This window comes from Arthrobacter sp. UYEF36 (genome assembly GCF_040547025.1).
Taxonomy (GTDB): domain Bacteria; phylum Actinomycetota; class Actinomycetes; order Actinomycetales; family Micrococcaceae; genus Arthrobacter.
Genome location: NZ_JBEPOX010000014.1, coordinates 1 through 56,150, shown reverse-complemented (window position 1 = coordinate 56,150; position 56,150 = coordinate 1). Strand labels below are relative to the sequence as shown.

Annotated in this window: 51 protein-coding genes and 3 pseudogenes (1 of these 54 running past the window's edge); 29 read left to right on the top strand and 25 right to left on the bottom strand. The window is 66.1% G+C overall.

Annotated features, from left to right (window positions below):
- The 8 genes from ABIB29_RS18130 to ABIB29_RS18095 form a co-directional block, all read right to left on the bottom strand.
- Positions 1-1,782: the 5' portion of a TRAP transporter permease gene (locus ABIB29_RS18130; RefSeq protein ID WP_354174197.1), read on the bottom strand. It extends 372 nt beyond the left edge of the window; the window shows 1,782 of its 2,154 coding nt (coding positions 1-1,782); the start codon lies at positions 1,780-1,782; its stop codon lies beyond the left edge, outside the window.
- Positions 1,779-2,294: a hypothetical protein gene (locus ABIB29_RS18125; protein ID WP_354174196.1), complete on the bottom strand. Its 516-nt coding sequence runs from the start codon at positions 2,292-2,294 to the stop codon at positions 1,779-1,781. Before ABIB29_RS18125 ends, ABIB29_RS18130 begins: the two co-directional genes overlap by 4 nt.
- Before the next feature lie 5 nt (positions 2,295-2,299).
- The gene (locus ABIB29_RS18120) at positions 2,300-3,319 is read right to left on the bottom strand and encodes a TAXI family TRAP transporter solute-binding subunit (RefSeq protein ID WP_354174195.1); all 1,020 of its coding nucleotides are present in this window, start codon (positions 3,317-3,319) and stop codon (positions 2,300-2,302) included.
- 2 nt (positions 3,320-3,321) lie between these two features.
- Positions 3,322-4,002 carry a carboxymuconolactone decarboxylase family protein gene (locus ABIB29_RS18115; RefSeq protein WP_354174194.1) on the bottom strand — a complete coding sequence of 227 codons (681 nt, stop codon included), beginning with the start codon at positions 4,000-4,002 and terminating at the stop codon, positions 3,322-3,324.
- Positions 3,995-4,732, bottom strand: a complete 738-nt coding sequence (locus tag ABIB29_RS18110; RefSeq protein WP_354174193.1) for an SDR family NAD(P)-dependent oxidoreductase — start codon at positions 4,730-4,732, stop codon at positions 3,995-3,997. The genes ABIB29_RS18115 and ABIB29_RS18110 overlap by 8 nt, the downstream gene beginning before the upstream one ends.
- Positions 4,733-4,866: 134 nt before the next feature.
- Positions 4,867-5,550, bottom strand: a complete 684-nt coding sequence (locus ABIB29_RS18105) for a GntR family transcriptional regulator (protein WP_354174192.1) — start codon at positions 5,548-5,550, stop codon at positions 4,867-4,869.
- A gap of 95 nt (positions 5,551-5,645) precedes the next feature.
- Positions 5,646-6,125, bottom strand: a complete 480-nt coding sequence (locus ABIB29_RS18100) for a hypothetical protein (protein WP_354174191.1) — start codon at positions 6,123-6,125, stop codon at positions 5,646-5,648.
- 101 nt (positions 6,126-6,226) lie between these two features.
- The gene (locus ABIB29_RS18095) at positions 6,227-7,432 is read right to left on the bottom strand and encodes an MFS transporter (protein WP_354174190.1); all 1,206 of its coding nucleotides are present in this window, start codon (positions 7,430-7,432) and stop codon (positions 6,227-6,229) included.
- 130 nt (positions 7,433-7,562) lie between these two features.
- On the opposite strand from ABIB29_RS18095, the gene ABIB29_RS18090 reads away from it, so the two are divergent.
- On the top strand, positions 7,563-7,892 hold the full coding sequence (locus ABIB29_RS18090) for a hypothetical protein (protein WP_354174189.1): 330 nt from the start codon (positions 7,563-7,565) through the stop codon (positions 7,890-7,892).
- A gap of 56 nt (positions 7,893-7,948) precedes the next feature.
- On the opposite strand, the gene ABIB29_RS18085 is transcribed toward ABIB29_RS18090, so the two are convergent.
- From ABIB29_RS18085 to ABIB29_RS18070, 4 genes are all read right to left on the bottom strand, one after another.
- Positions 7,949-8,992: a metallophosphoesterase family protein gene (locus ABIB29_RS18085; protein WP_354174188.1), complete on the bottom strand. Its 1,044-nt coding sequence runs from the start codon at positions 8,990-8,992 to the stop codon at positions 7,949-7,951.
- A gap of 47 nt (positions 8,993-9,039) precedes the next feature.
- The gene (locus ABIB29_RS18080) at positions 9,040-9,897 is read right to left on the bottom strand and encodes a phosphatidylinositol-specific phospholipase C/glycerophosphodiester phosphodiesterase family protein (protein WP_354174187.1); all 858 of its coding nucleotides are present in this window, start codon (positions 9,895-9,897) and stop codon (positions 9,040-9,042) included.
- A 234-nt stretch (positions 9,898-10,131) separates the two neighbouring features.
- Complete coding sequence (locus ABIB29_RS18075) at positions 10,132-12,135, bottom strand: vWA domain-containing protein (protein WP_354174186.1); 2,004 nt, start codon at positions 12,133-12,135, stop codon at positions 10,132-10,134.
- Between the two features lie 14 nt (positions 12,136-12,149).
- Positions 12,150-13,538, bottom strand: a complete 1,389-nt coding sequence (locus ABIB29_RS18070; RefSeq protein WP_354174185.1) for a sigma 54-interacting transcriptional regulator — start codon at positions 13,536-13,538, stop codon at positions 12,150-12,152.
- Between the two features lie 86 nt (positions 13,539-13,624).
- On the opposite strand from ABIB29_RS18070, the gene ABIB29_RS18065 reads away from it, so the two are divergent.
- The 4 genes from ABIB29_RS18065 to ABIB29_RS18050 all read left to right on the top strand — a co-directional run bounded on the left by ABIB29_RS18065 (position 13,625) and on the right by ABIB29_RS18050 (position 18,590).
- Positions 13,625-14,323: an MSMEG_4193 family putative phosphomutase gene (locus ABIB29_RS18065; RefSeq protein WP_354174184.1), complete on the top strand. Its 699-nt coding sequence runs from the start codon at positions 13,625-13,627 to the stop codon at positions 14,321-14,323.
- A gap of 13 nt (positions 14,324-14,336) precedes the next feature.
- The gene (locus tag ABIB29_RS18060) at positions 14,337-15,038 is read left to right on the top strand and encodes an SCO1664 family protein (protein WP_354174183.1); all 702 of its coding nucleotides are present in this window, start codon (positions 14,337-14,339) and stop codon (positions 15,036-15,038) included.
- A 160-nt stretch (positions 15,039-15,198) separates the two neighbouring features.
- Complete coding sequence (locus tag ABIB29_RS18055; RefSeq protein ID WP_354174182.1) at positions 15,199-15,756, top strand: hypothetical protein; 558 nt, start codon at positions 15,199-15,201, stop codon at positions 15,754-15,756.
- Positions 15,753-18,590: an ATP-binding cassette domain-containing protein gene (locus tag ABIB29_RS18050; RefSeq protein ID WP_354174181.1), complete on the top strand. Its 2,838-nt coding sequence runs from the start codon at positions 15,753-15,755 to the stop codon at positions 18,588-18,590. Before ABIB29_RS18055 ends, ABIB29_RS18050 begins: the two co-directional genes overlap by 4 nt.
- Here the strand turns inward: ABIB29_RS18050 and ABIB29_RS18045 are convergent.
- From ABIB29_RS18045 to ABIB29_RS18030, 4 genes and pseudogenes are all read right to left on the bottom strand, one after another.
- Entirely contained in the window at positions 18,580-18,732 is a 153-nt protein-coding gene (locus tag ABIB29_RS18045; RefSeq protein ID WP_354174180.1) for a hypothetical protein, read from the bottom strand. The two genes, ABIB29_RS18050 and ABIB29_RS18045, sit on opposite strands and share 11 nt — an antisense overlap.
- Before the next feature lie 75 nt (positions 18,733-18,807).
- Positions 18,808-22,458, bottom strand: coding sequence for a methionine synthase (metH, locus tag ABIB29_RS18040; protein WP_354174179.1), 3,651 nt, complete (start codon positions 22,456-22,458; stop codon positions 18,808-18,810).
- 576 nt (positions 22,459-23,034) lie between these two features.
- Positions 23,035-23,259 (bottom strand): annotated as a pseudogene (locus tag ABIB29_RS18035) (ABC transporter ATP-binding protein); the annotation flags it as partial.
- Positions 23,260-23,511: 252 nt separating this feature from the next.
- Entirely contained in the window at positions 23,512-24,288 is a 777-nt protein-coding gene (locus ABIB29_RS18030; RefSeq protein WP_502915648.1) for a TetR/AcrR family transcriptional regulator, read from the bottom strand.
- A 66-nt stretch (positions 24,289-24,354) separates the two neighbouring features.
- On the opposite strand from ABIB29_RS18030, the gene ABIB29_RS18025 reads away from it, so the two are divergent.
- The 3 genes and pseudogenes from ABIB29_RS18025 to ABIB29_RS18015 form a co-directional block, all read left to right on the top strand.
- Entirely contained in the window at positions 24,355-25,395 is a 1,041-nt protein-coding gene (locus tag ABIB29_RS18025) for an NAD(P)-dependent alcohol dehydrogenase (protein WP_354174178.1), read from the top strand.
- 96 nt (positions 25,396-25,491) lie between these two features.
- Positions 25,492-25,983 (top strand): DUF6326 family protein, encoded by a 492-nt coding sequence (locus ABIB29_RS18020; protein WP_354174177.1) that lies wholly within the window; start codon positions 25,492-25,494, stop codon positions 25,981-25,983.
- Between the two features lie 284 nt (positions 25,984-26,267).
- Positions 26,268-26,658: pseudogene (locus ABIB29_RS18015) on the top strand (ATP-binding cassette domain-containing protein); the annotation flags it as partial.
- A 217-nt stretch (positions 26,659-26,875) separates the two neighbouring features.
- Here the strand turns inward: ABIB29_RS18015 and ABIB29_RS18010 are convergent.
- From ABIB29_RS18010 to ABIB29_RS18000, 3 genes are all read right to left on the bottom strand, one after another.
- On the bottom strand, positions 26,876-28,441 hold the full coding sequence (locus ABIB29_RS18010) for an alpha/beta hydrolase domain-containing protein (RefSeq protein ID WP_354174176.1): 1,566 nt from the start codon (positions 28,439-28,441) through the stop codon (positions 26,876-26,878).
- Positions 28,442-28,694: 253 nt separating this feature from the next.
- On the bottom strand, positions 28,695-30,782 hold the full coding sequence (locus ABIB29_RS18005; RefSeq protein WP_502915647.1) for an ABC transporter ATP-binding protein: 2,088 nt from the start codon (positions 30,780-30,782) through the stop codon (positions 28,695-28,697).
- Positions 30,779-32,518 (bottom strand): ABC transporter ATP-binding protein, encoded by a 1,740-nt coding sequence (locus ABIB29_RS18000; RefSeq protein ID WP_354174175.1) that lies wholly within the window; start codon positions 32,516-32,518, stop codon positions 30,779-30,781. Before ABIB29_RS18000 ends, ABIB29_RS18005 begins: the two co-directional genes overlap by 4 nt.
- Before the next feature lie 167 nt (positions 32,519-32,685).
- Between ABIB29_RS18000 and ABIB29_RS17995 the strand changes: the two genes are divergently transcribed.
- The 6 genes and pseudogenes from ABIB29_RS17995 (at position 32,686) to ABIB29_RS17970 (ending at position 37,827) form a co-directional block, all read left to right on the top strand.
- Positions 32,686-33,792 (top strand): GTP-binding protein, encoded by a 1,107-nt coding sequence (locus ABIB29_RS17995; protein ID WP_354174174.1) that lies wholly within the window; start codon positions 32,686-32,688, stop codon positions 33,790-33,792.
- Positions 33,789-33,911, top strand: coding sequence for a type B 50S ribosomal protein L36 (gene ykgO / locus ABIB29_RS17990; protein WP_011693081.1), 123 nt, complete (start codon positions 33,789-33,791; stop codon positions 33,909-33,911). The genes ABIB29_RS17995 and ykgO overlap by 4 nt, the downstream gene beginning before the upstream one ends.
- Before the next feature lie 562 nt (positions 33,912-34,473).
- Entirely contained in the window at positions 34,474-35,133 is a 660-nt protein-coding gene (locus tag ABIB29_RS17985; protein WP_354174173.1) for a dihydrofolate reductase family protein, read from the top strand.
- Positions 35,134-35,650: 517 nt separating this feature from the next.
- A pseudogene (locus ABIB29_RS17980) lies at positions 35,651-35,881 on the top strand (LacI family DNA-binding transcriptional regulator); the annotation flags it as partial.
- 51 nt (positions 35,882-35,932) lie between these two features.
- Positions 35,933-36,820, top strand: a complete 888-nt coding sequence (locus tag ABIB29_RS17975; protein WP_354174253.1) for a LacI family DNA-binding transcriptional regulator — start codon at positions 35,933-35,935, stop codon at positions 36,818-36,820.
- Between the two features lie 11 nt (positions 36,821-36,831).
- Positions 36,832-37,827, top strand: a complete 996-nt coding sequence (locus ABIB29_RS17970; protein ID WP_354174172.1) for an aldo/keto reductase family protein — start codon at positions 36,832-36,834, stop codon at positions 37,825-37,827.
- On the opposite strand, the gene ABIB29_RS17965 is transcribed toward ABIB29_RS17970, so the two are convergent.
- A complete protein-coding gene (locus tag ABIB29_RS17965) occupies positions 37,824-38,495 on the bottom strand; it encodes a transposase (RefSeq protein WP_354174171.1) in 672 nt (223 codons plus the stop codon). The two genes, ABIB29_RS17970 and ABIB29_RS17965, sit on opposite strands and share 4 nt — an antisense overlap.
- 261 nt (positions 38,496-38,756) lie before the next feature.
- Here ABIB29_RS17965 and ABIB29_RS17960 point away from each other — a divergent pair, with 261 nt between their 5' ends.
- The gene (locus ABIB29_RS17960; RefSeq protein WP_354174170.1) at positions 38,757-39,221 is read left to right on the top strand and encodes a hypothetical protein; all 465 of its coding nucleotides are present in this window, start codon (positions 38,757-38,759) and stop codon (positions 39,219-39,221) included.
- A 119-nt stretch (positions 39,222-39,340) separates the two neighbouring features.
- On the opposite strand, the gene ABIB29_RS17955 is transcribed toward ABIB29_RS17960, so the two are convergent.
- On the bottom strand, positions 39,341-39,880 hold the full coding sequence (locus ABIB29_RS17955; RefSeq protein WP_354174169.1) for a GNAT family N-acetyltransferase: 540 nt from the start codon (positions 39,878-39,880) through the stop codon (positions 39,341-39,343).
- A gap of 445 nt (positions 39,881-40,325) precedes the next feature.
- Positions 40,326-40,922 carry a TetR/AcrR family transcriptional regulator gene (locus ABIB29_RS17950; protein ID WP_354174168.1) on the bottom strand — a complete coding sequence of 199 codons (597 nt, stop codon included), beginning with the start codon at positions 40,920-40,922 and terminating at the stop codon, positions 40,326-40,328.
- 168 nt (positions 40,923-41,090) lie between these two features.
- On the opposite strand from ABIB29_RS17950, the gene heR reads away from it, so the two are divergent.
- Positions 41,091-41,846, top strand: a complete 756-nt coding sequence (gene heR / locus ABIB29_RS17945) for a heliorhodopsin HeR (protein ID WP_354174167.1) — start codon at positions 41,091-41,093, stop codon at positions 41,844-41,846.
- A 355-nt stretch (positions 41,847-42,201) separates the two neighbouring features.
- Positions 42,202-42,564 carry a VOC family protein gene (locus ABIB29_RS17940; protein WP_354174166.1) on the top strand — a complete coding sequence of 121 codons (363 nt, stop codon included), beginning with the start codon at positions 42,202-42,204 and terminating at the stop codon, positions 42,562-42,564.
- Positions 42,565-42,588: 24 nt separating this feature from the next.
- Here the strand turns inward: ABIB29_RS17940 and ABIB29_RS17935 are convergent, their stop codons facing one another.
- Positions 42,589-43,509: a 2-hydroxyacid dehydrogenase gene (locus ABIB29_RS17935; RefSeq protein ID WP_354174165.1), complete on the bottom strand. Its 921-nt coding sequence runs from the start codon at positions 43,507-43,509 to the stop codon at positions 42,589-42,591.
- Positions 43,510-43,703: 194 nt separating this feature from the next.
- Between ABIB29_RS17935 and ABIB29_RS17930 the strand changes: the two genes are divergently transcribed.
- Complete coding sequence (locus ABIB29_RS17930) at positions 43,704-44,630, top strand: serine hydrolase (RefSeq protein ID WP_354174164.1); 927 nt, start codon at positions 43,704-43,706, stop codon at positions 44,628-44,630.
- 97 nt (positions 44,631-44,727) lie between these two features.
- Here the strand turns inward: ABIB29_RS17930 and ABIB29_RS17925 are convergent, their stop codons facing one another.
- Positions 44,728-44,895 carry a DUF8730 family Cys-rich protein gene (locus ABIB29_RS17925; RefSeq protein ID WP_354174163.1) on the bottom strand — a complete coding sequence of 56 codons (168 nt, stop codon included), beginning with the start codon at positions 44,893-44,895 and terminating at the stop codon, positions 44,728-44,730.
- A gap of 206 nt (positions 44,896-45,101) precedes the next feature.
- Here ABIB29_RS17925 and ABIB29_RS17920 point away from each other — a divergent pair, with 206 nt between their 5' ends.
- Positions 45,102-45,947 carry an alpha/beta fold hydrolase gene (locus ABIB29_RS17920; RefSeq protein WP_354174162.1) on the top strand — a complete coding sequence of 282 codons (846 nt, stop codon included), beginning with the start codon at positions 45,102-45,104 and terminating at the stop codon, positions 45,945-45,947.
- A 349-nt stretch (positions 45,948-46,296) separates the two neighbouring features.
- On the top strand, positions 46,297-46,815 hold the full coding sequence (locus ABIB29_RS17915) for a hypothetical protein (RefSeq protein ID WP_354174161.1): 519 nt from the start codon (positions 46,297-46,299) through the stop codon (positions 46,813-46,815).
- A gap of 242 nt (positions 46,816-47,057) precedes the next feature.
- Here the strand turns inward: ABIB29_RS17915 and ABIB29_RS17910 are convergent, their stop codons facing one another.
- Positions 47,058-47,297, bottom strand: a complete 240-nt coding sequence (locus tag ABIB29_RS17910) for a hypothetical protein (RefSeq protein ID WP_354174160.1) — start codon at positions 47,295-47,297, stop codon at positions 47,058-47,060.
- Between the two features lie 255 nt (positions 47,298-47,552).
- On the opposite strand from ABIB29_RS17910, the gene uraD reads away from it, so the two are divergent.
- From uraD to ABIB29_RS17865, 9 genes are all read left to right on the top strand, one after another.
- Positions 47,553-48,050, top strand: a complete 498-nt coding sequence (gene uraD, locus ABIB29_RS17905) for a 2-oxo-4-hydroxy-4-carboxy-5-ureidoimidazoline decarboxylase (protein ID WP_354174159.1) — start codon at positions 47,553-47,555, stop codon at positions 48,048-48,050.
- Complete coding sequence (gene uraH / locus ABIB29_RS17900) at positions 48,047-48,388, top strand: hydroxyisourate hydrolase (protein ID WP_354174158.1); 342 nt, start codon at positions 48,047-48,049, stop codon at positions 48,386-48,388. Before uraD ends, uraH begins: the two co-directional genes overlap by 4 nt.
- Positions 48,389-48,800: 412 nt before the next feature.
- Positions 48,801-50,141 (top strand): MFS transporter, encoded by a 1,341-nt coding sequence (locus ABIB29_RS17895; RefSeq protein WP_354174157.1) that lies wholly within the window; start codon positions 48,801-48,803, stop codon positions 50,139-50,141.
- 68 nt (positions 50,142-50,209) lie between these two features.
- Entirely contained in the window at positions 50,210-50,893 is a 684-nt protein-coding gene (locus ABIB29_RS17890) for a GntR family transcriptional regulator (RefSeq protein WP_354174156.1), read from the top strand.
- Positions 50,890-51,705: an aspartate/glutamate racemase family protein gene (locus ABIB29_RS17885; protein WP_354174155.1), complete on the top strand. Its 816-nt coding sequence runs from the start codon at positions 50,890-50,892 to the stop codon at positions 51,703-51,705. The genes ABIB29_RS17890 and ABIB29_RS17885 overlap by 4 nt, the downstream gene beginning before the upstream one ends.
- Before the next feature lie 41 nt (positions 51,706-51,746).
- Positions 51,747-53,186, top strand: coding sequence for an amidohydrolase family protein (locus tag ABIB29_RS17880; RefSeq protein WP_354174154.1), 1,440 nt, complete (start codon positions 51,747-51,749; stop codon positions 53,184-53,186).
- 8 nt (positions 53,187-53,194) lie between these two features.
- Complete coding sequence (locus ABIB29_RS17875) at positions 53,195-53,923, top strand: maleate cis-trans isomerase family protein (protein WP_354174153.1); 729 nt, start codon at positions 53,195-53,197, stop codon at positions 53,921-53,923.
- Positions 53,924-54,189: 266 nt separating this feature from the next.
- Positions 54,190-55,035, top strand: a complete 846-nt coding sequence (locus ABIB29_RS17870; RefSeq protein WP_354174152.1) for a fumarylacetoacetate hydrolase family protein — start codon at positions 54,190-54,192, stop codon at positions 55,033-55,035.
- 130 nt (positions 55,036-55,165) lie between these two features.
- The gene (locus ABIB29_RS17865) at positions 55,166-55,813 is read left to right on the top strand and encodes an AmiS/UreI family transporter (RefSeq protein WP_354174151.1); all 648 of its coding nucleotides are present in this window, start codon (positions 55,166-55,168) and stop codon (positions 55,811-55,813) included.
- The last annotated feature ends 337 nt before the right edge of the window (positions 55,814-56,150 follow it).

The window sequence follows — 56,150 nt, the reverse complement described above, 5'->3', positions numbered from 1 at the left end:
CCAGGTCAGCCACATCGTCTTGATCGGTTTGCCGCCGGTAATGGCCGACGCCGCGAACGGCGACAATGCGGTCGGCGGTGACACCTCGCTGAGCACCGAGTAGTAGAAGATGAACATCGCAGCCGCGAATGCCGGCACGCCGACATCCTGCAACGCGGGTCCGATGATCACCCACGAAATGATGAAGCTTGCCGTTACCGGCACGGCAAGTCCCAGGAGGGTTACGGAGATCGCGGAGAAGATGGCGGTCAGGAGCAGGCTGCCGCCGGCAAAGTCCACGATGATGTTCGCGAGCTTCAAGCCCAGGCCGGTGAGGGTCATGATTCCGACGATCAGGCCGGCCGCCGCCATAACGGGGATCACGGACAGCGCGCCCATGGCGCCGAGGGCGAGCGCGTCCCAGATGCGCTTGGGCGTCAGCCAGGACTGGCGGTCCAGGAAACTGAGCACAAACGCGAGACCGGTGGCGTAGACCACGGCCCGGAAGGGTGTCATGCCCATGGACATGAACACCACGATCGCGATGAGGGAACTGAAGTGGTACCCGAACCGCAGCAGCAGTTTGCCGACCGGCTTCACGTCCAATTCCACCGCCCTGGTTTTGAACCGCCGGGCGTCCATTTCGATGGCGAGGATGATGCCGAAGTAGTAGAGGACGGTGGGAATGGTGGCCCAGATGAGCACCTGCAGGTACGAGACGCCCAGCAGCGCGGCGATGATAAAGGCTGCGGCACCGAGGGTGGGCGGGGACATGATGGCGCCGATGCCGGCAGCCGCCAGGATGGCGCCGCCGTGTTCTTTCGGATAGCCGGCCTTGCGCAGCAGGGGCCAGGAGATCCCGCCGAGGGTCACTGTGGTGGCGACGCCGGAACCCGACACGGTTCCCAGCAGGAAGCCGGCCAGGGTCACGGTGCGGCCGGGGCCTGACTTCGACTGTCCGAAGGCGGAGAACGAGAGGTCGATGAAGAATTTGGTGGCGCCCGAGGCGCCCAGGACGGCGCCGTAGATGGTGAAAAGAATGATGTACGACGCCGCGACGTCGGTGGGAACCCCGAACAGCCCTTGTGTCCCCATGACATTGTGGCCGATGAGCCGGATCCAGTTAAAGGAGGACGTGTTGAACGGAGCAGGGACGAAGGACCCGAACGCCGCGTACGCGAAGAAGCCCATCACCACCAGCGGGACGAGGATACCCACCGTCCGGCGGGATGCCTCCAGCGTGACGAGGATCGCGATCACACCCATGGCCAGATCCAGGTAGGTCGGCGTGATCGCGCGGCGGAAAAAGCCGTCCCAGTTCGAGATGATGTAGGCGAACGGAACCGCGGCAATCAAGGCGAGCAGCCAGTCGAGTATGGGCGGGTTGTCCGAACGTCCGGCCCCCTTGGCCGCATCCGAGCGGCCCCATCCGCGGTAGACCAGGAACGTCAGGGGCAGCCCGATCATCAGGAACGCGGGCAGGTAGAACTGGGTTGGCATCGGATTGAAGACCCAATACAGCCCAAACACGGACAGTGCCACACCAATGGTTCTCACAATGGCGCCGGGTATCCCGCTCAGGTGGCGGGCGGGTTTCTCCGCCTCAAACTCGGCGATCAGCGCCTCTTCGTCAATCACCCCGTCCTCAGCCAGGTCCATGGGGTTGACGGTGGCGTCATTGTCCGCGTCCGCCCGCACGGTGTCCCCCGTCCGCACGGTGCTCCCCGTCCGCACGGTGCTCCCCGGGGGTTCAGGCGGGGTGCGTGCTTCAACGGCTCCGTTGCCGTTGGGTGTCTCGGTCATGAGGTCTCCTTGAGGGATAGCACAACGAACGGGTCGCTGTCTTCGACTAACTTCCATAGTTCAAGCGGCGGGGCACCCGGGACGTACACGGTGCGGCGGCCCAGATCCGTTGCTGCCAACGACAGCCGACTAAACTCCGCAGGGTGATCCGGATCGGGGTCGGTCACCCATTCCCTGCGGTCCGTGTTCCCGGCCGCGGACGGCGGTCCGGGAACGGCGTAGTACTCTTCGAGCACCGCCAACTGGTCGGCGGCCAGCTGAGCCAGGCGGTAGCTTCCGTCCTGCTGGACGGTGTACCGCTCTTCAGCGACGGTGCCGTAAATGGAGTTCCGGTAGCTCACTGCGAACGTGTCTCCGGCAAGCGGAACGCTCGCCAGCACGCCGCCGTCATTGCTGATCACAAGGGCGCGGGGACGGTGGGGTTCCGGCGGCGCGCCGGCCACAGCAATCCCGCCCGCTCCCAGCATGCCGAGGCAAACGAGGCCGACGACGGCGGCGGCTGGCCTAGCCATGGAAGTTAGCTTCCGGCCTTGTCGAAGTAGGCCTTCGAGCCGGGGCAGGTCTCCACGAAAGGAACGTCACCCGCGGTGGCCCGATCCATCTCTTTGGCTGCTGGATGCACCTTGATCAAGGCCTCTTTGTTCTCAAAGAGGGCGGTGGTGATGTCCTGCTGAAGCTGTGTGCCCATCTTCTTGCTGGCAACCAGGATGTTTGGCGAGGCGATCGCGGAGACGGCCTCGGTCTGCCCTTCGTAGGTGTTGGCCGGGATGTCCTGCTTCACGTAGTACGCGCCGTACTTCTGCGCGAGCGGGTCCGCGTACTCGCCGATCGGAAGCAGATTCATGTCGCCGTCGCTGGCCAGGTCAATCAGCGCGCCGGTGGGCAGCCCTCCGGACCAGAATCCGGCGTCGATGGTTCCGTCGCGAAGCGCAGCGATGGTCTCTGCCGCGCCGAGTTGGCGACGCTCGATACCCGACGTCGGGTCGATCCCGGCGGCCTCGAGGATGCGCAGCGCGCCGACCTCGGTGGCGGAGCTGGGTGCGCCGACCGAGACGACCTTGCCCGCCATGTCTTTCACATTTTGGATTCCCGTGCCGTCAACGGTGATGGCCTGCATGAAGTTGTTGTAGATGTTGCCAAGGGAGCAGACATCCAGGGGCTTTCCCTTGAATTCGCCCTCGCCTTTGACTGCATCGGAAACCACGTCGCCCACTGAGAAGGCGAGCTGCGCCGACCCGTTATCTATCAGCAGCATGTTGTCCACGGAAGCGTTCGTTTCCTGCACGGTGGCGTCATAGTCCTTGACGTTGTCGCGGATCACGGTGGCGAAGCCACCGCCCAGCGGATAGTAGACCCCGCCGGTGCCGCCCGTGGCGATGGACAACGTGCCGCCCTGGCCCCCGGCATTCCCCGGCGCGTCACCACCGCCGCTGGGGGCGGGGCTGCCGCACGCGGAAAGGAAAACTGCCGGGACAAGGGCTGCTGCTGCCCACAGACGCTGCACGCGCCTCCGGGCAGGGATGGTCGTAGCGGTCATGGTTACTCTCCCTGGGTGGTGATGATGGTGTTGGTTGGATGGGGGTCAGTCGGCCTGGTGTGCGGCTCTCCGGTGGCGGCCGGCGGTACGGGAACGTCTCCGGCGGCGAGGATGCCTGCCAGCAGGCGGTAGTAGCCCACCAGCACGGAAAGCTCCATAATGCCTGCGTGTCCGAAGTGTTCAAGGGCGGCCGCATGTATCCCCGGGCCCACAGTGGTTCCGCGCAACAGGGCACGCGTGAGGCCCAGCGCCGCGCTTTCGTCCGCGCTCAGCGTGTCCGGGATGCCGCCGTCGTGCAGCCTCTTCAGCTCTGCGCCGCTGATGCCCACGCTCGTGGCGACCAGGCTGTGCGCGTACCACTCGTAGGCGGACTCCAGTTCCGCGGCGACGGCGCAGATGACCAGTTCCCGCGTGCGGGCCGGCAGTGACCCGCTAAAGCGCAGGACGGCACCCAGGGTCTGTACCGCGTTGCCAATCGCTGGCGAGTACAGCAGCGCGTTGAAGGGGCCGTTGAGGCGGCCGGTTTCGTCGACAATGGAGAACGGGCCGTCTCCCCTGGGCGGGCCGGCGATCGCGCCATACAGGTCGCGCTGCTGGTCCGAGAGTTCATGCGGAGCGAGGAGGGGAAAGCGGCCGCCGCGGGTGGATCCCGAAACGGCTGCCCACTGAGTCGAGTTACACAAGGGTCCTGCCCCCGTCCACGTACAGGACATGACCGGTGACGAACGCCGCCTGGCGGGAAGCCAGGAAGAGAACGGGACCGGTGAGGTCGTTGACAGTACCGAGCCGGCCGGCCGGGACCATCGAGGTGTAGTGGTCGCGTACCCCGGGGCGGTCCAGATGCGCCCTGGTAAGTTCCGTGTCCACGTAGCCGGGGGCGATGGCGTTTACTGTTACTCCGCGGGAGGCCCACTCGCGGGCCATGACCCGGACCAGCTGGTTGATGCCGCCTTTGCTGGCTGCGTAGGGACCGTGGTCGGGATGTGCCAGGATGCCGGAGACCGACGAGCAGTAGATCTGGCGCCCGAAACCGGCCTCGACCATCACGCGGCCGGCTGCGCGGCCCAGCCGGAAGGCGCTGGTGAGGTTGAGCTCCAGGATGCGGTTCCAGTCCTCATCCGCAGTCTCGAGAATCGGCACCCGGTGGTTGACGCCAATGGAATGCACCAGAACGTCCAGCCCGCCGAGCCGTTCCTGGGCTGCTGCAACGGCAGCCTCGCAGCCCTCTGTGGACGTGAGGTCGAACCGTTCAGTGGCCGCGCCCTGTCCAAGTGCGGCAAGCCGGGCGCCGTCGCGGTCAACGGCGAGCACATTCGCCCCGGCTGCCACGAATTCCTCAATGCAGGCGCTCCCGATTCCTCCGGCGCCGGCAACCAGCACCCGGGCACCGCCCAACCCGAGCCAGTCGTTCATGGGCGCCACGACGTTCCGGTGGGCGCTTGTGCCACGCCTGCATTGGAGTCCGCATCATTGCGGGTTACTCGTAGGACCATTTGGATAATGTATCCAATTTTGTAATCAGATGTAACCCATGTCACATAAATATATTAAGTCTGGCTGATCGTGCCGTCCAGGAAAGTGCGGAGAGCGTCCACGGCGTGCTCCCGGTGCTCGTCCAGCAGGGCGACAAGCAGCTCCGCGTCCCCGTCCGCGTAGGCCCGGACGATGCGGGCATGTTCGCGCTCCACTCTGGCCCGGTTGCTTTCCGCCCCGTAGTACACGAACCGGTACGCTTCAGTCGCGTCCCACAGGACCTGAACGATCCGTTCCAGGCGCGGCATGCGGGCCGCTGCCAACAGTTCGAAGTGGAAGCGCCGGTTCGCCTCGGTCATCTTAAGCAGATCACCGGCGGCACTGGCCAATTCAACGTCACTGGCGGCCGCCCTCATCGCGGCGAGTACACCGTCGCTTTTGTTTCCCACGGCGACCCGGGCGGCCTCGGATTCCAGCAGCTGCCGGAGCCGGTAGACCTCCAGGAGGTCCGTGAGCGACAGGCTGGCGACTTTATGGCCGCGGTGGGGCTCGTAGACCACCTGGCCCTCGCTTTCGAGGACTTTGAATGCTTCGCGGACCGGAACGCGGCTGACACCGAATCGCTCGGCGAGAGTGTTTTGACGAAGCGGCTGTCCGGGCAGGAACTCCCCTGCGATGATTGCGCGGCGAAGCTCGGTGAGGACGAAAGCCTGGGCGGTGGGAGGGCGCCTGGACTCTTTCGCGGCGTCCTCGCTCACGCCGCCACCGCCAACACATCTGCTTTCACCCCTGAATTCTAACTGGCGGCATCCGTGGCAGCGCCCCGAGCCTGTGCAACCCCCGGGCTCGAACGCTAGGACTGGCCTTGCGGCTTTGTTTTCGGGTCTTCCGTTCCGGTTTCGAAGGGCGCGCCCGCGGCCGGCGGCTCTCCCGCCGCGAGGCGGTCCGATTCGCGGGCCCCAACAACAGACTGGGCTCCCCCGGATCCGGCTTCGGCAGGTGAAGGTCCAGGCGGTACGCCCCCGGTTGTTGTTGGCGAGCCGGTCACGGTCCGCTGCCCCTTGGTCATGGCGGGGTCGTTGAACACCTGCTCGACGGGTGCTTCGCCCGTCTTGGCCCGTTCGGGATGCGAGTGATCCCCCTGCGCGCTGGTGCCTGCCTCCGCGGTATTGATCGACTCTCCCACATCTGCACCGCTGCGGGAGTCATCGGCCTGGACGTCCGCACCGGACGAGGCACGCCGGGCCTGGGATGTAGCGTCTGGGGATTCTTCGGGTTCCAATTTTCTGGACGTCTGGTCAGTAGGCAATTCAGAGTCGCTGCGGTCTGTCATGATCGTTGCCCTTCCGAAATGAATTCGTGCGTCAGCTCCGGCGCAATTCCAGTCTAGACAGAGCCGCGGCAGCCCAACAGGTCCGCACGAAGGACCTTGCCTCAGGCTGACCCGCTGATTACCCGGTCACGCCCGGCAAGCAGACCCATCACGGCGAGAACCGCCATGAGGCCCGCGGTGACGAGGAGCGGGAGCGTCCAGCCTCCGCTCACGTCGCGAAGACCACCGAACATTACCGGCCCCATCGCGGCGAGACCGTAGCCGACAGATTGTGCCATCCCTGACAGGGACGCCGCCTGCGGGTAATTCACGGTCCGGAGGCTGAACAGCGACAGAGCGATGACAATGAGGCTCCCGCACCCGATTGCCCCAAGAATGACCCACAGCAATATGAGGTCGGGCGCAAGTGCCAGCCCGAGAAACGTCACGAACGTGAGCGCGCCGCTCGTGAAGGAGACAAGGCGCTGGTCCGAACCTCGGTGAAGGATTCCCCCTGTGGCAAGGCTGGCGAACACGCTGATGAGCAGGAATACGGACAGATGGACGCCCGCAGTAGTGGCGGGAACCCCTTGGCTTTGTTCGATGGTGGGCAACCACGCCATCAGGACGTAGAAGGCGATCGATTGCAGTCCCATGAAGATTGTCACCTGCCAGCCCACGGCTGAGGCCCAGGGTGACCGGTAGGAAACCTCCGGCGTGGTGGCACGCGCGGTGCCTGAGCTGTGCCGGCGCAGCCACGGCAGGAGCACCGCCATGGCGATGAGAGCCAGGCCCACCCAGATTCCGAGGGCAAGCCGCCATCCCGCCGGGGAGGTTTGTGCCACGGGAACGACGACGGCTGCGCCGATCGCGGCGAAGGCGGCCTGTGTGGCGGTGTAGCCTCCGGTGACCTGGCTGACCCTCATCGGAAAGTCCCGCTTTACCAGGGAGGGCACCAGGACATTGAGAAACGCGATAGCCAAGCCGATCAGTGCGGTGCCCGCCCAGATGACGCCGGGCACGGGTAAGGAGCGAAGCACGATGCCCGAGGCGAGGATCAGCAGCGACATCCACAATGCCCGGTCGAGACCCAGACGGGCAGCAAAGCCGGGTGCCAGCGGGGAGAAGACTGCGAAAGCAATGAGCGGAAGGCCCGTGAGGAACCCCGCTGCGGCACCGGATAACTCAAGGTCGCTGCTGATGTTCGCGAGTACTGGTCCCACGCTGACAAAGGACACCCGAAGGTTAACTGCGATGAGCAGAACACCGATGAAGGCGAAGCCGATCCTGGCAGTGCGGTCCGGCGCGTTCCGGGTGGCAGCGGGCATCGTGCGTTCTTCCGTCCTTCGGTGACCTTGTCCACGCTAACTGACGTTTATCAAGTTCCAGGGGGACGGCACGGAACAGCAGGCATAAGCTAAGTGAAGAACGTCTCTTCCAGCGCCCGGGAAGGCCATCATGGACTCTGAAACCGCCGATGTAATCGGTCATGATGTCACCACCATCACCTGCGTGTGCGGCAACACCGTCAGCAAGGACGGGTTGATTCAGGCCAACCCACAAGGTGTCCCCGTCTACATCGGAGACAAGATTCCTGTTCCCGCCGGGCTGGCGCCGTGGCCTGCGGATGAGGATCTCCACACACTGTGTCCCTCCTGCGGCCGCGTGTACCGTGACTCGGTCATCGAAGAGACAGGGACCGCGCCCGTTGCTTTCCGCGTCGACGTCACCGCTGGCCCACTTGCCGAGGCCATCCGCGTCCATTGGAACCTCAGCGCCCAGGAATGAACCCGGTGAGCGGACGACGGCGGGACCTCCCGCCGTCGTCCGCTTCCGTCTGGTGGCTACTGGCTGAAGGGGACCTTTTCCCAGGCCAGAACATCCGCGCCATCGGCACTGTTGCCGGCGACGGTGAACCTGACGTAGTTGGTGGCGTTGGCGGATCCGTCCACGGTGATGCGCTGCAGGTCATCGGCGGCCGGCTGGCCGTAGATGTCCAGCCAGGGTGAGCCCTCCGCGAGCGGCTGGTTTTCGGCGAAGACGTGGCTGTCGCCGTTGATGAGGTAAACCGGGGCGTCGAAGCTGTTGGTTTCGTCGATGATGGCTTGCACGATTTCGCGGAAGCCGGACATGGTGTCCGGGTTGGCGGTCGCGGCGGCGAGCAGGGACGGGTCGAACATGTCGGCCTGGGTCATCAGGACAACCGCACGGTCGTTGCGGCGTTCGGCGTCAGCGAAGGTGTCGCGGATCTGGGCCAGGACGGCGTCCGTCCGGTGCTCAACTTCGGCCAACTGCCCGGGTGTGGCTGTGGTTTCGCCCAGGCCGGTCCACGGCTGCAGCGAGTTGTTGCTGCCCTGGATATTCAGCACGGAAAACGCCACCCGGTTCTGGGTGAAGCGGACGTTTTCCGGCAGCCCGAGGTCCGCCTGGGTCTTGACAGGCATGGTGGCGCCCAGGGTCTTGCCGGACCCGTCGAAGAAGACATCCCGCAGCTTGTCGAGCCGTTCCAGCGGGTTGTAAGCGCCGTTGTTGCTGCGGTGGCAGTCCACCCATTCGTTATCGCCCGGGGTGAAGACCAGCGGGTGCTCGAAGGTGTCGAACTGCGTGCGGATGTTCTGGAAGTACTCGTCCGAGCAGACCGAGGAGCCGTTCTTGATGTCGCCCACGTGGGTGACGAACTTCAGCCCGCTGTCGGCGTTGATGTCCTGGATGCGGGCGGGGAACTTCGCGATTTCGGCCTCGCCGTAGGGGATGTCGCCGATCACACCGAACGTGAACGCCTGGCTGTCGGCGGTGTTGTCGGCGGCGGTGGCGGGCTGGGACGCAAGGAGGCCGAGCACCAGGACGGCCGCCGCCGTCGTCGTCGTTTTGATGGTCTTTGAAGGCATGACGATGTTCCTCTTTTTTTGCGGGGTTGGGGCTTGAGGTGTGCGGCTTAGGCCGCGCGGACGGTCAGGAACTGTTGCAGCGCGGCGAGGTCGTCGGTGTTGATGTGGTCCACGCCGGCGTCGAAGAGTTCGTTCCAGATGGCCTCGCGTGCGGTGCCGGGCATGTCCGGGGTGGCCCAGAAGCGGACGAGGTAGCCATTGGCGTGCGCCTCGGCCACGTAGGCGCGCAGTTTGGCGCGCTCGGCCTCCGGCATGGGACCCACGCCCTGCCAGGCGAAGAGCTTGGTCCAGTTGTCGCTGACCAGCGGCATCAGGCCGGCAGGCTTTCCGGAGGTGAGGTCTGCAGAGCGGCCATCGTAGAAGCTGAAGCGCTTCTCCTGTGCCTGCATGGTGGCCAGCGGGCGGTTTCCGCTGATGACCGCGGTGACCGGGCCGGTCTTGGTGGCGCCTTGGCTGTAGCGGCTCATGATGTCACGGTGCTCCGCCAGTTCCTGCTCGATTGCGGCGTACGTGGATTCGCCGTCGCTCTTGATGTCGATCAGAAGCTGCAGGCTGCCATCCCACTTCGGGTACACGCTGTGGCCCTGGCCGCGGACCAGGTCCTGGAGCGGATCGAGGTAAAGGCTCTCCAGCGTAACGCCGGGCTGGACATCCTCCAGGTCGTGGGCCACCAGCAGCTCGCCGTCCACCAACCACACGTCCGCTTCCACGCTGGTGAAGCCATGCTCCAGCGCATCGAACAGCGGACGGTCATGCTCATAGTCGTTGTGCGCATGCGCCTGGGCGAGCGGCTGGCCGACGACGACGGGAGCCGGCTTGGTCGCCTCTGCCTGGGCAGGGGCTGCTACTGTCCCCGTCAGGGAGGCAAGGACGGCGACGGCGGCAAGGGTGCTTTTCACGAACACGGAGTACTCCTTGGATACAGGGGATTCTCCGCCCGGCACATGGAAACGCACCGGGCAAAAGGGGGCGTGAAAAGACTGCTGGTCGCGGGAGAACGCCGGAGGGCGTATTGATTGCTGGCGGGTGAACTGGGAAGGACCATTGGCATGGCGGGGCTGAGGGAGGCCCTGCCGGTAACGGTTTCGTCAGAAACTCCCCTCCGCACCCGGGCAGAGGGTTGCGTCTCGAACAGCCTTCTATTTGGCCCAGTCGGCGTCGCCGTAGGGGCTGCCGCGGAAGTGCGCCCGGAGGTACTCCCCCACCACGGCAGCGCCCAGATCCCCGGCCTCGGGCGCCACGACGCGGCCGTCGATCCGGCGGGCCATCCGCTGGACGAACCGTTCCAGGCCGGGGTCATCGCCCAGCCGGAAGAACGTGGCCTGTGTGCCGGCCCGGCCCAGGCGGTCCAGCTCGGCTACGGTCACGCGGATGGTCTCCGGGTCCGGCGGATACGAAAACCACGACTCGCCGTCGGGCAGCAGGTGCGCGGTGGGTTCGCCGTCGGTCACCACCAGCAGGACGGGCTGCATCGACGGGTGCTGGCGGAAAAACCGGCCGGCCAGCAGCAACCCGTGGTGCAGATTGGTTCCCTGTTCGCGCAGAGACGGCAGGGCCGTCAGCTCGCCGATGTCCATGGACTGCGCGTAGCGGCCGAACGTGATCAGCTGCAGCCGGTCGCCGCGGAACCGGGTGGAGACGAGGTGGTGCACAGCGAGCGCGGTGCGTTTCATCGGCACCCAGCGACCCTCGGCGGCCATCGAGAAGGACACATCGACCAGCAGCGCGACGGCGGCCTGCGTGCGCGCCTCCGTCTCGGTCACCTCGATGTCATCCATGGCCAGACGCAGCCCGAGGCGCGGGTCGCCGCCGTCGGCGATCGTGCGGCGGATCGCGTTGGTGATGGTCCGGGTGACGTCCCACGGTTCGGCGTCGCCGAACTCCCACGGGCGGCTGGAGCCGGTCTGCTCCCCGGCCGCCCCGGCAACCCGGGTGTCCCGGCGCCCCTGCCGGCCGGAGAGCTGCTTCGCGGTGTCCCGCAGCAACGACCTACCCAACCGCCGCATGGCCTGCGGCGAGAGACTCAGGTCGCCGTCAGCCCCGCGCCGGAGGAAGCCGCCGTCGTGCATGGCCCGCTCGATCTCCGCGAGGGTGCGGGCCGAGACCGCGGCATCCTGCCCCAGCTGGCGGGCCAGGGCGTCCAGGTCCAGGTCGTCCAGGCGTGAGCCGTTGTAGGACTGGGAGAGCTGGTCGGCCAGCTCGTCCAGTTCGGCGAGGTCCTGGAGGACGCCGGTGCCGTCGCCGAGCCCGAGCCCCTCCTCCCCTTCGAAGCGTTCGGAACCGGACCAGTCCTCGCCCGGGCGCAATGCCTGCAGGGTGGCGTCGAGTTGACCCAGCTGTGCCATCAGCTCGGCCGAGCCGAACGCCTGCGCGGAGAGCCGCATCAGCTCATCGCGCTGCTCCGCGGACATGGACTGCAGCATCCGCTGGGCGGCGGCCGCGCGCTGGGCGAGCGCGTCGATCAGCTCCTCGACCGATTGCGGGTTCTCCGGAAAGAACTCGCCGTGTTTGGCCATGAACCCCTGGAAGTCCGCGTCGGTATCCTCGCCGCGCCGGTGCTTGTAGAGCAGCTCATTGAGGTCGCCCAGCATCTCGGCCACGGCCGCGCGGTCCTCATCCGTTGCGCCCTCGAGTGCCTGCTTCATGCCGGCGAACCGCTGGTCCAGAACTTCGCGGCCCAGCAGATCCTTGATCCGTTCGTAGGCTTCGCGTGCGGTGCTGGACTGCCAGTCGTAGGAGGCGAGGTCGTTGACCGCTGCCGCCGTGGATTTCGGCAGGTTCTGCAGCTGCATCTCCCGGAAGGCGCGGTCGGTGTTGTCCATCATGGCGTCGCGGGCCAGCTGCTTGCGCTCCTCCAGCACCGCGGTGTCCAGCAGTTTCTGGACCTCGTTGAGGGTCCCGTCCAGGTTGTGGCGGCCCAGAAGGTCCTGACGGCGTTGCTGGATGCGGCCGGCGAGGTCATCGAGCCCTTCCCGGTTGCGGCCGCCGCGCCGCAGGTACTCCTGGAGGGCTTGCCAGGGCGAGTAGCCGGCCATGACGTCCTCGGCAACGGCGTCGAGCGCCTCCGCCAGGTCCACCGGCGGCGCGAGCGGATCCGGCCCGCCCGCGTACCGGCCATACCGGGACCGGTTGTGAGTGCTCATGGCCCCTCCCGTCCTTAGCCGTAGATCGTGGCCTCGTCGTCGGACTCCTTGGAGATCCGCCGGGCGAGGTAGAGGCCTTCCAGGGCGAGTTCGACGGCGGCGGCGCGCTCCCCGTCGTTGCTGGCGCCCAAGCGCTCACTGATTTCGTCGTAGAGCCGGGATCCGTTGAGGGACGGGAGGTTCTCGAGGAACTCCCGGGCGGTGACCAGTTCCCCGGTGGTCACGGTGGAGTGGCCGTCCAGCGCCGCGACGAGTGCTCCCATGTCGATGCCGTGCAGGTGCGCCCGCACGGCTTCGGCGGTGGCCATGCGCAGGAGGTGCTCCAGGATGTCCTGTTCCCGCCCTTCCTCACCGGACTCGAACTCAATCTTCCCGGCGAGGACGTCCACCGCGGCGTCCAGGTCGATGATCCGGGCCACGGCCTCGTCCTCGCCGCGGACGCTGGCCCGGCGCAGGGCCGCCGCGGCGACCGTTTCGGCGCCGGCGATGGCGAACCGCGCGGACACCCCGGAGGTCTGGTTGATCGCCGGGGACTGCCGCAGCGCCCGGGTGTAGCGGGCCAGGATCTCCAGGATGACGGGCGGGACGCCGGCCACCAGGTGCCCCTCCTGGCGGATGACGGCCACCTCGTCGTCGAGCTCGATCGGGTAATGGGTGCGGATCTCGGCGCCGAAGCGGTCCCGCAGGGGTGTGATGATCCGGCCCCGGTTGGTGTAGTCCTCCGGGTTGGCGGACGCGACCACGAGGACGTCCAGCGGCAGCCGCAGCACGTAGCCGCGGATCTGGATGTCGCGTTCCTCCATCACGTTGAGCATGGAGACCTGGATCCGCTCGGCGAGGTCGGGGAGTTCGTTGATCGCGATGATGCCGCGGTTGGAGCGCGGGACCAGGCCGTAGTGGATGGTTTCCGGGTCGCCCAGGCGGCGGCCCTCGGCCACCCGCATCGGGTCGACGTCGCCGATCAGGTCCGCGACGGAGGTGTCCGGCGTCGCGAGCTTCTCGACGTACCGTTCCGAGCGGTGCCGCCACGCCACCCGCAGACGGTCCCCCTCGGTGAGGGCGAGGGCACGGGAGTGCTCGGTGATGGGTTCGTAGGGATGTTCGTTCAGTTCCGAGTCCTCGATCACCGGCGACCACTCATCCAGCAGCCCGGCGAGGGTGCGGAGGAGCCGGGTCTTGCCCTGCCCGCGTTCGCCGAGCAGGACGACGTCGTGCCCGGCGAGCAGGGCCCGTTCGAGCTGGGGCAGGACGGTCCGGCCGAAGCCGTACATCCCGGGCCAGGGATCGCGGCCGGCGGCGAGCGCGGCGAGCAGGTTGTCGCGGATTTCGCGGCGCAGGTCCTTGTGCACGTGGCCGGAGGCACGCAGTTCACCAACAGTGAAGATATCGGGGCGATCACTCACTCCTCCACCGTAGACCTCTACCCGGCGGGGAATCGAGGGATTCTTTGAGATTCCTGAGCTTTGGGCTCCTACGCGTTCTAGGCTGGATGCTAATGACTGCAGCAGCGCCACCGGCAGTGCCGGCACCGGGTTCTTCATCGAAAGAGCCCTCACCCGAGCGGCAGGAAACGCTCCTTCTTCTGGTGCGCCACGGGGAGACGCCGACGACGGGCACGGTGCTGCCGGGGCGGGCGCCGGGGCTGCACCTTTCGGAGCGGGGCCGGGTCCAGGCTGACAGGGTATCCGAACGGCTCACTGGTCTTCCGGTTGATGCCCTCTATTCCTCACCGCTGGAGCGCGCCTGCGAAACGGCGGAGCCGACGGCGGCCCGCACCGGACTGGACGTGAAGCACGACGACGGGCTGCTGGAGTGCGACTTCGGCGAGTGGACCGGCGCGGCGATCGCCGACCTGGCGGCCCTGCCGGAATGGCAGATCGTGCAGCACAGCCCGTCCGCCTTCCGTTTCCCGAATGGTGAGAGCTTTCCGGAGATGCAGGCGCGGATCGTCGGGGCGATGGAGGCCTTGCGTGATGCCCATGCCGGCGGCGTGGTGGTGTGCTTTTCCCACGCCGATCCCATCAAGGCTGCCGTGGCCCATGCCCTGGGCACGCCCTTGGACCTCTTCCAGCGGATCGTCATCAGCCCGGGCTCGGTATCTGCCATCTCATTCGTGGAAGGCGAGGACCCCTCGGTGCTGATGGTGAACTCGACCTCGGAACCGCTCAGCGGGCTGAGGGCATCGTGAGTTGGGGCCGCCGGTGTCCGGCCGCGAGCTGACCCTGCTCACCGAGGGCCGCATCGAACTGCTCGGTCGCATCCCGCGCAGCAGCAACGAGACGTTCCTGGTGCAGGTCTCCCGCGGTGAGGAAGCCGGGTGTGCGGTCTACAAGCCGGAGGCCGGGGAAAGGCCGCTGTCCGATTTCGAGCCCGGGCTCTTCCGGCGGGAACGCGCCGCTTACCTAGTCAGCGAGTCCCTGGCGTGGGGTCTCGTGCCGCCGACGGTCATCCGCGAGGAGGCACCCTTGGGGGTCGGTTCGCTGCAATGGTTCATCGAGTGCGACTTCCAGGAGCATTACTTCACCCTGTACGAGGACGCCCCCGAGACCCACCGCGAGCTGGCACGGATCGCCGTGTTCGACTACGTCGCCAACAACACCGACCGCAAGAGCGGCCACGTGCTGCGCGGCGACGACGGACGGATCTGGGGCATCGACCACGGCCTGTGCTTCTCAGCAGCGTTCAAACTGCGCACCGTGATCTGGGACTTCGCCGGCGGACCCATCCCCGATGCCCTGCTCGAGGACATCGCCCCGCTTGCTGACGCGGTACCTCCCGAGGTCGCCGCGCTGCTTGACGACGACGAGGTCACCGCCCTGCAGCACCGCGTGCGACGGTTGCTGCAGGCACGGGTCCTGCCGGTTGACCGCACCGGTATGCGTTACCCGTGGCCGCTCGTGTAGGCGCACACCCCGATTCCGAGGCCCTCCCGTCGGTGCGGACCAGCCGCTGTCCAAGGTGAAAAGGGGCCCGCGGGTTTGCGACGTTGGCATACCAAGAGACCTAACGTCACACAACGCGACGGCCTCCGCATCCGGATCAGCAACGCCCTACCCTTGACACGTGACTTTGACTAAGATCCGCACCGCCGCCGCGAGCTCCCTCGCCGCCGTCGGTCTCCTGCTGACCCTGGCCGCCTGTTCCACGCCGGCCGCCACCCAGCCAACCACCTCTGCCCCGTTGTCCACGGCAGCAGCTTCATCCGGCGCCGCCTCCGAGCCCTGCGCCGGGGTGAAAGTCATCGTCGGCTCTGGCGCCCTGAAGCAGGCTGCCGCTGATTCCTCCGTTTGCGTGGCCGTGGACGGGGCGACTCCCGCCTCCAAGGTGCTGGACGAGGCCAAGGTGAAAACCGAAGGCACCACCCAATACCCCAACGAACTGGTGTGCCGTGTCAACGGTGTGCCCGCCGCGGACCTCGACATCACCCACAAGGGCGGCACGTACAAGGAAGAATGCAGCAGCATGCCCGCTGCCTTCGCCTACTGGGCGCTCTGGGTTAAGCCGGCCTCCGGCGACTGGGCGTACGCGCAGGAAGGCCTCGCCACCTTGCAGGTGAGCCCGGGCGAGAGCCTGGAACTGCTCTACACGGTCGACGGCGAACCGGCCGCCCCCGCGGCATGACCTTTCGGCCCGCGCCGTTACGCGCGGCGGCGGCTCTCGCCGTCGTGTTCATCGCGGCGCGGGTCATCTACCGCATCCTCTTCAACGGGGTGGGCATTGGTGAACCGGTCCTGCTCGACCTGCCGGCGGTCCGGCTGCCTGCCCCGTACGCCCATGTGGTCCTCCTCGGTCCGGTCACAGCCCCTGGCCTGTGGCAGGCGGTCCTCTCCGCCCTGCCGATTGCCGGGATGTTCCTCGCTTTCGGCCTGCTCAACGCCTGGGTGGACGTGGCCCGCGGCTTCGTGCACCTGGCCCGCCGCGGCCCCATGCAGGGCGTAGCCCGGATGCTTGTGGTGGCGTGGGCGGCGCTCCCGGCTCTTGCCGACGCCGTGACCTCCGTCCGGCTGGCGTTCCGGCTGCGGGGCGAACGCTTCGGACCCCGCGCCCTGGTGCCCGTGCTCGAGCGCACCCTGGAGCACGCGGGCCGGGTCGCCGCGGCCTTGGAGTTGCGCGGCTTCGGGAGCCGGGCGGCACACCGGTCCGGGAACGACGACGGCGGCCCTCTTCGCGTGCGCGACGCCCAGTTCCGCATTGGTGACACCCAGGTGAGCGTCCCGGACTTCACGCCGTCGAACGGGTCCATCACGGTCATTACCGGGCCAACGGGTTCGGGCAAATCCACCATCCTGCGGGGTATCGCCGGCCTCCTCTCCCACGTGGACGGTGGAGAAATTTCCGGCACCGTGTGCATCGCCGGAACGGACCGTGCCACCACGCCCCCGCGCGATACCGCCCGCTTTATCGGCGTCGTACTGCAGAATCCCCGCGCAGCCTTCGCCAGCACCCGGGTCCGGGACGAAATCTCCCTCGCACTCGAGCTGCGCGGCATCGCCTCCGGAACCGCAAAGGCCCGGGTCTTGGAGGTCGCGGATCGTATCGGAGTGTCGGCGCTGCTGGACCGGAATGTCAGCACCCTCTCAGCGGGCGAGGCAACGCTCGTAGCCATCGCGGCCGCGGTGGTGGAGCATCCGGCCCTGCTCCTGGTGGACGAACCCCTGGCCGATCTTGACACCGCAGCTCGCGGACACGTCATCGCCGTGCTGGACGCCCTCGCCCGCGATGACGGTGTCTGCGTCATCGTGGCAGAGCACCGTGCGGCGCCGCTGGTACCCGTTGCCGATTCGTGGTGGACCATCGACGACGGCGCCCTGGTCCCGGGTGCCGCGCCGTCCGCGCCGTCGCCCGCTGTCGCTGCCCGTCCAACGCCGGCGGAGCCAGCGAAGCGGGCGCCCGTGCTGACTGCGGCAAATCTCGCGGTGCACCGCAAAGGCAAGCCCTTGGTGCGCGAGGCATCGCTGACCCTGCACCGTGGTGAGGTGGTGGCTCTGGTGGGTCCGAACGGCGCCGGGAAGTCGTCCCTCCTGGTGGCGCTCGCCCTCGGTGAGGGCACGGTCGACGGCCGCACGGTCGACGGCGGACGGGTCGCCCTCGTGCCGGACGCCTCGGACGACCTCTTCACGAGGGATACGGTTGCGGGCGAGCTCCGCGCAGCAGAGCGGCGCCAGGACCGGCGCGGTGACCAGCTTCCGCGAAGATCTGCGGAATCACACCTGGCCCGTTTGCGGGGAGACGTGCGGACTCCTATTGGACACGAGCATCCCCGGGACCTCTCGGCAGGAGAGCGCAGGATCCTTGCCATCGCGCTGCAGACCATGGACGACCCCCAGGTGCTCCTGATCGATGAGCCCACCCGCGGGCTGGATCCTGCGGCGCGCGCAGCAGTGTCGGCGGCGTTGCGGGCGGCAGCGGACTCCGGCGCGGCGGTCCTGATCGCCACGCACGACCTCGATTTTGTCCACGGCCTCGGCGCCCGGATCCTCCCGATGCGTGACGGCGTCGCGCCTGCCTCCGTGGCGGACCATACGCCGGAGCCAGAACTCCCGCCTGCCCGGCAGGAAAATGCCCGACCGAGGCCACGGGTCACTGAACCAACAAACACCCAGAGCCCGGCAAGGCAGCGCCGCATCCGGATGCCGCGGGGCGTCGAGCTCGCCGTTCTCGCAGCTGCAAACGTTCTGGCCCTCGCAGCATTCTGCTGGCCGCTGCTCGCTGCAGCCCTCCCGGAGGATGCCGCCGCGGCCCTCCCCTACGCGGCGCTGGCCATTGCGCCGCTCGCCGCCGTCGCCATCGTCGTGTCCCTCGACGGTTCGGTCCGCTCCGCGCACACGGTGGCGTTGCTCGGTGTCCTGGCCGCAGTAGGTTCCGCGGTGCGGGTGGCGAGCACCGGCGTCGGGGGCGTGGAGGCAGTCTTTATCCTGCTGATTCTGGCCGGACGGGCCTTCGGTCCCCGTTTCGGCATGCTCCTCGGGGCCGCCACCATCGCCCTCTCAAGCGCCGTGTGGGGCGGGATCGGGCCCTGGACGCCGTTCCAGATCTTCGCCTGCGCGTGGGTGGGCGCCGGGGCCGGCCTACTCCCCCGCCGTGTGCGGGGAAGAGCCGAGCTATGGATGCTCGGCGGCTACGGCATCCTGGCGTCCTACCTGTTCGGACTGCTCACCAACCTGTGGTTCTGGCCCTTCGCGGTGGGCGCCGGCACCGGCATCTCCTACGTGCCCGGCGCGCCGCTGGGCACCAACCTCAGCAGCTTCCTGCTCTACTCGCTCGTGACGTCGACGGCGGGCTGGGACACTCTGCGTGCCGTCACCACGGTCATCGGAATCGCTGTGGTGGGGCGGGCCATTCTCGCCGCCCTCCGGCGGGTGAAACCGGTCTCCAGCCCGGGCGGAAGCGTCGGCGGGCACGCCGCGCAGGCCCAACCCGCCGTCGTTCCTGATCTGGAGGAGATCAGGCGTTAGTTTTCCGCTTGAGCCAGCCCCACACGGCCGTGGCCACGAACAGGATCAGGCCGATGAAAGCCAGCCACAGCAGGCCCTTCACCACGAAGCCGAGGATCGAAAGGACAAGCCAGATAATAAGCAGTGTGATGATAATTCCCATAAGGGAAGCCTAGGCCCGGTTCCCGCTGAAACCGTCCGGCACGCAGCAATCCGTGCCTGAGATCACGCATCTGGCTCACACCTTGAAGTACTTCGCCTCCGGGTGGTGGAACACAAACGCGTCGGTGGACTGTTCGGGGTGCAGCATCAGCTCATCGCTCAGGACCACGCCCATCCGCTCGGGCTTCAGCAACTCCGTTACCTTGCGGCGGTCCTCCATGTCCGGGCACGCCGGGTAGCCGAGCGAGAACCGCGCACCGCGGTAGTCGAGCTTGAACAGGCCGGCCTTGTCCTTGGGCTCCTCAGCCGCGAAACCCAGCTCCTTGCGGATCCGCGCATGCCAGAACTCCGCCAGGGCCTCGGTGAGCTGCATGACCAGGCCGTTGAGCTCGTAGTAGTCGCGGTAGTGGTTCCCGGCGAACAGCTCGGAAGTCACCTCCTCGATCTTCGAGCCGGCGGTGACCAGCTGCACCGGCAGGACGTCCACCTGGCCCGATTCGCGCGAGCGCACGAAGTCGGCGAGGCACAGGTGCCGGTCCCGGCGCTGGCGCGGGAAGTCGAACCGCAGCCGCTCGGTGCCGATCGGACCGCCGGAGCCGCCGTCGGGGGCGAGCAGACCCGCGGCGCCGAGGACGCCGTCGTGATCCTCCCCGTGGTGCAGCACCACCACCTGTTCCCCCTCGGAGACCACCGGGAAATAGCCGTAGGCGACGGACGCATCGAGCATGCCTTCGCCGAGGATGCGGTCCAGCCAGTACCGCAGGCGCGGCCGGCCCTCGCGTTCCACCAGCTCCTCATAGGAGGCGCCGTCATCGCCGCGGCCGGGCTTGAGCCCCCACTGCCCCATGAAGGTGGCGCGCTCGTCGAGCATGGCCGCGTAGTCGTGGAGTGCCACGCCGCGCACAATGCGTGTGCCCCAGAACGGCGGCGCGGGCACGGGGTTGTCGGCGGCGACGTCGGACCGGCTGGGCATTGCCTCCGGTTCGGTCACCGTGAACTTCGGGCCGCCTTTGTGTATCCGTTTCTTCAGCGTCGGAAGGCCGACGGCGTCCGGGTCAGCGCCGCGGGCCACCTGCACCAGCGGTTCCATGAGTGCGAGGCCCTCAAAGGCGTCCTTGGCGTATCTGACGGTCCCTTCGAACTGCTCCGCCAGGTCCTGCTCCACGTAGGCGCGGGTCAGGGCTGCGCCGCCGAGGATGATGGGCCACTTCTTCGCGAGGCCACGGGACTGCAGTTCGGCGAGGTTTTCCTTCATCACCACGGTGGACTTCACCAGCAGGCCGGACATGCCGATCACGTCCGCGTTATGCTCCTCGGCGGCGGCCATGATCTCGGCGATCCCCTGCTTGATGCCGATGTTGATGACTTTGTAGCCGTTGTTGGTGAGGATGATGTCCACCAGGTTCTTGCCGATGTCGTGCACATCGCCGCGCACAGTGGCGATCACCATGGTGCCCTTGCCCGAGGAATCCGACTTCTCCATGTGCGGCTCGAGCAGGGCGACAGCGTTCTTCATCACCTCGGCGGACTGCAGCACGAACGGCAGCTGCATCTCGCCGGCACCGAAGCGCTCGCCCACCACCTTCATGCCCTCGAGCAGCTGGTCGTTGATGATGCCGAGCGGGGTCATGCCCTCGGCGCGCGCCAGGTCGAGGTCCTCTTCGAGGCCCTTGCCCTCGCCGTCGATGATGCGCCGCTGCAGGCGTTCGCCCGTGGGCAGCGCCGCGAGTTCCGCGGCGCGCTGGTCCTTCAGCGCTGCGGTGTCGACGCCGGCGAAGAGGTCCAGCATGCTGGCCAGGGGGTCGTACGTGACGTTGCCGTCGGCGTCGTACTCCCGGCGGTCCCAGACGAGGTCCAGCGCCACCTTGCGCTGCTCCTCCGGAAGCGAAGCGAGCGGCACGATCTTGGCGGCGTCGATGATGCCGCTGGACAGGCCGGCCTGCACGGCCTCGTGCAGGAACACCGAGTTCAGGGCCATGCGCGCTGCCGGGTTCAGGCCGAACGACACGTTCGAGACGCCGAGGGTGGTGTGGATGCCGGGGTACTTCGCGGTGATCTGGCGGATGGCCTCGATGGTCTCGATGCCGTCCCGGCGGGTCTCTTCCTGGCCGGTTGCGATGGGGAAGGTCAGGGCATCGACGATGATGTCTTCGACGCGCATGCCCCATTCGCCCACCAGAGCGTCGATGAGGCGGGAGGCGATGGCCACCTTGCCCTCGGTGGTGCGTGCCTGGCCCTGCTCGTCGATGGTCAGTGCGATCACGGCGGTACCGTGTTCCTTCACGAGCGGCATGATGCGCGCGAACCGGCTGTCCGGGCCGTCGCCGTCCTCGTAGTTGACGGAGTTGACCACCGGGCGTCCGCCGATGTGTTCGAGCCCGGCCTGCAGCACCGGCGGTTCGGTGGAGTCTATGACCAGCGGGAGCGTGGAGGCCGACGCGAAACGTGAGACGACCTCCTTGATGTCGGCCACGCCGTCGCGCCCCACATAGTCAATGCAGACATCGAGCAAGTGAGCGCCGACGCGGACCTGCTCGCGGGCAATATCGACGCAGTCGTCCCAGCGCTCGTCGAGCATCGCCTGGCGGAATGCTTTCGAACCGTTCGCGTTGGTGCGCTCGCCAATGGCGAGGTACGCGGACTCCTGGTCGAAATTCACATGATGGTAGAGGGAAGCGATGCCTGCTTCGCGCTCGGTGGGAACGCGGGCGCCGTCGGCGCCCCTCCCGCCGCTGGTGACGGCGTCGACAGTGCGGAAGGGCGCAAGACGCTCGACGACGGCGGCCATGTGCTCCGGCGTCGTACCGCAGCATCCGCCCACCAGGCCCAGGCCGAATTCCCGCACGAACTGCTCGTGCGCGGTGGCGAGTTCGCTGGGTGACAGCGGATAGTGCGCACCGTTGGCACCAAGGACGGGCAGCCCGGCGTTGGGCATGCAGGCGATCGCCACGGAGGACTGCTTGGACAGGTGGCGCAGGTGCTCGCTCATCTCGTCCGGCCCGGTGGCACAGTTCAGGCCGATGGCGTCGACGCCGAGTGGTTCGAGCGCGGTGAGTGCCGCGCCGATCTCGGAGCCCATCAGCATGGTTCCGGTGGTTTCGACGGTCACCTCGACGAAGATCGGGAGCCGGATGCCGCGGGCCACGATGGCCTGCTTGCAGCCGTTGACCGCGGCTTTGGTCTGCAGGAGGTCTTGGCTGGTTTCGATGAGGAAGGCGTCGGCTCCCCCGTCGATGAGGCCCCCGGCCTGCAGGGCGAAGGTCTGCTTGAGGTAGTCGTAGCTGGTGTGCCCGAGGCTGGGGAGCTTGGTGCCTGGTCCCATCGATCCCAGGACCCAGCGCATCCGTCCGTCTGTTCTCTCTGCCGCCTCAGCGCGTTCGCGGGCGATTTCCGCACCCTTCCGGGCGAGCTCTTCAATCCGGTCGTCGATGCCGTAATCGGAGAGGTTGGACCAGTTCGCACCGAAGGTGTTGGTTTCGACGGCATCGATGCCCACCGCGAAGTAGGCGTCATGAATGTCCGCGAGGACATCCGGCCGCGTGGCATTGAGGATCTCGTTGCAGCCTTCCAGCCCCAGGAAATCGTCCTCGAGGGACAGTTCCCGGTTCTGCAGCATGGTGCCCATGGCCCCGTCGGCGATGACAACCCTATGGTTCACTGCATCCAGCAGTTCCTGCGAACGGACGGGGCGGGGGACAGAGTCGATATCAAGAGCAAAACGAGGCATCTAAACAGATTAGGGGCGGGGGCAGCAACGTTGCGCTGTGTGTCCGTGTACTACGACGGCGGGTGGTGTGACTGGTCTGCCCAGATCTGGACCAGGCTTTGGAGCGGGTCGAGCTAGAGGCACTCGGGAGCGATACTGGTCTGGACGCCCTCCAAGTCGTGGCAACCAGGAGCTCGCCAGCCACCAGCCACACGTCCGCCTCGACGTTGGTGAAGCAATCATAAACGGCCCCACGGATCCCTGAACGGCATGACGCCGAAGCGCTACTGGGATGTCCCGGATCCGCTGGAAGCGCCGCTCCTTCCGCCGCGATGCGACGACCCCGCAGGTCGGGCAGCCCGGTGGCTGATCCGTTTCGACAATGACCCGGCGCCTGCCGTCGTCCGGAACGGTCGCGGAGATGACACGGTAGTCGGGCAGGTTGAAGATGCTGGTGGCAGCGTCGGACGCCACAACGATAGGCTCAGTCAAGGCTCGTGGTCCTGTCCCAGGTTGAATGCTAGACACACTCATCCCAGCAGGGCCGCGGGCCGCTTCTTTATCTCCGACACGAAATCAATTCCCCACGAACCACGAAGAGCCGACGAACCGGTCCACGTACGTCGCCTTCGCCGCCTCCAGGATCTCCGCCTCCGTCGCCGAAGGCCGGCCTTAGACGATGTTGACCCGGATGGTCCCGCCGAACAGCCAGGTGTCCTGCAGCACCATGCCCATCCGCGAGCGCAACTCGTGTCGGGACATCAGCGCCACGTCCACGCCGTCGAGCGTGATCCCCCCAGCGTCGAGCTCGTAGAAGCGCATCCCGCAACTCTGACACGGCGCTTGCAGTTCGAAGCAGACATGCACAGTTCAGCGGCACGTGGGGGCGTTTGGTGATCGCTCGGTGTCGCACTCTGAGTAAGTCTTGGCATCGTCTCGCATCGCTGGGGATTCGAGACACAGAGGTTTCGAGACACCGAGTCGTATAAGAAGAAGGAACCGGCCGTCCGCAGGCGGATTACTGGCAACGGATCCATCATCGGGCGAAGTCCACACTTTCACGGAAGAGCCACGCTAGCCGGCGCCTGATTGACTCTGGCTGTCTAGGGCGCCCCGAGTTAGCCCTCCTGCGGAGGCTCTCAGGGGCTCGAGGGCGGCTAGGACGAGCTCGAGGCCGAAGATGAACTCCTCGGCTGGGTCGTAGCCGGCAGCGACGAGCGCCGCGGCGGACTCGTTGAGGTAGGGGAACTCGTCAGGAGGAAGCTGGGGCAGGTAGACGTCCTTGGCCATGTCCGCGAGCTCATCGGCGGTGTCGAACGGCAGGCTGGCTGCCTGCAGGGCGTAACCGTAGACATAGCTGTCGATCAACCAGTTGGCGTGCGTCGCCATCAAGACCGGGAAGCCGGCCCTTCGCAGGCAGGCGGTGACCGCTTCGTGGTGGCGGAGGTTCGCGGGCCCCGGCGATGTCCGCGACTCCAACAGGCCGATCGCCCACGTGTGGCGTGCGAGAACCTGTCGGGCGGATACCGCCCGCCGTCGCATCGCCGACTGCCAGTCGGTCTCTTCGGGTGGGAGCTCGATCTCCTCGAACACGATGTCGATCATGGCGTCCAGCAGCTCGTCTTTGCTCGCCACGTAGTGGTAGAGCGACATCGCACCCGCGCCGAGCGCGCCAGCCAGCCGGCGCATGCTCAGCCCGTCGACCCCCTCGCGGTCGGCGAGCCGGACCGCCTCGACCACCACCCGCTGCTTGCTCAGCCCCGCGTCTGACGCGACCTGGCGTTGTTCCCTCGCGGACACGGGTCTCCTCGCTCTCTCGAACCTCTTGACAATCGTACAGCGTACGCTCATAGTACAGCGTACGACGTACGGTGTACGAGCCGGCGAGAGTCGCGGCTCGGACGTGAGGAGGCTTCTGTGGGAAGCGAACAGCGATCGAATGCCGGAGCACGCCTGGTGCCGGAGGCGAGTCCGGCCGGGGCGGCGACGATGCGGGCCGCCGTTCAGCGCCGCTACGGCCCGCCCTCAGTGCTCGAGTCGTCCGAGGTCGGGTTACCGCTGCCCGGTCGAGGCGATGTGCTCGTCCACGTGGGCGCGGCCTCGGTACACCCTGGCGACTACTTCGTCATGACCGGTGAGCCGTACGTGGTGCGCCTTGCGTTCGGTCTCCGCCGGCCGCGCCACGGCATCCCTGGCAGGGACCTCGCTGGCGTGGTGGCAGCGGTCGGGAAGGATGTCACCGCTTTCCGCCCTGGCGACGAGGTGTTCGGCTGGAGCACCGCTGGAACGCTCGCGGAGTACGCCTGCGTCCGGGCGGACAACCTTGTGTCCGTGCCCGCCAACGTGTCGGTCGTGGACGCGGCAGCGGTGCCCACGTCGGCCATGGCGGCGTTACAGGCGTTGCGCGAGATCGCGAACGTTCAACCGGGCCAGACGGTGCTGGTCACGGGCGCATCGGGCGGCGTGGGCTCCTTCGCCGTACAGATCGCCAAGGCGTTTGGCGCCGAGGTGACGGGTGTGTGCAGCACCCGCAACGTCGACTTGGTCCGGTCGCTCGGCGCCGGCCACATCGTTGACTACACGAGGACCGACTTCACCCGCACCGAGAAGCGCTACGACGTCATCCTCGACAACGTGGAAGCCCAGCCCCTGGCGGCTGTCCGCCGAGCGCTGACGCCCACCGGCACCCTCATCCCCAACAGCGGACGCGGTGGCCGCTGGCTCGGCCCCCTCGGTCGGATCGTCAAAGCGCGCGTGCTGTCCGGGTTCACCCGTCAGCAGCTGAAGCCCTTCCTGTCGGTCGGGAAGCGCCAGGACCTGCTCACCCTGGCCGACCTCCTCGCGACCGGGCAGGTCACGCCGGTCATCGATCGCACCTACCCCCTCGACGAAGCAGCGGACGCCCTCCGCTACGTCGGGGCCGGCCACACCCGAGGGAAGGTCGTGATCACCGTCTGACGACCGGACCGACGAGAACGACCCAACCCCTACGTCTGCACGCCCAGACCTGCCGCCACTCCGGCGGACGGACCGCTCCTCTTGAAAGACGAACCGATGACCATCCGAACGAAAACCTCGAACCTGCTCGACAACCCACCGATCCCCTTGCAGGCCAAGCTCGCGGCAGCCTGGACCAGCCTCATGTTCCTCGTCATTTACATCGACTACTACCACCTCTACCAGCCCGGCGAAATCGACTTAATTCGCGGTGGCGTCATCTTCGAGTTCGACATCAGCGGGACATTGATGTCCATTTTCTTCGTGATTATCGCGATCCCGGCCCTGATGATCATGCTCTCCATGACGCTGCCCGCCCGTGTGAACCGCGCCACGAACCTCGTCGTTGCACCGCTGTACATCCCCGTCATGGTGTTCAACGCGGCAGGGGCGTCCTGGGACTACGCCTTTTACTACGCCCTCACTATCGGAGTCGAGGTGCTGATCCTGGCCTTCATCCTGCGCGCCGCCTGGACCTGGCCCCGCACCGCACCGTTGGCGACCATGCCGCCCAGCCGTGAGGCCGATCGCGCCCTGCCGCAAGCGTGAACCCAAGAGCAGTCCCCGTCCTGTTCGGAGCCATCTGCCTCGGTGCCGCGGTGCGGGCCTCCTGGCGGTGGGATACCAACTACCACTGGGACGTCGCGTAGGGGCCTTCCAAGGCCCCTGCCGGCAGGTCAGGTCATCGGATGCGCACACAGGCCCACCGCATCGTCGACACCGACCCCAAGCGCGGCAACGTCGCCGTCCGCCTCACCGACCCGCCACGACGGGCACGCCGAGCCGCCGTATCAGATCCGCCAGTCCCACCATCACCCAGGAAGGTCCCGGTCATGATCGAGGCACACGAGCTCACCAAGCGCTACGGCGACAAGACCGCCGTGCACACCCTCAGCTTCACTATCGCGCCCGGCCCCGTGACCGGGTTCCTCGGCCCGAACGGTGCCGGCAAGTCCACGACGATGCGCTTGATCATGGGATTGGACCGGCCGACGTCGGGCACCGTCACGGTCAACGGCAAGCCCTACGGGCAGCACCGTTCCCCGCTGCGGGGAGGTCGGCGCCCTGCTCGACGCCAAGGCCGTGCACCCCGGCCGCAGCGCCCGCTCGCACCTGCGCACGATGGCCGCCACCCACAACATCAAGACCTCCCGCGTCAGCGAGGTCATCGAGGTAACCGGCCTGGCCGGGGCCGCGACCAAGCGCGTCGGCGGGTCCTCCCTCCCGAATTCCAATGGCGACATCCTCGCGATCTCAACGCCGGATCGGCTCGTGCGATCCACCCAGGGACATCCTCGGGTTCGCGGCAGAGAACAGCTGGACACACCGACCGCGCACATGGCGCCGGGCCCCTTCGCAGGGCTTGGACGCTGAAGGATGACCCCGCCGTCACGGCGGGGTCCTCCCTTGCGCTTAGGAACGCTTTAACCCGATACGTTCGTTAGGGGATCTTGCTTTGCGCGGCTTCCTTGATGAGCTGGCGGGCGTCGTAGTCGGTCAGGAATGCCTGGCCCTCAAGTTCCCGCACGCTGCTCTTCACTTCCTTCACGTAGTCGCCGTGGCTCCCGTACAGGCCATCGATGACGTCCTGCGGGAGCGGCCGCTCGTATCCGGCGATGAAGCAGAAGGACGCACCGGTTGCGGTCCCGTACCAGGTGCTCGTCGGAGCTTCGAGGAAGGGTGAGCGCAGGCCACCCTGGACATTGCCGAACTCATCTAGCACCGGCGCGCCGTCGCGGACGAGGATCGGCTCCGCCCGGGGCGGCGCAATGCCTTCCCGGACCCAGAGGTCCAGGTTCCGCAGCGCGGCGTTGAAGAAGATGGAGCTGGGGAACCTGCTGCGCGGTCCCTCGTTGCAGGATGCGGGCGGGACCGAGCGGCCGGCGGCAATGATGTCTTCGGACGAGGCCGAGAAGATGAGCTCATCCGGTGTGGCGTGGCCCGCACCCGCCATTTCGTAGTGGCGGTACAGGTCCCCGGGGACGTCACTGTCGGCGCGTCGGGATCCGATACCCCGGAGGTAATCGGACTGCGACATGATCCGCATAATCGGCACGCCGACGTCCTTGAACTGGCGGCGCGCGTCGTCCGCGGGCGGGGCCAGCTCGCACTGGTTCATCGGGTAGGCGCCGGCGAACGCACCGCCGGCCACAGCAACAATGTACGCGTCATACACGGGTTCGCCGTCGGACTCGACGACGAGCGGGTGCACGCCGTTGATGTAGTTGACCAGGAAGCCGCCCGTCTGGGAGTAGCCGAAGCCGTAGGCGTGTTCCACGCGTGTGGTCGGTGACCCGTACCGTAGCGGGTTGGCGGGATCATTGCTCTTGAGCCAGGCGCCCACCTGGGAGTAAATGTCCCAGATCAGGCCGTTCTCCGTGGTCCGGGACGAGTCGGCGGCCACCGTTGAACAGTTAGCCGGGTCGGTGAGTGGCAGCGGATTCGCGAAGGACAGGGACCCGTACCGCTCCGCATCGAAATTCTTGAGCGCGTCCACGGCGATCGGCTTAGCGGTGATGCCCACCCAGGCGTCTCCGTTGGCGACGATCTGCTCATGGGCCATTGCCCAGCCGATGTTGAGGTCGAAAAGATTGCTGGGGTTGAGCATCTCGACCACCACGTTGCCGCTGAACTTCTGGCCCTTGGCCGGTTTACGGACCAGGACGCGGGTGGTGTACGGAGCGTCGGGGGTGCGGACCTGGGCGGGGCCCGACGTCGGCCAGGTGTAGACGTTCGAGGTGCCGCTGACCAGGTACTCCTCCTCGTCATAGCCCAGCTTCGAAAGGTCCTGCGGGACCTCCTGGTGGTCGGCCGCACCGAACGGGTACGACTCGGCCGTAACTGCCAAGGGGCCCTGCACGGCGGGGATCGGCGTCGTCCCGTCGGGTGCGGCAACCTGCCCGGGCAAGGGGGGCGCCACTGCGGTGGCTGGAACGGCTGACACGCTGAGTGCTGTGATGGCCAGGGACAGCGTCAGCAGGATGGATGTTCGGGAACCGGCTCTCATCGATGCTCCTTCTCGGGACCGGGCTGCGCTGCCCGGCACGCTTCGCAACACAGGCCTCGGTGCCGTGTGCCCTTGCCGCGGAGATCGACGCTCGGTTCAAAACTCGACGAGCGTCAGGCAGCGAAGCACCTCGAACGTAATTAGGGCTGATCGGCAGGGTCAAGGGTGATGCACAAACGTGCACCATCGTGCACAGGTCGTCAACCCGGAGGAGCTCTCCGATTCAGTCGGCGTTGAGAAGCGGCAGGGAGACTCAGACCTCCGCCACCGGAGCCGCGAATTGCGCCTCGTACAGCGCGGCATACGCCCCGCCCGCAACCAGCAACGACGTATGCGTCCCCTGCTCTACGATCTGCCCGTTCTCCATCACCAGGATGAGATCGGCGTCGCGGATGGTGGAGAGCCGGTGCGCGATCACGAAGCTGGTCCGGTCGCTCCGCAGCGCGCTCATCGCCTTCTGCACCAGCACCTCGGTGCGGGTGTCCACCGAGCTGGTCGCCTCGTCCAGGATCAGCACGGACGGCCGGGCCAGGAATGCCCGGGCAATCGTCAGCAGCTGCTTCTCCCCCGCCGAGACGTTGGAGCCCTCGTCGTCGAGCACGGTGTCATAGCCCTGCGGCAGGGACCGGACGAACCGGTCCACGTACGTCGCCTGCGCCGCCTCCAGGATCTCGGCCTCCGAAGCACCGGGCCGGCCGTAGGCGATGTTGTCCCGGATGGTCCCGCCGAACAGCCACGTGTCCTGCAGCACCATGCCCATCCGCGAGCGCAGCTCGTGCCGGGACATCAAGGCGACGTCCACGCCGTCGAGCGTGATCCGCCCGGCGTCGAGCTCGTAGAAGCGCATCATCAGGTTCACCAGGGTGGTCTTGCCCGCCCCGGTGGGCCCCACAATCGCCACGGTCTGCCCGGGCTCTGCCACCAGGCTCAGGTCAGCAATCAGCGGCTTGTCCGGCGAGTACGCGAAGGACACGTTCTCGAACGACAGCCTTCCCCGGGTGACCTCGGGCTCCAGCGGCACGTCGGGATCCGTCAGCTGCTCCTCGGGCTCCAGCGGCACGTCGGGATCCGTCAGCTGCTCCTCGGTATCCAGCAGCTCAAACACGCGCTCGGCGCTGGCCACCCCGGACTGCAGCAGGTTCGCCATGGAGCCCAGCTGGGCCAGCGGCTGGGTGAACTGCCGCGAGTACTGGATGAACGCCTGCACATCGCCCAGCTGCATCATCCCGGACGCGACCTGCAGGCCGCCCACCACGGCGATCCCCACATAGACCAGGTTCCCGATGAACGTCATGGCCGGCATGATCAGCCCGGAAATAAACTGGGCGCCGAAGCTCGCCTGGTACAGCTCCGCGTTCTTCTGCCGGAACGTCTCCTCCACCTCCCGCTGCCGGCCGAACACCTTCACCAGCGCGTGCCCGGTGTAGGTCTCCTCGATCTGGCCGTTCAGCTCGCCGGTGTTCTTCCACTGCGCGACGAACAGCTTCTGCGAGCGCTTGGCGATCAGCGCGGTGGTCACGAGCGTCAGCGGAATGGTCACCAGGGCGATCAGCGCCAGCGTGGGCGAGAGGATGACCATCATCACCAGCACCCCGGCCACGGTCAGCACCGACGTGACCGCCTGGCTGATGGACTGCTGCAGGCTCTGGGAGATGTTGTCGACGTCGTTGGTCACCCGGCTGAGCAGCTCACCGCGCTGCACCGTGTCGAAGTAGCGCAGCGGCAGCCGGTTGATTTTCGCCTCGATCCGTTCGCGCAGCCGGTACACCGTCCGCTGCACCACGCCGTTGAGAATGTACGCCTGCATCCACATAAAGCCCGAGGCCAGCACGTACAGCACCAGCGCCCACAGCAGCACGGAGGCCAGCGCGGCGAAGTCGATCCCGGCGCCCGGCGTCAGCGTCATGGCGCTGAGCATGTCCGCTTTCTGGTTCTCCCCCGCGGCGCGGAGCTGCGCGATCAGCTGGTCCTGGCTCGCCCCGGCGGGCAGCTGCTTGGACACGACGCCGGCGAAGATGAGGTTGGTGCCCTCCCCCAGCAGCCGCGGCCCGATCACCGAGAACGTCACGCTCACGACGGCGAGCATGAGGACCAGCACCAGCCACGTCCGCTCCAGCCGGAGTTCGCCCAGCAGCCGCTTCGCGGACGGCCAGAAGTTCATCGCCTTCTCCGCCGGGATGTTCATCCCCGCGAACGGTCCGCCGCGCCCGGGTCCGCCGGCCGGGCGGGGAATCCGGAGCGGGGCCTCCGTGGCGGTCCCTGTCGCGGCCGTCCCGCCGGCGCCGTTGGCGGGCGTCCCGCCGGCACCGGCGGCCGGCGTCTGGGACTCGACCTTGCTCATGCCGCCTCCTCCGCCGCGAGCTGGGAGTTCACGATCTCCTGGTAAGTCTCCGAGGTCTCCAGCAGCTCCTCATGCGTGCCGTGCGCGACGATCCTCCCGCCGTCGAGCACCAGGATCTGATCCGCGTCCACGATGCTGGACACCCGCTGGGCGATGATCACCAGGGTGGCGCCGGCGGTGTTCTGTTTGAGGGCCTGCCGGAGCCGGGCGTCCGTGGAGGTGTCCAGCGAGGAGAACGAGTCGTCAAAGATGTAGAGCTCGGGCCGTTTCACCAGCGCCCGGGCGATCGCGATCCGCTGCCGCTGCCCGCCGGAGACGTTGGTGCCGCCCTGCGAGATCGGCGCGTCCAGCCCGCCCTCCATCTCGCGGACGAAGTCCTCGGCCTGTGCGATGGACAGCGCCCGCCAGAGTTCGTCCTCGGTGGCGTCGGGTTTGCCGTAGAGCAGGTTGCTGCGCACGGTCCCGGAGAACAGGTAGGGCTTCTGCGGGACCAGGCCGATGTGCCCCCAGAGCAAGTCAGGGTGCAGCTCGCGCACGTCCACGCCGTCGATCAGCACCGCGCCGCTCGTCGCGTCGAAGAGCCGGGGCATCAGGTTCACCAGGGTGGTTTTACCCGACCCGGTGCTGCCGATGACCGCCGTCGTCTGCCCCGACCGGGCGGTGAAGCTGACGTGCGAGAGGACCGGGGCCTCGGCACCCGGGTAGGCGAACCCGACGTCGCGCATCTCCAGCTCGCCGCGGGCGGCACGGCCGGACAGGCTGACCGGGTGCTCGGGCGGCCGGACGCTGGATTCGGTGCCCAGCACCGCGCCGATCCGGTCCGCGGAGACCGCCGCGCGCGGGATCATCACGGCCATGAACGTGGCCATCATGACGGACATGAGGATCTGCATGAGGTAGCTCAGGAACGCGATCATGGTGCCCACCTGCATGGAGCCGTCCGCGATCCGGAATGAGCCGAACCAGATCACGGCCACGGAGGAGACGTTCAGGACCAGCATCACCACGGGGAACGCGAGCGCCATCAGCCGGCCGGCGCGCAGGGCGGTGTCCGTGACGTCCGCGTTGGCCTTCCCGAACCGGGCGGTTTCCACCTCTTCGCGGACGAAGGCGCGGACCACGCGGATGCCGGTGAGCTGTTCGCGCAGCACCCGGTTGACCGTGTCGATCCTGGTCTGCATGAGCCGGAACAGCGGCACCATCCGGGTGATGATGAGCCCCACCGCCACCAGCAGCACCGGCACGCTGACCGCGATCAGCCAGGACAGCTGCGCGTCCAGCCGGACGGCCATGATGACGCCGCCGATGCTCAGCATGGGCGCGGTGACCATAAGCGTGGCGGACATCAGCACGAGTTGCTGGACCTGCTGGACATCGTTCGTGGAGCGGGTGATGAGGCTGGGCGCGCCGAACCGGGTCACTTCCTGCTCCGAGAATTCCGCGACCCGGGTGAAGATCGCCCCGCGCACGTCCCGGCCCAGGGCCATCGCGGCCTTCGCGCCGAAGTAGACGGCGGCGATGGTGCAGGCGATCTGCAGCAGCGTGATGGCCAGCATCACACCGCCGGTGCGCAGGATGTACGCGGTGTCGCCCTGCGCCACGCCCTGGTCGATGATGTCCGCGTTCAGGGTGGGCAGGTACAGGGACGCAATGGACGCCGCCAGCTGGAAGACGACGACGGCGAGCAGCAGCCGCTGCTGCGGTGTCAGGTATTCAACGAGCAGTTTCCAGAGCATCCGTACTCCCAGCCACGTGTCACGCAGAGTGATCCGAAGGTCAGTTTACGTCCGGACGGCGGGGCTGGACCGGGTTTCTCTCACGGCGGACCCGGCCCATAGACCTCTGCCGCGAAAGGGGGACTCAATTTTGTTATTGAGAATCTTTCTCATGTAGAGTTGTGGTCATGCAAGTGACTGTAGTGAGCTCTCTGGACGTCTTTTCCCGGCAGGCGGCGTGCGCCGCGCTGGCAGCAGAATTCCCTGTTGCCCTTGTTGTGTTCCATGACCTGCTTGAGGACGGGATGGTGATCCGGCGGGTCTACAGGGAGGGACGCCTGCTGGAGCGGGAAGTATCGACGTTGGAACACGGATGCCTCAGCTGCACGGTCCGCCTGGATGTGGTGCCCACGGTTGGCCGGTTGCTGGAGTCGGGCTCTCCCGTCATTGTGGGTCTGCCGCCGGCGGTAGCCTCCTCCGCGGCCGTGCACGCACTACTGAGAGGTCTTGGTGATTCATTGACCATCGATTCGGTGGTGCTCGCCTGCGCTCCGGACGCGCTGGAGGACCAGATCTGGGACCACCACACCTTATTCGAATCCGGTTTCACCCCGGTCCCCGAGGATGACCGGACACCCGGGGAATTCCTGGTGGGGGAACTCTCATTCAACGACACGGTCCTGCTGGCCGATCCCGCCCTGGTGCCGGTGGACCCCGCGGAACGGCTCCGGGGAGTGAACCTGGTCCGTGAACTCGCCCCTCATGCCGTGGTCACCGAAAGCGCACGAGAGCTCCGGACCGGCCGGCATAACCTGGCAGAGGCGATGGCGCGTACTGTTCCCGGGTCGGTGAGGGCCCCGGCTGAGTCGTCGTCGCCCTTCAGTACGGTGGTGCAACGGATTGAGCGGCCCCTGCACCCGGAACGCTTCCGCCATGCCCTGGCAACCCTCGCCGAGGGGAGCTGTTGGCTGCGCGGACGGCTCTGGGTTGCCTCGGCGCCGGGCTGCCGGATCGCCGTCCAGGGCATCGGACCCCGCATCTGGCTGGAAAACACCGGCCCCTGGCAGGCCGCCCGGACACCCGTTCCGTTGACAGTGCGGGGCTGGCATCCGGAATTCGGTGACCGCGGCACGGTTCTGGCCATCACCGGAGATGATGTCGACGCCGCCGAAATCACCGCACTGCTGGCGGAGTGCGAACTGACCGAGGAGGAAATGGCCTCCGGCAGCCGCGCGTTCCCTGATCCCTTTGACCTGAACGAAGCAACAGAAACACCACAAAGGAGCAACTCATGAAAGTACGAAACTCGCTGCGGGCACTGAAGAAGATACCGGGAGCGCAGATCGTCCGCCGGCGTGGCCGCACCTTCGTCATCAACAAGAAAAACCCCAGAATGAAAGCCCGCCAGGGCTAACCACTGACGCCCCGGAGGGTGCCGTCGCCCGCGGGCAAGGCGCGGCACCCGATCCCGGTCTGGATCCGGCCCCGGCATCACAGGCCCGGCATCAGGCCGGTTTCGGGGCGCAGCTGAGCACAGCTAGCGCCCTTCCAGGTTCCAGCCCCAGCCGTTCCAGACCATCAGGTGAGGGCCTCCCGATCAACGTCAGCCGGTATTCACCCTGCTGATGAGGTCCGGCTCAGATGCCGGTGAACTCGTGTCCCTGGGCCGGGAGCCCGGCGGCCATCCAGGCCTTGAGCCCGCCCTTGAGCACGACTGCGTCCTGATAGCCGAGGGCCTTCAGTGCAGATAGGTACACATTCGACTGCCAGCGTTCACGCCGGGCCAGAGGCCAAGGCCCGTCAGCAAACAGATAGGTGCGGCGCCCTGGCCCTGAGCGGATCTCGCCGCCGCGCGGTCCACAAACCAAGTACCGTGGCCACTGCTGACAGGTGCCTGACCACTTGCGTAACCTCGGGCCCGGTGAAAACGTGAAGCTTTGCAGTGATTGCCAACGACAAGCACTTCAGGAGATGACATGTCCCTCGTCCGCGTGCATAATTTCTCGGTCTCCCTTGACGGCTTCGGCACCGGCGAAGGCCAGCAACTCGACGCTCCGTTCGGTCACGCAGGCTCACGGCTAATGGAGTGGGCCTTCGAGACGCGCACCTTCCGCGAGATGGGCATCCACGGGGAGTCGGAGGGATCCCGCGGCGTCGACGAGGCGTTCGCCAGCCAGTGGGGGCCCGGGATCGGCGTGGAGATCATGGGGCGCAACAAGTTCGGGCCTCAACGCGGTCCCTGGGAGGACGAGGAATGGAAGGGGTGGTGGGGCGATAACCCTGTCTTCCACACCCCTGTCGTTGTTCTGACACACCATCCCCGGCCGGTACTCGAAATGGAAGGCGGAACAACCTTCCATTTCGTTGACGCCGACCCCGCCTCCGCGCTCAAGCAGGCTCGCGCCCTGGCCGGCGACCTCGACGTCCGGATCGGTGGCGGCGTCAGCACGATTCGACAGTTCCTCGAAGCCGATCTGATCGACCACATGCACATCGTCCTCGTACCGATCGTCCTGGGCCGGGGCGAACGGCTCTGGGATGGACTCGAAGAACTCGAACAACGCTTTGAAATCGAAGCGACCCCTTCCCCACCCGGAGTTCTCCATCTGATCTTCACTCGCCGCACGGCCCGGTAGGCCGACATGGGAGCGACCGCCCGTGAACGTCCGTCCGGGAGACACCCCGCTCTATCAACGCCGAAAGTGGCGCGTCGTGTTCCATGGCCCGTCTCCGAGACCTATGGTCTGTCACCTCCGTTACGGTCTACGGAGAGCGTAGACATCTCTCAAGGAACGTACGCTAAGGAGCCCCTTGCGGGCTGTGAGGTGACACATGGCGCTGCGAATACAACGCCACTTATCGCTGCAATTCACAGCCGGCAACCCAGCAGACTCATCCATCCACGGAGTTCGTGTCTTAGAGAGCTTTTGTTTTTCAAGACACCGGGTTAGTGAACTAAAAGATGCGTCGGCGTCCGTTTGTAGCACCTTCACCGGGCAGTTTCTCGGGCGGGTCATACGGGAATCATCCAGAGCCGCAAAGACAGGGGTTTCCTGAAGCAGTGGTCGGGCCGCCGGCCCGGCCGGAGGGGGACCGGCTTACGGGCGCTGCACTTGGCTTGCAGGCGGCGCTAGCTGATGCCTTTATGGACAGATGCTTCTATATTCCGTCAACCAGCCCGGGCCGGTTGGTTGTGTACGCTTCGCGCTTGCAAGCGCTTGCGGCAACTGCGACGATTTGTCTACTATGGGCTGCATGGTGGTTAGTGTGGAATCAGTCGCGGAGCGGGCGGGGGTCTCGGTTTCAACCGTTTCTCGTGCATTGCGCGCCGTTCCTGGTGTTTCAATCGCCACCCGCAAGCGCGTGCAGGCGGTGGCTGACGAGCTAGGTTATTCGGCGTCCCCGGCAGCATCGCGCCTTGCGACAGGCCGGACCATGACCGTGGGCATCGTGGTGCCCGTGCTCGCCAAATGGTTTTTTGGAAAAGTCATCGGCGAAGCCACGCATACGCTCCGGGAGGCCGGCTATGACGTGCTCCTCTACGAGCTCGCCACTCCCGGACAGCGACAGAGGTTCTTCGGTACCGTCCATCTGCATGGCCGCGCGGACGGGGTCATTATCATGGCCTTGCAGCCGAGCAGAGAGGAACTCGAATCGCTCGCCTCTCAGGGGCAGGCAGTGGCTTTGCTGGGTGCCGAATCGCCGGGTTCCGCATCGGTGTCCGTGGACAACGTCGCGGCCGGGCGGGCTGCGGTGAGGCATCTGTTGAACCTCGGTCACGAGCGGATAGCTTTCATCGGCATCCGTGATGAGGAGGACAGCAACCTGGGCGGCGTGCCGCCCCTGCAGCGCCTGGTGGGCTACAGGGAGGCCTTGGCCGAAGTCGGGCTCGCCCAGGAAGACGTCCTTGAACAGTTCGATGAGAACAGTGTGGGCGGGGGCGCTGCAGCCATGTCCCGGCTGCTTGTCGCGGAACGGGCTCCGACCGCGGCATTTGTCGCCTCCGACGAGATGGCCTTTGGTGTCCTCAAAGTCCTCCGCCAGGCAGGCCTGGATGTTCCCCGGGACTTCTCCGTGCTCGGTTTCGACAACCATGAGCTCTGCGATGTCGTGGGCCTGACAACCATGGACCACGAGGTGGCCGAACAAGGACAAGATGTCGCCCGGCTCCTCCTGGAGATCATGCATGGAGGGCACGCAGTGGCCCTTGCCCGTCTGGCTCGTCTTATCGTCCGGGAGTCCACCGCACCGCCCCGGGCATTGCGCACAATACGTACCGCCCCAGACTCTCCGCATTCCGCCGGACACTCCGGCAATCTCTGAAGGGAAACTTCATGCAATACCGCAAACTCGGCAACAGCGGCATGTACATCAGCGCGATTGCGCTGGGCAACTGGGCCACCCACGGCGAAACCGTGGACCAGGACGTCGCCACGGCGTGCGTGCAAAAGGCCCTGGACCTTGGTATCACCACCTTCGACACCGCCGACGCCTACGCGGGCACCAAAGCCGAAACCATGCTGGGCGAGGCCCTCAAGGACGTTCGCCGCGAGGGCATCGAGGTCATGACCAAGGCGTTCTTCCCCACCGGGCCGGGCAAGAACGACCGCGGCCTGTCCCGCAAGCACATCATGGAGTCCATCAACGGCTCGCTGCGCCGCTTGCAGACGGATTACGTGGACGTCTACCAGGCGCACCGCTACGACTACGAAACCCCTCTCGAAGAAACCATGGGCGCCTTCGCCGACATCGTCCGAGCGGGCAAAGCTCACTACATTGGCGTCTCCGAATGGACCGTGGAGGAGATCCGCGCTGGGGCCGCCTTGGCGGCTGAGCTAGGCATCCAGCTCGTCTCCAGCCAGCCGCAATACAACATGCTCTGGCGCGTCATCGAGGCCGAAGTCGTGCCGACCTGCGAGGAGCTTGGGATCACCCAGGTGTGCTGGTCGCCGCTGGCCCAAGGCGTGCTGAGCGGCAAGTACGGCGCCCCGACCGTTCCGATCGGCAGCCGTTTCAGCTCCGATGACGGAGGCATGAAGGCCGAGCACAAGTTCATGCAGCCGGCTGTCATCGAACGGGTTGCGAAGCTCAAGCCGATCGCTGCGGATCTCGGCGTGCCGATGGCCACCTTGGCCGTGGCCTGGGTCCTGGCCAACCCTAACGTCTCCGCAGCGATTGTCGGCGCCAGCCGGCCCGAACAGCTCGAAGACACGGTCAAAGCCGCCGACTTGGTCCTCGAACACGAAGTGCTTGAACAGATCGACGGTGCCCTGGGCGATGTCGTGGAGCGCGACCCCGCCAAGGTGGAGTCTTTCCCCCAGCGCGTTTAAGGTACGACGGCCCTGGCAGAGCCGGCGTCGACGCTGTTGAGTTGCCGGAAGATTTGCCGGGTGATGTATCTCTTGAGGCTGCGGATGATTTCCTTTTTGGTGCGTCCTTGGTTTGTTCGTTTCGCGACGTAGTCTCTCGTGGCCTGGTCGCGGTTCATTCTGACGAGGGCGATGGTGTAGATCGCTTTGTTGAGTTGGCGGTCGCCGCCGCGGTTCAGGCGGAATCTGGTGGTCCCACCTGATGAGGCCGGGACCGGGCAGGTGCCGGCCAGTGCTGCGAATGCGGCCTCGGAGCGCACTCTTCCAGTGTGTGACCAGGCTGTGAGGATGATTGCCGCAAGGACTGGGCCAATGCCGTAGATTTCCAGAAGAGCCGGCTGCACTTGCTGCACGAGTGACTCGAGTTCGGTATGGTTTGTGGCCATTTGCTCTTGCAGGGTCAGGATCTGCTTCGCAAGGCGTGTAGCTTCGCGGCGGCAGGTTTGAACACCGAATTCCTCATCCCGTTCCCTCCAGGCTGCGATGGTGTTGATCTGGGTGATGGTCAAAGGTTTACGGGCGTCGATGCCGAGGTCGACCACCCGAAGGAGAGCGGTGAGAGCGTTAACGGCTGCGGTGCGTTCCCGGGCCATCGATCGCCGTGCGTTCGTCAGGATTCGAAGTGCCATGTGGTTCTGGCCGGACCGTGGTTCCCATAGACGGTCCACAGGAATGCCCAAGGTAGCCCGTGCTTTTTGGGCACTAATGTCCTGCTGGCCGGATTGGTCGCGGCCTCACCGCCTGCGCTCCTTCCGGTGTCCGCTCGGGACCGGTGCTTCAATAATAAGGAAGTGGAATGGTATCGATGCGGCCTGTTTTTGGGGTGCTGCCCGCCGTAGGCTATGGGCATCCATCGCACACAGGAGGTACCAATGCGCACGGCAGCATCTATGACTGAAACCGAGCAGGTCCACCGTCTTTCCGAAAACCTCATGAATCATTTGGCCAAGGGCAGGGAATGGGCCACGCCTGGGGTGGAGGCTGCACTGCTAAGAGCGGTGGCCGGGCTGGATACCGGCATTGAGACTGCATCCCCTCGCCTCCAGGCAGTTTTGCGCCATCTCGCTGACGACCTGGCCGGCGGTGTGGAGACACTCACTCCGCGGGTCCAGGAGCGTTTGAGGCGTGTTGGGACGAAAGCTGTGGCGGAGGTCGTGGAGCCGGTTGAGGCCGGACGGACAGTGTCCATGAAGTGGTGGTGGATAGGCGGGCTGTTGGCCGTGGCCGCCACCGGTGTCGTCGTGTGGCGCTCCTTGCAGGCGTCCGGGGAAGAGCCCGCGCCATCGTTAACTGTGCAGGAGACCGGCGGCACGGATTTTGATGCTGACCCGGATCTTGCCGCGGGCCGGATGTAGGAGCCACGCGCTGAGAGGAAGCTGGAACACGCTTCACCGTACGTTCCCTTAGCAGCGGTTTGCTTGGTCCTTGTCGGCTTGTTGATCCTGTGGATGGCGCCGTTGCAGCCCGGCAGTGGTCAGAGTGTCCTCGTAGTGAACAGAGAATCGCCGTGGACTGCATCAGGTTCTACTTGCCCGGTTTCGACAAATCCGAGTTTGTCCAGCACACGGCGTGAAGCGGTGTTCCAGTCACGAACTGTAGCCCATAGGCGTCGGTAGCCCGACGCCTGCGCCCGCTCGAGGATGGCCCACGAGGCCTCGGTTGCAAACCCCTGACGCCAGGTTTTGCGGAGGAACTCGAACGCGAGTTCTGGCTCTTCAGCACATCCATTCCCGTTGGGAATTAGCCCGCAGTAGCCGATGACCTGCCCCGAACTCATCTGCTCTGCGGCCAGCAACCCTGGAGAAGGGTGCCGGTCGTCATGACGGATCCGGTCCTCGAGATCTTCCAGCGAAGGATGACCGTCTGGACCGATGCGACGATGCGGAGGGACGCGAGGATCACGCTCGGTCCACAGCTCGCGCTGGACGGCGGCGTCAGACACACGCCATGGCCGCAGCAGCAGTCGATCGGTTACGAGGACGGCCTCGGCCTGGGGTACTCGCGCATGGTCCATAGCAATAATTATGGAGGTTATCGCCCTGGCAGGCTCCACCACAGCCGGGTACGGATACGGATCCTCTACCGGGCAATGGATCGTCCGGTGGAGCACCGGCTTCCGGGCGGACATCGGCGTCGGGCGGGAGGTCTGGTACCGCAATCCTGACTACTTGCCTAACCTCGGGCCCGGTGAAAATGTGAAGCTATACAGGTCATAGCGTCCACACTCGCGCCCCTCGCGGCACCTTGATACAGACCAGCACTGGCTGCCGCCCTCATCCCTACCCACGAAATGGGCCGTTCCCACCCGCCCGGTGGAGGATCGGCTTACGGACAGTAATGACAGATCGGTTCTACAGCCCAGACCCTCAAGCCGCTGGTACAAATGGCCTCTTTTGAGATTCAGAATTGGCTGACTACGCGGCTGACGTGTGTGAGCCAACGACCTCGCGTGTCGGGGTCTATTCCAGGTCTGTGGTGAGGACGAGTTCAATTGTCTGTGTGAGCAGTGCGAGTTCGGCGTTCTCCTCGAGGTCCGGCCACTCCTCTTTGATCTCCAGAAGCTCGTGCAGGAATGTCATTCCGGTGACGATGACCGCGAGCAGCACGGCCCGCTCCTTGGGGCGAGAGAGCCCGAGTTCGGTCATCATGGGCAGCATCATTCGACTGATGAAGATCTCGCGGAGCTGCGCTACAGCCTCGGGTTTCGAACTGGCTGCCCTCATCATTCCGAGGATGTTGCTGGCCTCGGGCGAGTTGACCGACTCGAGGATGCGGCGACCTATAGCCCGCGCAGCCTCCGCTCGTGGGAGAGCTGCCATGAGCTGTGGTGCTGCGAGAGCTTCCTCGCTCGGTGCGGGCATCGACGCCGCGAACAGGTGCTCCTTGCTGGAGAAGAAATAGATCGCAAGACTCGGATCGACTCCCGCGCGCTCGGCGATCATCCGCATAGTAGTCCGCTGATACCCGTGCTCGGCGAAGAGAGAGCGCGCGGCTTCGAGGATCTGTTGCTTGCTTTCGCTGGTCCCTCTTCGGCGACCTGCTCGTGCAGTGGTCATTGGCGCATCCCGGCCTAGTCGTGGTCCTTGACATGCAATCGTAACGATCTCTTGAAATTTTAATTCAACGGCCGTTCAATTAGAGGGCGTAGCGACAACATCCCTACCAACGAACCAAGGGGCAACGCCGTGACTCAATCCTTGACATCGCCGTCGATTGCGACGGGCGTGACTCCCGAACGCCTTCGAGGCTTACGGCGGTGGAACATCGCACTCGCAGTACTGCACCTCGGCCAGGCTGCCGTGCTTTTCTTCCTGACGAACGACTTCGCGATTCCGGTGCTCGCTTCGTATGTTGATGGTCCTCCCGGAGCAGGAGAGGAGGGAGGACTCGTAACTTCGACGCTCTTCGTGCTGACGATCGGGTATGTCCTCGTGGCATTTCTCGCTCTGGCTGGCATTGATCACCTGCTGACGGCGACGCTCGGCCGCAGAATCTATGAGCGTGACCTCCGGCGCGGCATCAACCGGTTCCGGTGGGTCGAGTACTCGTTCAGCGCGACCCTCATGGTCATCGTGATCGCACTCTACTGGGGCATCGTGACTATCAACGCCCTCATCGTCGTAGCCGGCGCCAACGTCGCGATGATTCTGTTCGGATACCTTCAAGAGCGAATGAACCCCCCGGGCCGAACAGCGACCACGATGGTCCCGTTTTGGTTCGGTGCGCTGGTTGGAGTGACTCCGTGGGTGGCGATGGGCCTCAACATCCCCCTGTACTCCGACGCTCCGGAGTACATCTTCGTCATCTTGGCGATTCAGGGCGTTCTCTTTTTCTGCTTCGGACTCACTCAGTGGCTTCAGTACCGGGAAATAGGCCCGTGGGCCAACTATGCGTTCGGTGAGAAAACGTATCTGGTGCTGAGTCTCGCGGCGAAATCTCTGCTGACGTGGCAGGTCTTCCTGGCCTCTCTCATCGAATGAATAAGTGATTACTCCGGCGGAAGCAATTGTGCCTAGTGGATGAAGAATCCTCAGGAGGAACGGTGTCCTAGCTGACCTTGGTGGGCGATGCCGTAGCGGGTAACCGATCACAGCTCCTCGACACCATAGGTCTCCAGAACAGCGGCTCACCGGCTTGACCGTGGATGGCCGTGGGCATGCCGATTAAATAGTGCACCTGATCTGTCCTCCAAGGCGGGATGGAGAAGGATCGGCTTTCGGGCGCTGGTTCGACACCGAGCGATCACAAGACGCCGCCACTTAGCGATCAAATCCACAGTTCACAGACCACCGCCACCAAGCGCTAAAGTCCACAGGCCGGTGTAGATTGGCGCAGATGCTGCGCATTGGCTCAATCGTCATCCGGGTGGACAACCTCGAACGCCAGATGGGTTTCTGGCAGGCCGCGCTGGGTTACGTACCGCGGCACGATCCCAGCGGGGACTTTGTCATTCTGCAACCGCCGGACGGCGTCGGCACCTGCATTTCCTTGGACCGGGTTCCAGCGACGCTCCAGATCCCCCCGCGCTTGCATCTGGACCTTTATACGGACCAGCAGGACGCCGAAGTGCAGCGGCTCCTGGCCCTGGGCGCGACCCGTGTGGAATGGAACAAGCGGCCGGCCGACGCGGACTACGTGATCCTTGCCGACCCGGAGGGCAACCGGTTCTGCGTGGTGGACACCGCGCAGCAGCCGTGAGCCGGCTTCCCGGCAGCACGGCACTTAGCCGTTCAGCACCACGTTCACCGGCGGTTCGCCCGCCAGCATGAGCTCGATCTGCCGCTGTACGAGCTTCCCCATCCGCGGGCGCATCGCCGAGCTCGCCCCGCCGACGTGCGGGCTGATGATGACGCCGGGGGTCCGCCACAGCGGGTGGTCCTGTGGCAGCGGCTCGGGATCCGTGACGTCCAGGGCGGCCCGGATCCGACCGGAGGCGGTGTGCCGGACCAGGGCGTCGGTGTCCGCGACCGGTCCGCGGGCCACGTTGACCACCAGGGCGCCGTCGGGCATCGCCGCGAGAAATTTGTCGTCGATCAGGTGGCGGGTGGCGTCGCTGAGCGGGACCCCCACAACCACGATGTCGTGCTCCGGCAGCAGGGTGTGCAGTTCCTCGATGCCGTGGACGTGGCCGCGCGGGTCCGTCCGTTCCTTGCTGGCCACCCGGGTCACGGTGGTTTCGAACGGCAGGAGGCGGTCTTCAATCGCCTTGCCCACTCCGCCGTAGCCGACGATGAGCACGCGCCGGTCGGCGAGGCTGGCGGTGGGCCGGGTCTCCCAGCGGCCCTCCTGCTGGTTCTGCAGCAGCCGCGGGAACTCGCGCTGGCTGGCCAGGATCAGGGCCAGGGTCAGTTCGGCGGTGGAGGTTTCGTGGACACCGGCGGCGTTGGCGAACACCCGGCCCGCCGGCAGGGACTCCGCGACGCCGTCGTAGCCGATCGACTGGCTCTGCACGAGCCCGGTCTCGACCGTATCCAGGCCGCGCAGGATCTGCGTGCTGCCCATGTAGGGCTGGACCACGATGTCGAGGCGAGGACGGGGCGGTTCCCCGGTCAGGTCCCATTCGACGACGGTGACGTCGGGGTGGGGCGGGAGGTACTCCCGCAGGGTCGGGTCCGGCAGGCTCACAGTTATTTTCCTCGGCATACCTGCCAGCCTAATGGTGCTTCCGCCGCTGGAGGGTGCTTCGGCGGCGGGCCGTGGCGTATGTCCGGGCCCGCCCCAGCCGGGAGTTTGCCCTCACCTTCGCGCTGGCCCGCGCGGCATTTGGACATGCCCATTCCCCGGGCATACATTGCAGGAAACCCCTCCCCCATTACTGACCTGGAAGGTCCTGCACGATGAACCCCTCGGGACCCACCCGCCCCGCTGCCAAGTCCCTCACTGCCCGGGGGAAGCTGCTTTTGGTCTGGGCGGCCACGGTCCTGGTGCTGCTGGGCATGGTGACCCTCGCCGTCGTCCGCACCGGGCCGGTCCCGGGGACGGACTTCCTCGCCGGCCCGCAGGAACATCGGGAGGAGCAGCCCGCGGCCGCGGCCCCGGAAGCGAAGAAGGCGACGGAGGCCCCGCGGGCCGCCGTCGACCTCGACGCCCTCGACGCCGAGGTGCGGCGGATCCTGGCCGAACACTCCGGCTATCGGATCGGCGTCGTCCTCGCGGACACCCACGGCGGGGAGCCGCGCAGCTACGGTGACGGGTCCGAATTTGTGGCGGCCAGCACCGCCAAGATCCTCACGGCGGCCGCGTACTACCATCTGGTGGAGACCGGCGAGAAGTCGCTGGACGTGCCGCTGGGCAGCTACAACGCCGCGTTCCAGCTCCAGGCGATGGTCAACGCGAGCAGCAACGACGCCTGGCTGCTGCTGATGCAGGACATCGGCTACCCCCAGCTGATCGAGTACGCCGCGTCGATCGGGATCAGCTACGACCCGGAACAGAACCTGCTGACCCCGGCCGAGATGGCGGACCTGCTCAAACAGCTCTCCACCGGGAAACTGCTCAACGCGGAGCATACGCAGGAGCTGCTTGGCTACATGCAGCAGACCAACAACGAACGGCTCATTCCGGCCGCCGTCGGCCCGGGCATTACGGTGCAGCACAAGTACGGCGAACTGGAGGGCTATGTCCACGACGCGGCCCTCCTGAGCTCCGGCGAGCGCTCCTACGCGCTGGCCATCTACTCCTGGGGCGAGGACGGCGAGAGCGAGGAACGCCTGGCCATGATCCACGAGCTGACGGGTGTGGTCACGAGGGCGGTGCTGGAGTAGGCAGGGCGGTCACGCGGAGGGCGTTCACGCGCCTTAACGCGCGAGAGCCCGCGGCACGGTGTGCGACGGGGCCCCGCGATCCAGCTGGAGTACCGGTTTAGCGGCCGAAGAGCTTGGCGAAGAAGCCGGTGTTGGTGCTGACTTCACCCTCGTGACCCTTGCAGCGGTCGGCGCTCTTGACGCCCCGCATAACCGAGTCAACGTGCTGGCCGCAGCCGGCCCAAGTGGTCTTACCGCACTTCTTGCATGCAACCTGTCGGCACATCTGGTTCTCCTTGTTGGTAGGTCTACGATTACTACTATACCCCCAGGGGTATATCTGTCAAAATGCGCACCGCAAAATTCGCCCCGTCAAAATCCTCTGCGCGGGAACACCCTGTTGCCTGCCTGCGTTGGTTCCGTACAGTGGCACCAGCGCTGGGCCGCTTCTGCACGATCTGACTTCCGAACCGTACCGAGAGGACTGCTGACATGGCTTACATCAAGGTTGGAACCGAGAACAGCACCGACATCGAGCTCTACTACGAGGACCACGGGAGCGGGCAGCCGGTGGTGCTGATCCACGGCTACCCGCTGGACGGATCGTCCTGGGAGAAGCAGACCACGGCCCTGCTGGGCGCCGGCTACCGGGTCATCACCTACGACCGCCGCGGCTTCGGCCAGTCCAGCAAGCCCACCGAAGGCTACGACTACGACACCTTCGCCGCGGACCTCGACACCCTGCTCACCAGCCTGGACCTGAACGACGTCGTGCTGGTGGGCTTCTCGATGGGAACCGGCGAGGTGGGCCGCTACCTCGGGACCTACGGTTCGGCCCGGGTGGCGAAGGCCGCGTTCCTCGGATCGCTGGAGCCCTACGTCCTGCAGACCGAGGACAACCCCGACGGCGTCCCGCAGTCCGTGTTCGACGGCCTGATGGAGGCTGTCACCACCGACCGCTACGCCTTCTTCACGGAGTTCTTCAAGAACTTCTACAACAGCGACACCTTCCTCGGCACGCCCCGGCTCAGCGAGGAAGTTATGCGGGCGGGCTGGAACCTTGCCACCTCGGGCGGACCCACCGCCTCGGCAGCCGCGCAGCCCACCTGGCTCACCGACTTCCGCGCCGACATCCCCAAGATCGATGTCCCCGCGCTGATCGTGCACGGCACCGAGGACCGGATCCTGCCGATCGACGTCACGGGCCGGCGGTTCACCAAGGCCCTGCCCAGCGCCGAGTACGTGGAAATCGAAGGCGCCCCGCACGGCATGCTCTGGACCCACGCCGCCGAGGTCAACGAGGCACTGCTCGGGTTCCTGGGGAAGCCGCGGGCGTAGCCTGAGCCAGCCCCTGCCGTCCGGGGCACTTCGACACGAAACGCCGGGCCGGCGTCGGCCAGTTCGACGCCGGCCTGAAGCAAAGTGCCCCCGGACCAACGCGGAAATCTGCCGTGACAGGCCGGCCCCCGTCTATTGATCATGGGCGTCAGCGGGCGGAGGATGAGAGGACCGGGTCCCCCAATGCCACGAGCGGACGCCGGGTCGACTCCCCGGAGAGTACGGGCGAGCTAATTGAAACCGGAATGGAATGCCGTCGCCTGATCGCAGTGCTAAGGCGGTGTGATCATGGCGGGCAGACGCCGTCCGACGCTACAGATTCGCATCCTCAGGCAGAAGGACTCAACCAATGTCCATCATCGATTCACCAAGAAAATCCCGCCCGTTGGCGGCCAGGATCGTGCTGGTCCAGGCCCTCGCCCTGGGGCTTATCGGGGGGACTGTCGCCCTGGCCGGGCCGGCCACCGCCGCAACCTCCGAACGCGGCTGCACAGTGGATCCGCTGAAGCCCACCCAACACCACCATGAAGTGGACTTCCGGATACATGTGGACTGCGACGGCAAGAAAACCGTGGAGATCCGGCAACTGCGCTTTGAAGACGACCACCACGGGCGTGACGATCGCCTAGGGAAGTCCACATTCGAGGAGTCCTTCGGTCCCCGCGACGACTCCGTGACGCTTCACAACTTCTGGGACGTGCCGAAGAACTCGGACCACAAAGAGGTCTATCAACTCGTTTCCTTCCGCGTTCGCAGCGGCAACAGCGACAATTGGTCCGATTGGACCCGCTGGGAAAAGAGCGATGCGGCCATTATCCACGACTGCCATTGCAGCGGCGCCGGTGACTCCGCAACAAAAGCCAACTAACCTGCCCACTGGCTCCCTTTGCCCCCAACCCTGGCGTGATGCCCGCATCGGGGATGCCTCCCGGCCCTGCCCCTGCCGTCCGGGGGCACATTGACACGAAACGCCGGGCCGGCGTCGGCCATTTCGCCGCCGGACGGCAGCAACGTACCCCCCGGACCGCCGAACGAATCAAACGTTGATGCCGAGCCACGCCCGCTAAGCCGCGCCTTGAAGCAACTGCCACCTACTGGCAGGGCTGGAATTTAGGTTTCGTCGTCCCACATGCCGGTGTCCGCGGTGTCTTCCGGCTTGTTCTCCGCCTCAGGGTCGCCGGATCCGACGTAGGCGGCGGGTACCGTCCCGGCGGCCTGGGTCAACTGCTCCGCGCGGATGTTGTCGGCCTGGCCAGGCTCGGCGTGCGGCTGGCGGGCCTCGACGGCGTCCGGGTCACCCGGTCCCCGCAGGCCGGCCAGATCGTTGCTGGGATCATTCGGATCACTCATGACACTGCCTTTCATCCATGAACCACGTCCTTCCCAGACTAACGTGGAGAGCGGATCGGCCGCCGGACAGCGCCTGCGCCAGTTGGTAGCCGGGAGCTTTGTTGCAGCCCGTCAGCACCGACCCGAAGTTGACACCGACAGGAGGGTGCTGTTCACTTTTTGCATATGCTGAAATAACAGTTCCATGATGCGGAATAATTTGCCCGCATAGCCCTACACCGTGGATGCCAGCATCACAACACAAGGACCTGCCTCATGCACCTTGAACAGTTCAACGCGGCCAGCCGCACGGAGGCCGACGATGCCCTGCGTCCCTGCCTGGACATCCAGCGCTGGATCGACGAAATCGCCGACGCCCGCCCCTTTTCTGACCTCGAATCCCTCCTTGAGGCAGGCCGCCGCGCCGCCGACCCGTTCACCCCGGCGGAGATCGACGCGGCACTCGCCCACCACCCGCGGATCGGCGAGCGGGCCCAGGGAGACAGCACGGAGGCCCGGCTCTCCCACTCGGAACAGGCCGGGCTGGGCGAAGCCGACGCAGCCGTCGCGGAAGCCCTGGCCGAGGGAAACCGGACCTACGACGAGAAGTTCGGGCAGGTGTTCCTGATCCGCGCAGCCGGCCGCAGCCGCGAGGAGATCCTGGCCGCGCTCAACAGCAGGCTGGGGAACACACCCGAAGAAGAACAGGCAGTTATTGGCCAGCAGTTGCGGGAAATCGCAGTGCTCCGACTCGAAGGACTGATCGGCAAATGAGCATGTCCCACGTCACCACCCATGTACTCGACACCGGCTCCGGCAAACCGGCGTCGGACGTCCCGGTCACCCTCCATGTGCTCGACGGCGAACGCTGGGTCCGGATCGCCGAGGGCGCCACCGACGCGGACGGGCGCATCAAACAACTGGGCCCGGACCGGCTGCCCACGGGAACCTACCGACTGGCCTTCGATACGGGTAAGTACTTCGCCGCCAGCGGGACCGACACGTTCTTCCCCGAAGTGACTCTCACTTTTGGCGTGGTGGGGTCGGAGGCCCACTACCATGTGCCGCTCCTGCTGAGCCCTTTCGCATATTCCACCTATCGGGGCAGCTGAATCCACCGCAAACGGACGTGACAGGAAGGGCCCGCGGCGACGCCGCGGGCCCTTTTTGCGCGTCCGCGACTGCAACGCGGGGTCAGATATCGCCCATTCCAAGGGGCCAAACGGGCCGTATCTGACCCCGCGTTGCCTGTGGCGCGCAGACCTTCAGCTGTCACAATCGGTGATTTGGCCCAGGCGGGCCACAACGGCACAAACTCCTTGACAGTGGCCCGGGTCACTTCTATTCTAATTTTGGGATCCCAAAATGGGATCCCAAAAGATCGCGATCAGGATCCCTGGCCACAGTTCACTGCCCGGCACCTCCGGAGAAGGACCCAGGACGCCCCACCAGCCGGCCTCCTGCCCCGCGAACACCCAAGCCTTTCTCCCCGTCCGCAATCTTTCTCTCTGTAAAGGAGAAGTTGTGTCTGTTCAAAACACTGAAACCACAGTCCCGCTCCCCGACGACAAAACCGGCAAGGACGGCGTGCAACGTCGCACCAACGTCCGCTGGAAAATGTTCCTGCTCCTGCTGGTCCTCGTCGCCGTCAACTACATCGACCGGGGCTCCATCTCGGTGGCCCTGCCGATCATCCAGAAGGAATTCAACCTCGCCCCCGAGCTCGTGGGCCTCCTGCTCTCCGCCTTCTTCTGGACCTACGCGCTGATGCAGGTCCCGGTAGGCCTCCTGATCGACAAGTTCGGTCCGCGCAAGGTCATGACGGCGTCCTGCGTCGGCTGGGGCGCGGCCACGGCGGCCTCCGGCCTGGCCGGCGGCTTCCTCAGCATGTTCATTGCCCGGCTGGGCATCGGCGTCACGGAGGCCGGTGTGATGCCGGCCGGCGGCAAGCTCAACGCCATCTGGATGCACAAGTCCGAGCGCGGACGCGGCGCCACCATCCTCGACGCCGGCGCGCCCCTGGGCGCCGGACTGGGCGGCATCCTGATTGCGGGCCTGATCGCTTCCACCGGCAGCTGGCGCATCGCCTTCATCGTCGCCGGCGCCGCCACCGTCCTGATGGGACTCGCTGTCTGGTGGTACGTCCGTGACAACCCCCGCCAGCACCGCGGGGTCAACGACGCCGAGGCCGACTACATCGAGGCCTCCCACGCGGCCGAGGACGCCGCGGCGGAGCTCGACGGCAGCAAGGGCAAGCGCGCGCTCCTGCCCTACCTGAAGTTCCGTTCCTTCTGGGCCATGTGCTTCGGCTGGCTGGGCTTCAACGGCGTCTTCTACGGACTGCTGACCTGGGGGCCGCTGTACCTGGCCCAGGACAAGGGCTTCGACCTCAAGACCATCGGCTGGTCCACCTTCGTGATCTTCGGCGCCGGCTTCGTCGGCGAAATCCTGGGCGGCGCCATCGCCGACAAATGGCAGTCCACCGGCGCCTCCGCCAACCGTGTGATGCGCACGCTCCTGGGCACCTCCAGCGTCGTCGTGATCGGCGGCCTTATCGGCGTCACCGTCGTGGCCGACCCCACCACCGCCGTCGTCCTCCTGTCCGTGGTGATGTTCTTCCTCCGCTGGGTGGGCCTGTTCTGGAGCATCCCGTCGATCCTGGGCGGCCGGACCAACGCCGGCGTCCTGGGCGGCGCAATGAACTTCAGCGGCAACATCTCCGGCTTCGTGACGCCGATTGCGGTCGGCCTGATCGTGGGCGCCACCGGCTCCTACACCTGGGCCCTGCTGTACTTCGTGGGATCCGCAATCATCATGGGCGTCTCCGTCCTGACCCTGAACTACAACAAGCGGCTACCTGTCTAAGCTAGCCAAACGCACCTGTTCCTGAAGCCGGGAACGCAATGCCAGACGAGAACCGAAAGTGGAGAAGCATGCAGATCGCCGAAGAGACCCCGGACAAGGAACGCCCCCTCCGGGAGGCTGTCCGGGACACGCTCCGCAACAGGATCTTCGAAGGGCATTACGTTCCCGGCACCAGGCTGGTGGAACGCGACCTCGCCGCTGAATTCAACGTGTCCCGGCTTCCCGTCCGCGAAGCGCTCCGCATGCTGCGCCAGGAAGGGCTCATCAGCGACCGGGGCGCCCGCGGAGCCGAGGTCAGCACCCTGAGCCCCAAGGACGTCGAGGACCTGTTCGACGTCAGGCAGTCCCTCGAGGTACTCGCCTGCCGCCTGGCCGCCACCCGCGCCACCGCCGACGACCTCAGCGCCCTCAAAGGCCTGCTGGACGAGGCAGACCGCTGCCTGGCCAAGGGCGCCATCATGGACGCCCACCGCGCCAACAGCGAATTCCACGATGCCATCACCCGGATCGCGGACAACGGCTTCCTGAAATCCGCGCTGGAACCCCTCCAGGGCCGCATGCACTGGCTCTTCCGCCACGTCAGCGACCTGCCGGAGCTCATCGAGGAACACCGCGCCCTCTATGCCGCCATCGCCAGCGGTGACCCGGAACGGGCAGCCGCCCAATCGGCGTCGCACATCGGCAAATACCGTGACCAGTTTCCGGAGGATTTCAGCCGGACAGAAACCGCCCTTCATCGGAAGAACTTATGAAACTCCTTGTCATCAACCCCAATATCAGCGACGACGTTACCGCCCTGATCGAGGCGGAAGCCCTCCGCTCCGCCTCCCCCGGAACCGACCTCGTGGTCCGCACCGCAGGGTACGGCGTGGAATACATCGAAACCCGGCTTGAGTCCCTGATCGCGGCGGGAGCGGTCGCCGAAATCGTCGCCGAGTATACGCGCGACGGCCCGGGATCCGGCAACAGCGTCGACGGCGTGGTGGTGGCCGCCTTCGGCGACCCCGGGATGCCTGCCCTGAAGGAACTCACCGACATCCCCGTCATCGGGATCACCGAGGCCGCCCTGTGCGCCGCCGCCCTGCAGGGGCACCGGTTCTCCATCATCGCCATCTCGGACCGGATCAGGCCCTGGTACCAGGACTGTGTGGAGCGCTTCGGGCTCGGCGGCCGGCTGGCATCGATCCGCTCCATCAACGAGTCCCTCCACGGCATCGCCTCGGTGCAGCGGGACTTCAAGGCAACCCTGCTGGCACTCAGCCACCAGGCCGTCACCGAGGACGGGGCCGACGTCGTGATCCTCGCCGGAGCGCCGCTTGCCGGACTGGCCCGCGAACTCCGCGGGCAGATCGGGGTCCCCGTGGTGGACGGCATCTCCGCAGGCATCCGCATGGCGGAAGCCGTGGTGGGCCTCGATTCCGGCGCGCACCGCGCCGGCGCCTTCGCAGCGCCCCCGGCCAAGGCCCGCCGCGGCCTCTCCGCGGACCTGGACGCCGCCCTCACCGCCGCGCAGAACGCCGCCGCGGCCGATGCCACCGGCGCCGGCGCCACCCAGCCGGCTTAGCCGCACCGGCCAACCAGCAACTTCAACCTAGGAGGACACCGATGTCCGACACCCCAGAACTCGTCATCGCCCACGGCACCGTGGTCAACAGCTTCGGCCGCCAGCATGCCCACATTGTGGTCCGGGAAGGCCGCATCGACCGCCTTGTGGACGCGGCCGAACCGGTCCCGGCCGCCATTCGCGTCATCGATGCCGCCGGCCTGCTGGTCATTCCCGGCGGCGTCGACGGACACTGCCACGTTGCCCAGATCACCGGGCGGTTCCGCACGCTCGATGACTACCGGACGACGTCGACGGCCGCTTTGTGGGGCGGCACCACCACCATCATCGACTTCGGCATCCCCCGCGATGCCCGGGAAACCCCACTCGCGGCCGTCCTGCACAAGAAGGAACTGGCCCGAGAGTCCCGGTGCGACGTCGCGCTGCACGGCTCCGTGGTCCGCTGGGACGAAACGGTGCCGTGGCAGCTGGAGCAGCTCGCCGCCGAGGGTGTCCGGTCCGTGAAGATGTACACCACCAACCGCGGCACCACCATGGCGGACGGGGACACCATCCTGAAGGTCATGCGCGAGATGGTCCGCCTGGATGGTCTGACCTACATCCACGCCGAGCACGATCCCATCATCGCGGACTGCACCCAGCAGCACGCGGACGACGGCCGGATCGGCATCGAACACCTGCACCGCACCCGCCCCGAACTGGCCGAAGAGGTCTCGGTCAAGGAAACACTGGCCATGGCCGAATACACCGGCGCCCCCGTCTACTTCGTGCACCAGTCCACCCCGGGCGCCGTGGATCTGGTCAGCGAGGCCCGCGCCCGCGGACAGGAGGCCTACTCCGAAACCTGCCCGCACTACCTCACCCTCGACAACAGCGTCTACGGCTCGGTGATGCCCGAGTGGTACGCCTGCTGCCCGCCCATGCGCAGCCCGCAGACCGTCGCCGCGCTCCGGGAACGGCTTGCCGACGGCGCCATCCACACCGTCGCCTCCGATCACTCCTGCTACGACCTCGCCCAAAAGCGGGAGCGAACGGACGACATCCGTGAAATGCCGCACGGACTGCCGGGAGTGGAAACCCGGATGCCCGTCACCTTCACCGCCCTGATGGAGGCGGCCGGCGAGGCACGGGTGGAGGACTTTGTCGAAGTCTTCGCCGCCGGCCCGGCCCGCATCAACGCCCTTCCCGGCAAGGGAACCATCGCGCCGGGGTTCGACGCCGACCTGGTCATCTTCGATCCGGCCGAGGAACGTGTGGTCGACGGCGGCGCCCTCCACATGGGGACCGACTTCTCCCCGTTCGACGGCCGGACGCTCGCCGGCTGGCCCGCCGTCGTCGTCTCCGCCGGACACGTGGTGGTGGACCGCGACGGCTTCCACGACCCCGGCCCCGCCGGCCGTTTCGTGACCCGCCGCGGTTTCCGCGAGCACCAGGCCGCCGCCGCGCCCGTCCCCACTCCCGCCGCCCAGGCCACACGCTAGGAGCCCCCATGCCTTCCGCAACCCGCCCCACCCGCATCGGCATGATCGTGCCGTCGTCCAACACCTGCCTCGAACCGCAGAGCTACCGGATCCTGGGCGACCGCGACGACGTCACCATCCACTTCGCCCGGATCCCGGTCACCCGGATTGCCCTGGACAAATCCTCGGACAAACAATTCGATGCCGCCGTCATGCGCTCGGCCGCCGAACTCCTCGCCACCGCCGACGTGGACGTCATTGCCTGGAACGGAACCTCCGGATCCTGGCTCGGCGCCGATCACGACCGCCGGCTTGTGGAGGACATCACGGACGCCACGGGCACCCCCGCCACCACCTCCACCCTGGCGTACATGGAGGCGTTCAAGACCTTCGGCACCGAACGCATCGGGCTCTTCACCCCCTATACCGGGGACGTCAATGAGCAGATTGTGGCGTCCTACCAGCGCGACGGCATCAAGACCCTCGACCACCGTTTCCTGGGCCTGAGCGACAACGAGTCGTTCGCCCGCGTGGCGGATGAGGAGATGCGTCCGGGGTCGCTGGAACTGGCGGCAGCCCGGCCGGACGCCATCATTTACCTTTGCACCAACCTCTACGGCGCCAACATCACCGCCGACATCGAGGCCGGGACCGGCGTTCCCGTGCTGGACTCGGTGGCCGTCACCCTATGGCATTGCCTCAAGATGGCGGGCGCGCCGCTGCTGGACCCGCGCTGGGGAAGGCTGCTGGTGAACTGATGCGCCCGGACCCATCAGGCTGCACGGACGATACAAGGGCTGTTGAATTCGACTTCATTCACTACCTCGACCAGTTGAATTTGGCTGTTCCCGCTTCGTCTGTGGTGCGAGAACTTAAATAGGGTGCTGTGCCGGATCAAGGTGGGCGGGCCATGATCGGTTTCATCATCGCCAGAGCCCAGCCGATGCCCCCGTCTGGCAGCCGACCGTGGACGAGCGAACGTTGCGGCCTAGGAACCTGATCCAACCTCAAGAAGGAAGTAAACATGAAATTTGCACGCCTCGGCGCCGTGGGTGCCGAAACTCCCGTCATCGTGGACGGTGGCATATTCTATTCCCTGGCCGGACTCACCCCGGACCTGGACGCGGACTTCTGGTCCTCGGGCGGTCCCGCCCGAGCAGCAGCCGCCCTGGTTGCAGGGGAACTGCCAGAAGTGGATGCCGCGAGCCTCCGTATCGGAGCACCCATCACCCGGCCTTCTTCCGTGTTCGGCATCGGATTGAACTACGCCGCACACGCCGCTGAGTCGGGTTCCGAACCACCCATCGCACCGGTCCTGTTCCAGAAGGCTGCCAATACGGTAGTGGGACCCAACGACGCCGTCGCCATCCCCCGCGGTTCCACCAAAACGGACTGGGAAGTCGAATTGGGCGTAGTCATCGGCACCCGCGCGTCCTACCTTGACTCACCATCGGATGCGCTCAATCACATCGCCGGCTTCGTCACGGTCAACGACCTGTCCGAGCGGAACTTCCAGCTGGAAGGTTCCGGTGGCCAGTGGTCCAAGGGCAAGAGCTGCGCCGGTTTCTGCCCCACCGGTCCATACCTGGTCACCCCTGAGGACATGGATCCAGGCAACCTCCGGCTGCGCAGCTGGGTAAATGGCGAACCGCGCCAGAACTCCACCACGCAAGACTTGATCTTCGACGTGGCCACCATTATCCATAACCTCAGCCAGTACGTGGTCCTGGAACCGGGCGACCTGATCTGCACCGGCACTCCGGAGGGCGTGGCCCTGTCCGGACGCTTCCCTTATCTAAAAGCCGGGGACGTCGTGGAGATAGAGGTGTCGGGCCTTGGACGCCAGCGCCAGGAGTTCATCCAGTTGTGACCTGGTCCAGATCCGACTTCGGAAGCCCGGTGCAGCATCGGGCTTCCGAGGTCGGCATCTCCGCGCGTACCGGCATCCTGTCCACCCGGCGTGCCAGCGTCCTGACGGCAATCCATGAGAGTAGCTCACCATGCCATACCTGTGTCTCCTGCTGTCAGGAGCGGCGCTTCTGATTAATGGGCTGGCCATGCTCGGCCGGATACCCCTGCGGGATTCAGCGGTCTTCAGCTTGCTGATCGGCACGACCCAGATTGCGCTGGGTACCATTTACGTCGGCGCTGCTGGTGGCAGTGACCCTCGGTTGCTCCCTGGTGCGTCCGGAATGTTCCTTTTCGGATTGACATATGTGTATGTCGGCCTGGACGTTCTCCTGCAGCTCGGGTCCAAAGGTCTGGGGTGGTTCAGTGGTTTGGTCGGTGCATTCGGGATGCTACTGGCGACTATTTCGTTTTCAGACGATCCGCTGTTGAGTGTGCTGTGGCTTTGCTGGGCATTCCTATGGATCTTGTTCTTCGTCCGGCTGGTGCTCGGATTCGAGGGTTTGGCGCCCTTTGTTGGTTGGGCGCTTGTACTGACCAGCCAGGTGACAGCCACAATTCCGGCGTTCATGGGACTGGCGGGGCACTGGCCCTACGAGCGAGGTATTGCTATGGGTACGGCAGCAGCCGTCGGGGTACTCCTCGTGGTGGCAGGGGGTCTCGGGCGACGCAAGAACCAAGGCCCCGCCGCGCGGGCCAGATGGGAAGCGGCAGGGCGCCGGTTTCGCAATTCCGAGTAGACCTTTTCCGACGTCACCGAACCCACGAGAATCAGCGGGTGATTCGCTCCCGGGACTGTCAGCCCGAAAAGCTCGGTGCCGCAGTCACAATCCGCCCACTGGCTTGCGGGAGACCTTGCTGGCCACTGGCCGCTGGCCTGCTTGACTGCCCGCAATCAGCTGAGTAATCTCGAAATGCAAGAAAGTTTTCTCACAGGATGAAAACTTGAGCCGACCATTCAACGACGAAAAGAGGTTGGACATGGCTGCAGGAGAAGAGACCTCCCATATCCTCAGCGGGTTGACTAACCAGCTGCCTGATCGTGATCCGGAAGAGACCGCCGAGTGGCTGGAGTCC

Coding starts and splice junctions, on each gene's coding strand:
- ABIB29_RS18125 (WP_354174196.1), bottom strand. CDS start 2,294: ATGGCTAGGCCAGCCGCCGCCGTCGTCGGCCTCGTTTGCCTCGGCATG.
- ABIB29_RS18120 (WP_354174195.1), bottom strand. CDS start 3,319: ATGACCGCTACGACCATCCCTGCCCGGAGGCGCGTGCAGCGTCTGTGG.
- ABIB29_RS18110 (WP_354174193.1), bottom strand. CDS start 4,732: ATGAACGACTGGCTCGGGTTGGGCGGTGCCCGGGTGCTGGTTGCCGGC.
- ABIB29_RS18100 (WP_354174191.1), bottom strand. CDS start 6,125: ATGACAGACCGCAGCGACTCTGAATTGCCTACTGACCAGACGTCCAGA.
- ABIB29_RS18095 (WP_354174190.1), bottom strand. CDS start 7,432: ATGCCCGCTGCCACCCGGAACGCGCCGGACCGCACTGCCAGGATCGGC.
- ABIB29_RS18090 (WP_354174189.1), top strand. CDS start 7,563: ATGGACTCTGAAACCGCCGATGTAATCGGTCATGATGTCACCACCATC.
- ABIB29_RS18085 (WP_354174188.1), bottom strand. CDS start 8,992: ATGCCTTCAAAGACCATCAAAACGACGACGACGGCGGCGGCCGTCCTG.
- ABIB29_RS18075 (WP_354174186.1), bottom strand. CDS start 12,135: ATGAGCACTCACAACCGGTCCCGGTATGGCCGGTACGCGGGCGGGCCG.
- ABIB29_RS18065 (WP_354174184.1), top strand. CDS start 13,625: ATGCTAATGACTGCAGCAGCGCCACCGGCAGTGCCGGCACCGGGTTCT.
- ABIB29_RS18050 (WP_354174181.1), top strand. CDS start 15,753: ATGACCTTTCGGCCCGCGCCGTTACGCGCGGCGGCGGCTCTCGCCGTC.
- ABIB29_RS18045 (WP_354174180.1), bottom strand. CDS start 18,732: ATGGGAATTATCATCACACTGCTTATTATCTGGCTTGTCCTTTCGATC.
- metH (WP_354174179.1), bottom strand. CDS start 22,458: ATGCCTCGTTTTGCTCTTGATATCGACTCTGTCCCCCGCCCCGTCCGT.
- ABIB29_RS18030 (WP_502915648.1), bottom strand. CDS start 24,288: ATGAGCGTACGCTGTACGATTGTCAAGAGGTTCGAGAGAGCGAGGAGA.
- ABIB29_RS18020 (WP_354174177.1), top strand. CDS start 25,492: ATGACCATCCGAACGAAAACCTCGAACCTGCTCGACAACCCACCGATC.
- ABIB29_RS18010 (WP_354174176.1), bottom strand. CDS start 28,441: ATGAGAGCCGGTTCCCGAACATCCATCCTGCTGACGCTGTCCCTGGCC.
- ABIB29_RS18005 (WP_502915647.1), bottom strand. CDS start 30,782: ATGAGCAAGGTCGAGTCCCAGACGCCGGCCGCCGGTGCCGGCGGGACG.
- ABIB29_RS18000 (WP_354174175.1), bottom strand. CDS start 32,518: ATGCTCTGGAAACTGCTCGTTGAATACCTGACACCGCAGCAGCGGCTG.
- ABIB29_RS17995 (WP_354174174.1), top strand. CDS start 32,686: ATGCAAGTGACTGTAGTGAGCTCTCTGGACGTCTTTTCCCGGCAGGCG.
- ykgO (WP_011693081.1), top strand. CDS start 33,789: ATGAAAGTACGAAACTCGCTGCGGGCACTGAAGAAGATACCGGGAGCG.
- ABIB29_RS17985 (WP_354174173.1), top strand. CDS start 34,474: ATGTCCCTCGTCCGCGTGCATAATTTCTCGGTCTCCCTTGACGGCTTC.
- ABIB29_RS17975 (WP_354174253.1), top strand. CDS start 35,933: ATGACCGTGGGCATCGTGGTGCCCGTGCTCGCCAAATGGTTTTTTGGA.
- ABIB29_RS17970 (WP_354174172.1), top strand. CDS start 36,832: ATGCAATACCGCAAACTCGGCAACAGCGGCATGTACATCAGCGCGATT.
- ABIB29_RS17965 (WP_354174171.1), bottom strand. CDS start 38,495: ATGGCACTTCGAATCCTGACGAACGCACGGCGATCGATGGCCCGGGAA.
- ABIB29_RS17960 (WP_354174170.1), top strand. CDS start 38,757: ATGACTGAAACCGAGCAGGTCCACCGTCTTTCCGAAAACCTCATGAAT.
- ABIB29_RS17955 (WP_354174169.1), bottom strand. CDS start 39,880: ATGGACCATGCGCGAGTACCCCAGGCCGAGGCCGTCCTCGTAACCGAT.
- ABIB29_RS17950 (WP_354174168.1), bottom strand. CDS start 40,922: ATGACCACTGCACGAGCAGGTCGCCGAAGAGGGACCAGCGAAAGCAAG.
- ABIB29_RS17940 (WP_354174166.1), top strand. CDS start 42,202: ATGCTGCGCATTGGCTCAATCGTCATCCGGGTGGACAACCTCGAACGC.
- ABIB29_RS17935 (WP_354174165.1), bottom strand. CDS start 43,509: ATGCCGAGGAAAATAACTGTGAGCCTGCCGGACCCGACCCTGCGGGAG.
- ABIB29_RS17930 (WP_354174164.1), top strand. CDS start 43,704: ATGAACCCCTCGGGACCCACCCGCCCCGCTGCCAAGTCCCTCACTGCC.
- ABIB29_RS17925 (WP_354174163.1), bottom strand. CDS start 44,895: ATGTGCCGACAGGTTGCATGCAAGAAGTGCGGTAAGACCACTTGGGCC.
- ABIB29_RS17920 (WP_354174162.1), top strand. CDS start 45,102: ATGGCTTACATCAAGGTTGGAACCGAGAACAGCACCGACATCGAGCTC.
- ABIB29_RS17915 (WP_354174161.1), top strand. CDS start 46,297: ATGTCCATCATCGATTCACCAAGAAAATCCCGCCCGTTGGCGGCCAGG.
- ABIB29_RS17910 (WP_354174160.1), bottom strand. CDS start 47,297: ATGAGTGATCCGAATGATCCCAGCAACGATCTGGCCGGCCTGCGGGGA.
- uraD (WP_354174159.1), top strand. CDS start 47,553: ATGCACCTTGAACAGTTCAACGCGGCCAGCCGCACGGAGGCCGACGAT.
- uraH (WP_354174158.1), top strand. CDS start 48,047: ATGAGCATGTCCCACGTCACCACCCATGTACTCGACACCGGCTCCGGC.
- ABIB29_RS17890 (WP_354174156.1), top strand. CDS start 50,210: ATGCAGATCGCCGAAGAGACCCCGGACAAGGAACGCCCCCTCCGGGAG.
- ABIB29_RS17885 (WP_354174155.1), top strand. CDS start 50,890: ATGAAACTCCTTGTCATCAACCCCAATATCAGCGACGACGTTACCGCC.
- ABIB29_RS17880 (WP_354174154.1), top strand. CDS start 51,747: ATGTCCGACACCCCAGAACTCGTCATCGCCCACGGCACCGTGGTCAAC.
- ABIB29_RS17875 (WP_354174153.1), top strand. CDS start 53,195: ATGCCTTCCGCAACCCGCCCCACCCGCATCGGCATGATCGTGCCGTCG.
- ABIB29_RS17870 (WP_354174152.1), top strand. CDS start 54,190: ATGAAATTTGCACGCCTCGGCGCCGTGGGTGCCGAAACTCCCGTCATC.
- ABIB29_RS17865 (WP_354174151.1), top strand. CDS start 55,166: ATGCCATACCTGTGTCTCCTGCTGTCAGGAGCGGCGCTTCTGATTAAT.